33 protein-coding genes, 2 tRNA genes and 3 rRNA genes (1 of these 38 only partly in view) are annotated in these 57,671 nt (G+C 49.6%); 6 read left to right on the plus strand and 32 right to left on the minus strand.

Features of this window, described 5'->3' with window-relative positions; genetic code table 11:
* The 5 genes from rplN to AC3QL0_RS16535 all read right to left on the minus strand — a co-directional run.
* On the minus strand, window positions 1–284 hold the 5' portion of the coding sequence (gene rplN / locus AC3QL0_RS16515) for a 50S ribosomal protein L14 (RefSeq protein WP_135864124.1). It extends 85 nt beyond the left edge of the window; only the first 284 of its 369 coding nucleotides appear in the window; the start codon lies at window positions 282–284; its stop codon lies beyond the left edge, outside the window.
* A gap of 268 nt (window positions 285–552) precedes the next feature.
* Window positions 553–2,496: a bifunctional diguanylate cyclase/phosphodiesterase gene (locus AC3QL0_RS16520; protein WP_493009441.1), complete on the minus strand. Its 1,944-nt coding sequence runs from the start codon at window positions 2,494–2,496 to the stop codon at window positions 553–555.
* A 58-nt stretch (window positions 2,497–2,554) separates the two neighbouring features.
* The gene (locus AC3QL0_RS16525) at window positions 2,555–3,229 is read right to left on the minus strand and encodes a transglutaminase-like cysteine peptidase (protein ID WP_493009442.1); all 675 of its coding nucleotides are present in this window, start codon (window positions 3,227–3,229) and stop codon (window positions 2,555–2,557) included.
* 275 nt (window positions 3,230–3,504) lie between these two features.
* Window positions 3,505–12,846, minus strand: a complete 9,342-nt coding sequence (locus tag AC3QL0_RS16530) for a retention module-containing protein (RefSeq protein WP_493009443.1) — start codon at window positions 12,844–12,846, stop codon at window positions 3,505–3,507.
* 342 nt (window positions 12,847–13,188) lie between these two features.
* Window positions 13,189–24,777 carry a retention module-containing protein gene (locus tag AC3QL0_RS16535; protein WP_493009444.1) on the minus strand — a complete coding sequence of 3,863 codons (11,589 nt, stop codon included), beginning with the start codon at window positions 24,775–24,777 and terminating at the stop codon, window positions 13,189–13,191.
* A 220-nt stretch (window positions 24,778–24,997) separates the two neighbouring features.
* On the opposite strand from AC3QL0_RS16535, the gene AC3QL0_RS16540 reads away from it, so the two are divergent.
* A complete protein-coding gene (locus AC3QL0_RS16540) occupies window positions 24,998–25,507 on the plus strand; it encodes a 2-thiouracil desulfurase family protein (RefSeq protein WP_493009445.1) in 510 nt (169 codons plus the stop codon).
* A gap of 80 nt (window positions 25,508–25,587) precedes the next feature.
* On the opposite strand, the gene AC3QL0_RS16545 is transcribed toward AC3QL0_RS16540, so the two are convergent.
* The 5 genes from AC3QL0_RS16545 to AC3QL0_RS16565 form a co-directional block, all read right to left on the minus strand.
* Complete coding sequence (locus tag AC3QL0_RS16545; RefSeq protein ID WP_135866245.1) at window positions 25,588–26,208, minus strand: helix-turn-helix transcriptional regulator; 621 nt, start codon at window positions 26,206–26,208, stop codon at window positions 25,588–25,590.
* Window positions 26,209–26,296: 88 nt separating this feature from the next.
* A complete protein-coding gene (locus tag AC3QL0_RS16550) occupies window positions 26,297–27,583 on the minus strand; it encodes an HlyD family type I secretion periplasmic adaptor subunit (RefSeq protein WP_493011020.1) in 1,287 nt (428 codons plus the stop codon).
* A 58-nt stretch (window positions 27,584–27,641) separates the two neighbouring features.
* Window positions 27,642–29,780, minus strand: a complete 2,139-nt coding sequence (locus AC3QL0_RS16555) for a type I secretion system permease/ATPase (RefSeq protein ID WP_493011021.1) — start codon at window positions 29,778–29,780, stop codon at window positions 27,642–27,644.
* Window positions 29,781–29,808: 28 nt separating this feature from the next.
* Window positions 29,809–30,033, minus strand: coding sequence for a hypothetical protein (locus AC3QL0_RS16560; RefSeq protein WP_493009446.1), 225 nt, complete (start codon window positions 30,031–30,033; stop codon window positions 29,809–29,811).
* An 88-nt stretch (window positions 30,034–30,121) separates the two neighbouring features.
* Window positions 30,122–31,591 (minus strand): TolC family outer membrane protein, encoded by a 1,470-nt coding sequence (locus AC3QL0_RS16565; RefSeq protein ID WP_493009447.1) that lies wholly within the window; start codon window positions 31,589–31,591, stop codon window positions 30,122–30,124.
* A gap of 657 nt (window positions 31,592–32,248) precedes the next feature.
* Here AC3QL0_RS16565 and cysG point away from each other — a divergent pair.
* The 4 genes from cysG (at window position 32,249) to AC3QL0_RS16585 (ending at window position 36,354) form a co-directional block, all read left to right on the plus strand.
* Window positions 32,249–33,703 (plus strand): siroheme synthase CysG, encoded by a 1,455-nt coding sequence (gene cysG, locus AC3QL0_RS16570; protein ID WP_493009448.1) that lies wholly within the window; start codon window positions 32,249–32,251, stop codon window positions 33,701–33,703.
* A 98-nt stretch (window positions 33,704–33,801) separates the two neighbouring features.
* Entirely contained in the window at window positions 33,802–34,638 is an 837-nt protein-coding gene (locus AC3QL0_RS16575) for a sulfite exporter TauE/SafE family protein (RefSeq protein WP_493009449.1), read from the plus strand.
* Window positions 34,639–34,785: 147 nt separating this feature from the next.
* Window positions 34,786–35,616: a sulfite exporter TauE/SafE family protein gene (locus tag AC3QL0_RS16580; protein ID WP_493009450.1), complete on the plus strand. Its 831-nt coding sequence runs from the start codon at window positions 34,786–34,788 to the stop codon at window positions 35,614–35,616.
* A 12-nt stretch (window positions 35,617–35,628) separates the two neighbouring features.
* A complete protein-coding gene (locus AC3QL0_RS16585) occupies window positions 35,629–36,354 on the plus strand; it encodes a FadR/GntR family transcriptional regulator (RefSeq protein WP_493009451.1) in 726 nt (241 codons plus the stop codon).
* A 691-nt stretch (window positions 36,355–37,045) separates the two neighbouring features.
* Here the strand turns inward: AC3QL0_RS16585 and rrf are convergent.
* The 22 genes from rrf to aptA all read right to left on the minus strand — a co-directional run bounded on the left by rrf (window position 37,046) and on the right by aptA (window position 56,602).
* Window positions 37,046–37,159: ribosomal RNA gene (gene rrf / locus AC3QL0_RS16590) — 5S ribosomal RNA — on the minus strand.
* Window positions 37,160–37,322: 163 nt separating this feature from the next.
* A 23S ribosomal RNA gene (locus AC3QL0_RS16595) occupies window positions 37,323–40,206 on the minus strand.
* A 361-nt stretch (window positions 40,207–40,567) separates the two neighbouring features.
* Window positions 40,568–40,643: transfer RNA gene (locus tag AC3QL0_RS16600), tRNA-Ala, on the minus strand.
* A gap of 10 nt (window positions 40,644–40,653) precedes the next feature.
* A tRNA-Ile gene (locus AC3QL0_RS16605) sits at window positions 40,654–40,730 on the minus strand.
* A 93-nt stretch (window positions 40,731–40,823) separates the two neighbouring features.
* Window positions 40,824–42,360 (minus strand): 16S ribosomal RNA (locus tag AC3QL0_RS16610).
* Together the 16S, 23S and 5S rRNA genes with 2 tRNA genes alongside form the textbook arrangement of a ribosomal RNA operon.
* Before the next feature lie 1,598 nt (window positions 42,361–43,958).
* The gene (locus tag AC3QL0_RS16615; RefSeq protein WP_493009452.1) at window positions 43,959–44,141 is read right to left on the minus strand and encodes a hypothetical protein; all 183 of its coding nucleotides are present in this window, start codon (window positions 44,139–44,141) and stop codon (window positions 43,959–43,961) included.
* A 305-nt stretch (window positions 44,142–44,446) separates the two neighbouring features.
* Entirely contained in the window at window positions 44,447–44,728 is a 282-nt protein-coding gene (gene rpsQ, locus AC3QL0_RS16620) for a 30S ribosomal protein S17 (protein ID WP_166409877.1), read from the minus strand.
* Window position 44,729: 1 nt separating this feature from the next.
* Window positions 44,730–44,921, minus strand: coding sequence for a 50S ribosomal protein L29 (rpmC, locus tag AC3QL0_RS16625; RefSeq protein WP_135866154.1), 192 nt, complete (start codon window positions 44,919–44,921; stop codon window positions 44,730–44,732).
* A 9-nt stretch (window positions 44,922–44,930) separates the two neighbouring features.
* Window positions 44,931–45,347 carry a 50S ribosomal protein L16 gene (gene rplP, locus AC3QL0_RS16630; RefSeq protein WP_135866152.1) on the minus strand — a complete coding sequence of 139 codons (417 nt, stop codon included), beginning with the start codon at window positions 45,345–45,347 and terminating at the stop codon, window positions 44,931–44,933.
* A gap of 2 nt (window positions 45,348–45,349) precedes the next feature.
* Entirely contained in the window at window positions 45,350–46,120 is a 771-nt protein-coding gene (gene rpsC / locus AC3QL0_RS16635; RefSeq protein ID WP_430222013.1) for a 30S ribosomal protein S3, read from the minus strand.
* 9 nt (window positions 46,121–46,129) lie between these two features.
* On the minus strand, window positions 46,130–46,456 hold the full coding sequence (gene rplV, locus AC3QL0_RS16640; RefSeq protein WP_135866148.1) for a 50S ribosomal protein L22: 327 nt from the start codon (window positions 46,454–46,456) through the stop codon (window positions 46,130–46,132).
* Window positions 46,457–46,459: 3 nt separating this feature from the next.
* Window positions 46,460–46,735 carry a 30S ribosomal protein S19 gene (rpsS, locus tag AC3QL0_RS16645; RefSeq protein WP_135866146.1) on the minus strand — a complete coding sequence of 92 codons (276 nt, stop codon included), beginning with the start codon at window positions 46,733–46,735 and terminating at the stop codon, window positions 46,460–46,462.
* A gap of 11 nt (window positions 46,736–46,746) precedes the next feature.
* Complete coding sequence (gene rplB / locus AC3QL0_RS16650) at window positions 46,747–47,574, minus strand: 50S ribosomal protein L2 (RefSeq protein WP_135866144.1); 828 nt, start codon at window positions 47,572–47,574, stop codon at window positions 46,747–46,749.
* Complete coding sequence (rplW, locus tag AC3QL0_RS16655; protein ID WP_135866143.1) at window positions 47,574–47,870, minus strand: 50S ribosomal protein L23; 297 nt, start codon at window positions 47,868–47,870, stop codon at window positions 47,574–47,576. Before rplW ends, rplB begins: the two co-directional genes overlap by 1 nt.
* Window positions 47,867–48,487: a 50S ribosomal protein L4 gene (gene rplD / locus AC3QL0_RS16660; RefSeq protein WP_430222012.1), complete on the minus strand. Its 621-nt coding sequence runs from the start codon at window positions 48,485–48,487 to the stop codon at window positions 47,867–47,869. The genes rplW and rplD overlap by 4 nt, the downstream gene beginning before the upstream one ends.
* A gap of 2 nt (window positions 48,488–48,489) precedes the next feature.
* Window positions 48,490–49,164: a 50S ribosomal protein L3 gene (gene rplC, locus AC3QL0_RS16665; RefSeq protein WP_168246836.1), complete on the minus strand. Its 675-nt coding sequence runs from the start codon at window positions 49,162–49,164 to the stop codon at window positions 48,490–48,492.
* 172 nt (window positions 49,165–49,336) lie between these two features.
* Window positions 49,337–50,140, minus strand: a complete 804-nt coding sequence (locus AC3QL0_RS16670; protein WP_493009453.1) for a class I SAM-dependent methyltransferase — start codon at window positions 50,138–50,140, stop codon at window positions 49,337–49,339.
* 14 nt (window positions 50,141–50,154) lie between these two features.
* On the minus strand, window positions 50,155–50,919 hold the full coding sequence (locus AC3QL0_RS16675; RefSeq protein WP_493009454.1) for an ABC transporter ATP-binding protein: 765 nt from the start codon (window positions 50,917–50,919) through the stop codon (window positions 50,155–50,157).
* Window positions 50,916–51,941, minus strand: coding sequence for a FecCD family ABC transporter permease (locus AC3QL0_RS16680; RefSeq protein WP_493009455.1), 1,026 nt, complete (start codon window positions 51,939–51,941; stop codon window positions 50,916–50,918). Before AC3QL0_RS16680 ends, AC3QL0_RS16675 begins: the two co-directional genes overlap by 4 nt.
* On the minus strand, window positions 51,938–52,978 hold the full coding sequence (locus AC3QL0_RS16685; RefSeq protein WP_493009456.1) for an iron ABC transporter substrate-binding protein: 1,041 nt from the start codon (window positions 52,976–52,978) through the stop codon (window positions 51,938–51,940). Before AC3QL0_RS16685 ends, AC3QL0_RS16680 begins: the two co-directional genes overlap by 4 nt.
* On the minus strand, window positions 52,978–55,023 hold the full coding sequence (locus tag AC3QL0_RS16690; RefSeq protein ID WP_493009457.1) for a TonB-dependent receptor plug domain-containing protein: 2,046 nt from the start codon (window positions 55,021–55,023) through the stop codon (window positions 52,978–52,980). Before AC3QL0_RS16690 ends, AC3QL0_RS16685 begins: the two co-directional genes overlap by 1 nt.
* A gap of 235 nt (window positions 55,024–55,258) precedes the next feature.
* Complete coding sequence (aptA, locus tag AC3QL0_RS16695) at window positions 55,259–56,602, minus strand: omega-aminotransferase AptA (RefSeq protein WP_493009458.1); 1,344 nt, start codon at window positions 56,600–56,602, stop codon at window positions 55,259–55,261.
* 105 nt (window positions 56,603–56,707) lie between these two features.
* Here aptA and AC3QL0_RS16700 point away from each other — a divergent pair, with 105 nt between their 5' ends.
* Window positions 56,708–57,619, plus strand: a complete 912-nt coding sequence (locus AC3QL0_RS16700; RefSeq protein WP_493009459.1) for a LysR family transcriptional regulator — start codon at window positions 56,708–56,710, stop codon at window positions 57,617–57,619.
* Window positions 57,620–57,671 lie beyond the last annotated feature (52 nt).

Genomic DNA, 57,671 nt, shown 5'->3' on the forward strand with positions numbered 1-57,671 from the left:
CCGATTGGCTCCAGTTTTGCGTTCAGCAAAACGGCGGCATTGCCACCAAATTTGATCAGCGAACCGTCTTTACGGCGTACGCCTTTGGCAGTGCGAACTACCACAGCGTTATAAATCTCGCCTTTTTTGACACGTCCGCGCGGTGCCGCTTCTTTAACAGTGACTTTAATGATGTCACCAATAGCGGCATAACGGCGCTTGGAGCCACCCAACACCTTGATGCACATTACGGAACGTGCACCAGTGTTGTCGGCCACATCCAGCGTGGTCTGCATTTGAATCATGATTATTCCTGTTCCAACTTAACCGCGATAAACCCAACAAGCAAAAAACCTGCTAGGCACGCAACCAGTTTTGGTCCCGTCAGGTTCGGTAACCCTTCAACCAAGCTTGTGTGCTTAAAAGGTTTTTACCGTACCCTGGGTTGAAATCTTGCGATATACAAAACGTGTTATTACCCGTACCTTCGCGAAAATATACGGGTAAGCATTCAATAATACCAAAAAACTGCTTTTACAACAAGCACATCAATCACTTACTGTTGGTATAGGCTCACGATTGTAGGATTTTTTGTGCCTCTACCGGAATCTCGGTAATCGGTGCATTCAGTTGTATTTGAATGCCCAATCTTGCGCAGGTATTGCAAGCAGCAACTAGCAATTCCATCCCGCCTGGGCTGACGACCATCTCTTTGATGACATCGGCAGAGAAGCTCACATAAGACAACGGCAAAGACTGCAAATGACGTAAAACACCGATGTGCTCCAACAATCTACGCAAGCCTACACGCACGCCCATTTCCTTCATGGCTGAACAAAATACCCCTAATTCCTCGCCGTGCGCCTCTACCCCATACGCATCTAACTCTATATAGAGACGAGATAGATCTACATTGCTACGCGACAAGCACGATTGGATCTCTTGCAAGAAGCGTGGTTGCACGATGGTAGGCAGTGACATACGTATCACCAAATCACCGTGATTATCTGCCAGCCACTCTAGCGCCAACTCTACCGCACGCAAGTCGCACACGGCTGACAAGCCCAGCCTTGCCGCTACAGGCATGAACAGGTACGCCGAAATAGGTTTTTCGTCTTGGCCTGCACTGTGAGCCGTGTGTCGCAACATCAATGTAGCTTCATAGCGTGTGTAGCTATGCTGCTTCAGATGATCAGGCTGTTGACGCACCGACAACAAGAAACGACGCTCAGCCAAGCCTTCTTGCAACAACTGACGCCACTGTGTTTCGCCTGCCACATTCAAACCTGCCCCGCCATCGTCGCTACCGGACACAAACTCTACGGTGTTATGACCTGAGCTTTCGGCACGCATCAACGCCCTATCCAACCGGCTCAATACAGTAGCAATATCTTCCTGGAATCTATAGTCAGTTAACGCTAGCGCCCATCGACAAAACTGCCCAGACGGCAACTGCACACGCAAACGTGCTAATACAGTCAGCAGCATATCAGTGAGTGGCGCGATCTCTGGTCCTTCCAGATTAGGCAATAGGACAACAAAGTCAGAACCATTCAACCTCGCCAATTGCACTGGCTGACTGTGATCCTGCAAAAAGACTTGGCTTACCTGCTCACCCACATTACGCAGCCAATTATCGACATTAGCGCGTGTCATGATCGTATTAATAGCGGCCAAATCACGCTGACGGAACAACAGCACATAGCCGCCGTTCTTGTCTTCATCCAACACACGTCGCATTTCGTTGATGAAGTACTTACGGTTAGCAAGGCCAGTCACTTCGTCTTGGTGCAGCTCTAACTGCAACGACTCTATACGTGCGCTTTGCTCTTGCTGCGTCACCATGACTTTCTCACGCACTTCATCAATAGTGCGGGTTACTTCACGCAGTTCGCTAAAACGAGCACGCTTCCAATTACCTATCTGCACTTTATTGGTTAGCATGCCCTCTACGCGCATTTCTATTTCTTCGCGCAGTGCTTGGCGTAACCAGCGCATTAGCACCCAGACAAAAAATGCCCACACTACGCCGGCGATCAAGACCACCATCAAGATTTGTATGAAACTGGCCCACAGCGTATCGCGTGCCTGCCCAGCATCAGCCTCTATCACTAGACGACCCGTTTGTCGCCAACCATCACTCACCTGCGCCATAGAGACAGCCTGGCGCAACGGCAACATATCGGTAAACCAGGCTGGTGCACCACGCACTATCGTAGGCAGACTGTCATCACCCACTCGGGAGACTATTTGCTCACCCTTAGTACCATACAACTCTATGCGATAGAACTGCCCTGTATCGTAAAGTGCAGTAATTAATAGCTCTTGCGTAACGGGGTCTTGATTGAAAGGCTGTGAAAGCGTCAACGCCAATGACGTTGCAGCTGAATCGCTTTGTGCTTGCAACTGCGCTGATAAATACGCTCTTGCCGAGTCCACACTCAACCATACCGTTCCGACCAGAATCACCGTAATGGCCAGACTCACGCTTAACAGCAAATGCTTCAGTAATGACATACTCCACCTTCCGTGGTCTTCAATATTTCTGCGGGATTTATCTTGGAGAACGAGTGCCTCAAGGATTAAACCCCTCACGCCGCATTTTTTCCAACAACCCGCGCCAATTACTAATTTTGTCTACCGATGACGCTGGCGCACCTGCCACATACACCCCTTCCGAATTAAAACTAAATACGGGGGTGAGATCCGGACGCTGACTAGCTGGACGAATAATACCGGTCAAATTATCCAGTAGCAGCGGCTCAGCGTCGGGAGTCGAATAATAGCCTAATACCATATGCGCAATACTGCTAGTACCCACCTGAGCACGCACATAAATCAATCGTAATTTGCTCGCAGGAATACCCGCATGTAACAGGGAAAAATACTTCCCAATCACGTAGTCTTCACAGTCTCCAGCTTGTTTGGTAAGGCTTTCCAGAGGTGTTGCCCAATAATCTGGTCTGCCCCAGATTGTAATATCCTCACCACCCATTACATGGGTGTTCCAGAAATCGTTAACGACTCTTAACAATTGTTGATTAGGTAGCCCGTCTAGCTGCGTCAACAAATCTAGCCATTTTTCTGCGTTCCGCACCCCTGCTGCGCCATACTGATGCGGTATGGATTGACGTACTTTTGCTTCATCAAAGGTCAGCCTCCCCTGCACCCACGGGGCAAAGCACAGCATCAGGCCTGCCAGCAAGGCAAACAGCACAACGATGATGCGACGTGTTAAGCGGGACAACATGACTATAACAACAGATGGCTAAATAATTCTTAACGACTACGAAATTGGCTTTTTTATGGTTGCTACTAACTAAATCAGTAGGGATAGCTGTCTACTGACGCACTCTTATCGTACAGCCACATTTCCCCTAGAATATCAATATGATAGTCAGAAAACCTTTTTGTAGCCTATTGTCGTTGACGACAGGTTGTTTTAAAAAAAAGCCCCACAACTTAGCATGAAGTTGTGGGGCTTAGTTCACTTCTTTTTACTGCGAGCAGAGTTCAGTAAAAGAATTAGAAGTCACTGGCTTTCAATGTACCGTCTTTTAAGGAGCTAGCAATTTTCGCTGCTTTCTCTTCATCAAAATCTATATTTTCCAGAATGATCTTCTGATCAATACCAGATGCGCCTTTACCTTGCGTGCTGATACCAATTTCTACTTTTCCTTCTGCCGAGCGCGTTACTGACAAGTAGTCATCCAAGGTTTGATGAGTTAGACCTTGCGCTGGCAACAAATCACTGATGTCCAAGGTGTCGTTACCCACACCGAAGTCCATCACTTTATCTACTGCCGGTTTAGCGATAGTGCCTTCATCACCTTTATTCCACAGGAAGATATCATCGCCTTCGCCACCGAACAAAATATCGTCACCGGCACCACCGATCAACGTGTCATTGCCACCCTGACCGTACAAGATGTCGTTGCCGTTACCGCCGTCAAGCGTGTCATTACCACCGCGGTTATCACCGGCAACATTAAAGTCGCCATGATTAGCCTTGATGTAATCGTAGATATCCTTACCTGTTGTTGGCGCACCACCGTTCTTCATCTGCAAGAACACCTCCAACGCTTTCATTCCAGAACCATCAAGCAGGTTAGTAGGACGACCACCTACTTCGTGCCATGGCAATACCGTTCCGTCAGTATTGATCGTGTCACCGAAGATGATGTCATCACCGTCGCCACCACGAATATGATCATTACCTACAGGTGCTGGATCATTCGTGACAGAACCTCCTTTCAGGGCAGCATCCAAGTCTTCCTTGGTATGAACAATCTCAACGTGGTTAACCTCTTTCCAATCGCTTGGGTTACCAGAGGTCAACAGTGTGACGTCATCAATGTAGACCTTAAAGTTATCGTTCTTGGATTTATCATCTACCAAGAACTCAAAACGATACTGGCCTTCACCCACAGGTTTAGTTGTGATGGTACCGCTGCTACCTGGGCGGCCACCTTCTTGAACAACTTCCCACTGCCCTGTTTTCACGTTGAACTTCTGCAACTGCCACTTAAATACGTCTTGGCTATTACGGCCACTTTCCGAGTAATGGAAGCTGAGTTTGCCATAGTGATCCGTTGCCACCGTCATGTCTGGGCCACGAACTGTCGTTGATGTGTCATTATGTTTACTATAGGTGTCAGTGATTTCCAGACGATTCTCAGGCCACCAGCCAATACCTACATTCTTCACGCCAACAGAGCCACCACCATCAACCTTAGTCCAACCATCGTGATGGCCATTCTCAAAGTCAGTAATTTCCTTCGTACCACGGATAACGTCAATCACCTCAGTGCCGGTGTTGTCGTACTTACGCAGAACATCCACGCTCACATCGTTACCAATACCTACGGCATATACCTTGCTACCCGACGCGGTAACTAGGCTGTCGTAAGCGGATTTCCCGCGAGCATCAGCAGTAGCATCGTAACCGCTACCTGCACCTTGGCCTGTACCGTACTGGGTTGGATTACCGTCGGTCAGGAAGTACGTAACGTTTTCATAGGCGTGGCCGTTCTTGTCCACGGCAGGAGCCGCATCTGTCTTGAACCATGCTTCAGCCGCCTTGAAGGCTGCTTCGTAGTTGGTACCACCAACGCTGGAGTTCCAACCGGAGTTGTAGCCGTTCAAAGTGTCGATCGAGTTCAGCAGCTGCACCAAATCCGCATGCGTCAGATCTTTGAAGACAATAGGATTATCTGCATGGGTACCGAAGCCAATAATGCTCAGGTTCACCGTACCGCCTTTATGGTTAGCCAAAGTATCTGCTAACGTCGATAATGCGGCTTTCAGCAACTGCATACGGTTCATGTTATCCGTACCAGAAGCATCTTTCATGCTGTTGGAGCGGTCAACCAGAATCGCAACGTTATAGCTCTGACCATGAATAATATTTTCCTGCACGCCGCCACGGTCGCCGATGATGACATCATCACCCACACCACCACTAGGATTACCGCCGCCGTTACCATCAATAATTAGCTGATCGATATCCAATGCGTATGGGCCTGTATCGTTAGCAGACGCACTATTACCTGCAGAGTCTGTGGTTGTAACTTTGGCATCAACCGTATCGTTCTTCAGTAGGTCCTGTACAGACACAGGAATCTTGAAGGTCAGATCATTGCCCACCGTACCGGTGTACTCGTTGCCACCAATTGTCAGGGTGACGGTATCACCAGGCTGAACATCCTTACCAACTGTACCAGTGATATCAATAGTGCCTTTGCCATCACCCGCTTCCGTATGGTCAAGCACACCATCACCCGCAATAGGATCTAACGTGATCTCAGCCTCAGGCAATGTGGTCTGCACACCGTAGTCACGATCCGCTTCTGCGCTGGCACTATTACCCACACTGTCTTTAGTCTCAACTTTCGCGTGTACGTTGTCATCCAACGCTAACTCAGCGCCCGGCACATCGACGCTCCAAGTTTTGCCGTCAGCGTTAACAGTCGTTGTGTAGTCTTTGCCGTTCACTGTCACGGTGACGGTGTCGCCTGCTTTAACATCTTTACCTACTGTACCGGACAGCGTGATGTCTTTTTCAGACTCAGCCTTGTTGATAACGTCATCGCCAGCGATTGTGTCGATGGTGATGGAGGCTTCTGGCAATGCAATCTCTACACCGTAGCCACGGTCAGCTTCAGCACTAGCTGGGTTACCAGCGGCATCTTTAGTGTCTACTTTGGCATGCACGTTGCTGTCTTTCGCCAGTTCAGCGCCTGGAACATCCACGTTCCATGTTTTACCATCGGCATTAACGGTCGTTGTGTAGTCTTTACCGTTCACAGTCACGGTGACGGTGTCACCTGCTTTAACGTCTTTACCGACGGTACCGGTGATGGTCACATCAGACTCGGACTCAGCCTTGTTGATCACATCGTCGCCCGCAATGGTGTCGATCGTGATCGATGCTTCCGGCAGATCAGTGTCTACACCGTAGCCACGATCAGCGTCAGCTGAAGCAGGGTTACCCGCTGCATCTTCTGTTTCTACCTTAGCGTGTACGTTGTCATCCAACGCTAACTCAGCACCTGGAACTGTGACGTTCCACGTTTTACCATCAGCGTTAACGGTCGTTGTGTAGTCTTTACCGTTCACAGTCACGGTGACGGTGTCACCTGCTTTAACGTCTTTACCGACGGTACCGGTGATGGTCACATCAGACTCGGACTCAGCCTTGTTGATCACATCGTCGCCAGCGATCGTGTCGATCGTAATAGCCGCTTCAGGCAGATCAGTGTCTACGCCATAACCACGATCAGCCTCAGCCGACGCTGGATTACCTGCGGCATCTTTAGTTTCTACCTTAGCGTGTACGTTGTCATCCTGAACCAGTTCGGAGCCTGGAACATTAACGCTCCAGACCAGACCGTTGTCGCCAGCCACCACCTTGGTCGTGTAGTCCACACCATTGACCGTCACCGTCACGGTATCGCCTACCTTCACATCCTTGCCAACCGTACCAGTGATGGTCACGTCAGATTCAGACTCGGCCTTGTTGATCACATCGTCACCTGCAATGGTGTCGATCGTGATAGAAGCTTCTGGCAAATCAGTATCTACACCGTAACCACGGTCAGCTTCAGCACTAGCTGGGTTACCAGCAGCGTCTTCGGTTTCCACTTTGGCATGCACATTGCTGTCTTTTGCCAGCTCAGCACCTGGAACATCCACGTTCCAAGTTTTACCATCGGCATTAACGGTCGTCGTGTAGTCTTTACCGTTCACTGTCACGGTGACGGTGTCACCTGCTTTAACATCTTTACCGACGGTACCGGTGATGGTTACATCGGACTCAGACTCTGCCTTGTTGATCACATCGTCGCCAGCGATCGTGTCAATCGTGATAGAAGCTTCTGGCAAATCAGTATCTACACCGTAACCACGGTCAGCTTCAGCACTAGCTGGGTTACCAGCAGCGTCTTCGGTTTCCACTTTGGCATGCACATTGCTGTCTTTTGCCAGCTCAGCACCTGGAACATCCACGTTCCAAGTTTTACCATCGGCATTAACGGTCGTCGTGTAGTCTTTACCGTTCACTGTCACGGTGACGGTGTCACCTGCTTTAACATCTTTACCGACGGTACCGGTGATGGTTACATCGGACTCAGACTCAGCCTTGTTGATCACATCGTCACCAGCGATCATGTCGATCGTAATAGCCGCTTCAGGCAGATCAGTGTCTACACCGTAGCCACGGTCAGCCTCAGCATTGGCTGGGTTGCCAGCGGCATCTTTAGTGTCTACTTTGGCATGAACGTTGCTGTCTTTAGCCAGTTCAGCACCTGGAACATCCACGTTCCATGTTTTGCCATCAGCGTTAACAGTCGTTGTGTAATCCTTGCCGTTCACTGTCACAGTGACAGTGTCGCCGGCCTTAACGTCTTTACCGACAGTACCAGACAACGTGACATCTTTTTCGGACTCAGCCTTGTTGATCACATCGTCACCTGCAATGGTGTCGATCGTGATAGAAGCTTCTGGCAAGTCAGTGTCTACGCCGTAACCACGGTCAGCTTCAGCACTAGCTGGGTTACCAGCAGCGTCTTCCGTTTCCACTTTGGCATGAACGTTGCTGTCTTTAGCCAGTTCAGCACCTGGAACATCCACGTTCCATGTTTTGCCATCAGCGTTAACAGTCGTTGTGTAATCCTTGCCGTTCACTGTCACAGTGACAGTGTCGCCGGCCTTAACGTCTTTACCGACAGTACCAGACAACGTGACATCTTTTTCTGACTCTGCCTTGTTGATCACATCGTCGCCAGCGATCGTGTCAATCGTAATAGAAGCTTCTGGCAAATCAGTATCTACACCATAGCCACGGTCAGCCTCAGCATTGGCTGGGTTACCTGCGGCATCTTCCGTTTCCACTTTGGCATGAACGTTGTCATCCAACGCTAACTCAGCGCCCGGCACATCGACGCTCCAAGTTTTGCCGTCAGCGTTAACAGTCGTTGTGTAGTCTTTACCGTTCACTGTCACGGTGACGGTGTCGCCTGCTTTAACATCTTTACCTACTGTACCGGACAGCGTGATGTCTTTTTCAGACTCAGCCTTGTTGATAACGTCATCGCCAGCGATTGTGTCGATGGTGATGGAGGCTTCTGGCAATGCAATCTCTACACCGTAGCCACGGTCCGCTTCAGCATTGGCTGGGTTGCCAGCAGCGTCTTCCGTTTCTACTTTGGCATGCACATTGCTGTCTTTGGCCAGCTCAGCACCTGGAACATCTACGTTCCATGTTTTACCATCGGCATTAACGGTCGTTGTGTAATCCTTGCCGTTCACTGTCACAGTAACGGTGTCACCCGCTTTAACATCTTTACCGACGGTACCAGTAATGGTCACATCAGATTCCGACTCAGCTTTGTTGATGACATCGTCACCAGCGATCATGTCGATCGTGATCGATGCTTCTGGCAAGTCAGTGTCTACACCGTAGCCACGATCAGCCTCAGCATTGGCTGGGTTGCCAGCAGCGTCTTCCGTTTCTACTTTGGCATGCACATTGCTGTCTTTAGCCAGTTCAGCACCTGGAACATCCACGTTCCAAGTTTTGCCATCAGCGTTAACAGTCGTTGTGTAATCCTTACCGTTCACAGTCACAGTGACGGTGTCACCTGCTTTAACGTCTTTACCGACGGTACCAGTGATGGTCACATCGGATTCAGACTCGGCTTTGTTGATGACATCATCGCCTGCAATCGTATCGATCGTGATCGATGCTTCTGGCAAATCAGTATCTACACCGTAACCACGGTCAGCGTCAGCACTAGCAGGGTTACCTGCGGCATCTTCCGTTTCCACTTTGGCATGCACGTTGCTGTCTTTAGCCAGTTCAGCACCTGGAACATCCACGTTCCAAGTTTTGCCATCAGCGTTAACAGTCGTTGTGTAATCCTTACCGTTCACAGTCACGGTGACGGTGTCACCTGCTTTAACGTCTTTACCGACGGTACCAGTGATGGTCACATCGGATTCAGACTCGGCTTTGTTGATGACATCATCGCCTGCAATGGTGTCGATCGTAATAGCCGCTTCCGGCAGATCAGTGTCTACACCGTAGCCACGGTCAGCTTCAGCACTAGCTGGGTTACCAGCGGCATCTTTAGTGTCTACTTTGGCGTGCACGTTGCTGTCTTTCGCCAACTCAGCGCCTGGAACATCTACGTTCCATGTTTTACCATCGGCATTAACGGTCGTTGTGTAATCCTTGCCGTTCACTGTCACAGTGACAGTGTCACCAGCTTTAACGTCTTTACCGACGGTACCAGTAATGGTCACATCAGATTCAGACTCAGCTTTGTTGATCACATCATCGCCTGCAATCGTATCGATCGTGATAGAAGCTTCTGGCAAATCAGTATCTACACCGTAACCACGGTCAGCTTCAGCACTAGCTGGGTTACCAGCGGCATCTTTAGTGTCTACTTTGGCGTGCACGTTGCTGTCTTTCGCCAACTCAGCGCCCGGAACATCTACGTTCCACGTTTTGCCGTCAGCGTTAACAGTCGTTGTGTAGTCTTTACCGTTCACAGTCACAGTAACTGTGTCGCCTGCTTTAACATCTTTACCAACGGTACCAGACAGTGTGATGTCTTTTTCAGACTCGGCTTTGTTGATCACGTCATCGCCTGCAATGGTGTCGATCGTGATAGAAGCTTCTGGCAAGTCAGTGTCTACGCCATAACCACGATCAGCCTCAGCCGACGCTGGATTACCAGCAGCGTCTTCGGTTTCCACTTTGGCATGCACATTGCTGTCTTTAGCCAGTTCAGCGCCTGGAACATCTACGTTCCATGTTTTACCATCGGCATTAACGGTCGTTGTGTAATCCTTGCCGTTCACTGTCACAGTAACGGTGTCACCTGCTTTAACGTCTTTACCGACGGTACCGGTGATGGTCACATCAGACTCGGACTCAGCCTTGTTGATCACATCGTCGCCTGCAATGGTGTCGATCGTGATAGAAGCTTCTGGCAAGTCAGTGTCTACGCCATAACCACGATCAGCCTCAGCCGACGCTGGATTACCTGCGGCATCTTCCGTTTCCACTTTGGCATGAACGTTGCTGTCTTTGGCCAGCTCAGCACCTGGAACATCTACGTTCCATGTTTTACCATCGGCATTAACGGTCGTTGTGTAATCCTTGCCGTTCACTGTCACAGTAACGGTGTCACCTGCTTTAACGTCTTTACCGACGGTACCGGTGATGGTCACATCAGACTCGGACTCAGCCTTGTTGATCACATCGTCGCCAGCGATCGTGTCGATCGTAATAGCCGCTTCAGGCAGATCAGTATCTACGCCATAACCACGGTCAGCGTCAGCTGAAGCAGGGTTACCCGCTGCATCTTCTGTTTCTACCTTAGCGTGCACGTTGTCATCCAACGCTAACTCAGCGCCAGGAACTGTGACGTTCCACGTTTTACCATCAGCGTTAACTGTCGTTGTGTAATCCTTGCCGTTCACTGTCACAGTGACAGTGTCGCCGGCCTTAACGTCTTTACCGACAGTACCAGACAGCGTGATGTCTTTTTCGGACTCAGCCTTGTTGATCACATCATCGCCCGCAATGGTGTCGATCGTGATAGAAGCTTCTGGCAAGTCAGTGTCTACGCCGTAGCCACGGTCAGCTTCAGCACTAGCTGGGTTACCAGCGGCATCTTTAGTGTCTACTTTGGCATGCACATTGCTGTCTTTAGCCAGCTCAGCACCTGGAACATCTACATTCCATGTTTGGCCGTCGGCATTAACAGTCGTTGTGTAATCCTTGCCGTTCACTGTCACAGTGACAGTGTCACCAGCTTTAACGTCTTTGCCGACAGTACCGGACAACGTGACATCTTTTTCGGACTCAGCCTTGTTGATCACATCGTCACCTGCAATGGTGTCGATCGTGATAGAAGCTTCTGGCAAGTCAGTGTCTACGCCGTAGCCACGGTCAGCCTCAGCCGATGCTGGGTTGCCCGCTGCATCTTTAGTTTCTACTTTGGCATGAACGTTGCTGTCTTTTGCCAGCTCAGCACCTGGAACATCCACGTTCCAAGTTTTACCATCGGCATTAACGGTCGTCGTGTAATCTTTACCGTTCACAGTCACAGTAACTGTGTCGCCTGCTTTAACATCTTTACCAACGGTACCAGACAGTGTGATGTCTTTTTCTGACTCTGCCTTATTGATCACGTCATCGCCTGCAATCGTATCGATCGTGATGGCAGCTTCTGGCAAATCGGTGTCTACACCATATGGACGCTCCGCCTCTGCAGATGCGGAGTTACCAGCCGCGTCTTTAGTCTCAACCTTGGCTTCTACTTTGGCATTACCCAACAGATCTTTACCGGGAACGTTCACACCCCACGTTTTGCCGTCTGTATTAACCGTAGTCGTGTAGGTTTTGTTGCCAATCGTGATCGTGACCGTGTCACCCGCTTTAACGTCTTTGCCCACAGTGCCCGACAGCGTGACGTCTTTCTCAGACTCAGCTTTGTTGATGACATCGTCGCCAGCAATCATGTCGATCGTGATGGATGCCTCGGGTGGCAAGGTATCAACGGTAGTGGTGTCGTGACCGCCCAAACCTGGTACGCCAGCTTCGTTGGTGTAGCTGCCATCAGGCACGCTGACCATGATGTCGCCTTCGTAGTTGTCTGGCACGATTAGGTCTGCCACCCATTTTGTAGGGTCTGTTGGGTCTGGGCGCAGGTTTTCAATGCGGCCACCATTAGAGACTTTCACATCAGACGAATCAAAACCTACCGGCACTTCGCTAAATTTGAAGGTCACGGAGCCATCATTGTTGATGGTGACTTTTAATGTTGGAGTCGTTGCTACTGGCTCATCGGTATCCGCTTCACCATCACGCCCATAGCCACCCATGCGAGGCAGCACATCAGTTGGCGTCACTGGTTTTGGATAGGCCAATGCCAATGGTGTGGTGCTTTCTACAATGCTCATCAGGCGAGTGAAGCTGCTACCACCCGCGCCATCACCGCCACCGCTAGTTACCGCAGCGGTTGGATCTACCTGTTCAAATGGATCCTCACCCGCTTGCAACGCAGCCAATACGCGTGCGGCTTCAGGATCTAACTGTGCGGGGATGATTTGACCGCTAGGGTCTACATCGACATTCACTAGGTCATCAGTCACTTGGAACTGACGGTTCTCACCCACTATCAAAGGCTGCATGCCGTCTGCTTGCAACTGCACACTTGCACCACTATCTGTAACCACTTCGGCATTTACTGGAACACGCATTCCAGCACGCAACGCCAGCAATGAACCATCTGCTTGGCGAACCCAAGCATTACCAGAAACATTGTTTACTACAACCGTATCAATAGCCATTTGCTATGCTCCGTAAGGGTTACGCCAAGTGGTGAGTGGGGAAAGCGGCGTCAAATAAACCCACAGTATTTTTATTGATTCTACGAAGTACAAAAAGCGTTGAGTATTGGCGTCGACGACAGGTACTTATTAAAAATTGTGACAAACACCACATTTATTTTAAAAAAATAGCAGTTATCACTTTTTACGAATAACCAAGACTGCTCTGGCTTATAACAAGTTTCAGGTATATGCCCACACAAATGCGAATAGGAAAACCTCCTATTTGTTACATGAAAAAAGCCTAGGGCCACTTTCGTGGCCCTAGGCTTCCTAGTTAGCTACTTATTGCAAAAAGAGAGCTTAGATTCCTTTGTCTTTCAACGAATCAGCTACTGCTTTCAACAGCTCAGCGTCGGTGGATTCGATAATCAGTTCACCTTTGCCATCAGCGCCCTTGAAGGCAATCTTATCGGCTGCAGATTTACTGTCATCTTTAACCCATCCGTCACCCAGAGTGATCTTGTCGCCATGATCTGCTCTGATAGTCAGCACGTTACGGCTATCTGTCATATCCAGAACATCTTTCACACTCAGGTTCTCGATAGAGTGATCAAAACCTTCGCGTGTTAAGTCAAAAGTTTCAATGTTCTTGAACAAGTTTTCAGGCTGACCTGTTTCACCATACTGACCGAAGTCGATATCTTCACCAAAACGCAGCCAAACGGTATCGTCACCGGCGCCACCATCCAACAATGTTTTGCCGTCAAACAGCAAGTTGTCGTTGTCTGCTGTAGCTTTCTGGGAGCTTAGGTTGATATCAAACTCACCTGTTACTCGGTCAGAAACGCTATCACCGTCTTGTGTCCATGCTTCGATCGTCACTTTACCGTTTTGATCTACAGCACTACCGGATTGAACCAAACCAAGATTCAGCACTTGCTCTTGGGTCAAACCAGACAACACGTAACTACCGTCTTCACCACGTTCGATCTGATCTTCTGACAACAATACCCACTTGCCATCAGCATCCATGGTGTAGAACGCAGCGTGCTCACCTAGGCCATCCAACTTCAACGACACAGTTTCTTGTGAAGAGTCTTGGGCCAGCACATTGCCGTCCTTGTCTTTCACAGTTGCATCTGTACGGTCGTGCATGGTCAAGTTCAGATTCAATTTCACAATAGAACCCTCAACACCAAATGCTGCTGCCGCTTCCAAAGAAGCAATGCCGTCAGCAACAGGAGCCACCACTAGATCAAACTTGGCTGAGCTTTCGTTTTGATCTTTGTCTTTCAGTGATTTCTCACCAGACAAGACTGTCAGTTCCAGATCAGTCAAGGTGCCGCTCCAATGTTTTGGAGGCAGAATGGAGATCTCGGGCACTTTGCCATTCACAGTTGGGATAGTCCACATACCGTCAGCATTGGTCGCCAATACTGCCTTACCGCTTGCGTCGGTGTAGTACACCAAGAAGTCATTTGGCAAGTTATCCAGACGTACGCTATGTACCTCTTCGTCAGCATCCAACAAGCCTTTACCTGTGATATCCAGAGTAATTGCACCTTTAGGCGCATTGTTAGCAACTTCTTTACCGTTCACGATAAAGTTACCGCCTTCGACTTCCTGTTTACCTACGGTCACTTCGTAGCCGTTGTTAACGATCTCTATAGTCTCTTTACCGGAGCCTGTAGAGCCTACCCACTGCTCTGTACCGTCCGCTGCTGTGGCACCTTGTTCTTTGGTTTGCACAGAAACGTCAAGACTGATTTCTTTACCGCCTTTCAATGGCGCATCAGGCGTGAACACCAGGTCGAACTCCAAGCTTTCGCCTTGAGACAAGCCGGCTTTCTGGTCATCAGTTAATGGCAAGATCCAGTTGCCATCTTGGTCTTTGGACAGCACTTCACCATTGAACGTGAAGGTACCATCTACGTCTGCTTTCAGCAGTACGGTGTCACCAACCAAGATGAACGAATCCACCACGTTAGTCACGGTAATGGTCACGCCCAAGTCTTTACCTTCTTGAGGACCACTTTCTTTACCTTCATCAACGGTATAGAAATCTACAGACACAGCCGCTTTATCGGTTTGAGGAGCAACAGGAATATCATCCATTTGCACCTCACCAGAACCTTGTTTGCCGCTAGGCAGAACAACGTTAACGGTTGCATCGATAGAGAAGTCACCGCCTTTCTGGCTGTTGAAGTCCTGAGGAGGAGTCACCACGATCTGACCCAACAGGTCATTCAAGTCTTGCGGCGTACCAGTGGACTTGATGATCCATACTTCGTTGCCATCACCGTCTACGGATGCACGGAAGATTTCCACGCCGGCAGGAACCTCGAACTCGGTACCTGCTGGTGTAGTCAGCACGATGCTGTAGTCCGCTGTAGGCTGACCTGCAGGCAAGCCCAACTCAACGTTCAACAACTCGCCCAACTTGAATGGTGTGTCTTCAGTCGCTGCGAAGTCTGGGTTACGTGTGACATCCAGATCAATGATCTCTACGCCTGGGCCGCCTGTACCTTCTACGGTAACTTTGCCACCTACAGAAGCAGACTCAGTGTTATGAGCACCTTTGTCTTGGCTGATACCAGTCACGGTCAACGGCTGATCTTTAACACCAACCACATCACCTTTCACGTCGAAAATTACATTGACGTTCAGTTTGCCATCGGCACCGAAGCTTGGACGCTCATCGTTAGACAAGGTCACAACCCATTTACCTGGGCCAACCAATGTCGCACTACCGATTACCTGACCACCGACCTCAACACCATTCACGACAACGCCATCAGGCACACCGTCGATCACAAACTGAGTCAGTTGCTCACTACCGTCAGTGTCATCGTGTTTAGTCAGAGTGACACCAACTTTGGTCTCGCCGTTGTTGCTCAATACCAAGCTGTTATCAGGATCAGCCGCAGTCCACTCGCCTGACAGTTTGTCAGTCACAGGGGTCACGGTGATGGCATATTCGCCATCAGACTGCACAGGTTTGGATGTCAATTTGCCATCGTTACTGTGGTCAATCACGTCAAACTTGATGTTCAGTTTGAAGGAGCCGCCATCGTTGTGCGCAAAGTTAGCACCTGCTTCTGCAGTAACTTTACCCAACAGATCCTGAGGGATCTTGTAGTACGACTTACCATCAATAACTTCTACATCCAAGCCGCTGTCAGCAATAGGTTTACCGTTGATGAACAACTGCAAGCCGCCTTCTTGTGCGAACTGCGCCAACTGAGCGATATCCAAGTAAACCGCAGAGACTTCTTCGTTGTCATCACCATTGGCTGGGATTTGCAGTGTGAAGTCTAGGTTGCCACGTGTGTCTTCATCAAACGTAGCGCCTGGGTTCAACACAGGGTTCGCTTCAGGAGTAGGTGTGATCACTACTACATCACCAAATGGTTTAGTGATGGAAGTGGAGTCACCGTCTTTCTCTGTAGCAATCGCTGTCAACGAACCTGGCAAGTTACCGCTGTAGTGTTCAGGTGTATGAATCTTCACGTTTTGCAGCTGTTCTGCTGTGAATGTCCACACACGTTGCTCACCCTCACCACCGGAGAAGGTCGCGCCTTCTACCCAGAAGCCATCAGGCAAACCGGAGATCTTGAAGCTCAGCGTTTCGGAACCATCAGTGTCAGTCAACTCGGCTGTCACGAAGTCTTTCAGAGCAATCGCACCCGGAGTGGCCGAACCATGGCCATCCAACGCACCTTCTTCGTAGGTAGTTGGTTTCAGCACCAAGGTAGGCATGTCCGCAACGCCTTTGACGTCTACAGACAAAGTCTTCCCAGCACTCCACTCAGATGTGCTTTCGTAACCGCCCCACTTGTCTTCAGTTTGTGCCTGTACTTTCAGGTCAAACTTACCGCTTTGGTCTGCAGGAGGTGTGAATACCAATGGTTTGGAGCTGTCGAAGTTTTTAATCGTCGCTACACCACCAATGATTTCCACAGGCTGACCGTCGTAAGTCAGTGTAGAACCTGCTGGCAAATCAGAGATCTTGACGTTGAATGTCTCGCTAGGATCCTTGCTTGTAGGATTGATAAACAATGGAATACCACTGTCCTCGTTACCATGCGCAGGGTTCACACCAATACTCTGGATACCGTCAGCAACAGGTTTCACCACTATGCCATTCAGCCACTCTTGACCAGAAACAGCGACATCGTACCCACCGTCGTTATCCTCGTCGTAGTCTACCGTTTGAGCTTGGAAACCAATTTTGAACTCACCGGATACATCTTCAGGTGCTCTAAATTGCAGCGTATCTAGGTATTGCACAGGGATTGCTACGGGGTTCTCACCGTCGTAAACCACTTCAACCCATGTGTTGCCACCGTCAGTGGAGTAACGGAAAGTAGCGCCTGCAGCAGACTCACCCGGCTCACCATCTACCAACACAGGAGTGAAGAGACCGTAAGTATCTTCGGAACCACCATTTTCTTTACCATCTTCGTTTTTCCAACCATCGCCCAATGCAATACTGCCTTGGTTCAAGTTGAACCATGTGTCTTCATTTACAGCAATATCGCGGCCATAACCCTCACCCTCGCTGTGGCCCGCAGTCATGGTCAAATCAGACTTATTGTTGCCATCGGAATCTTTACCGATTTCTTCAGCAACTGGCGTTACTTTGATGTGTACTGGCAGGTCTTTAGTAACGGTACTTTCTTTCTCAATACCATTCACAACGTTGGTGTCTTTGGATGTCACACGCAACGTGATGTCGGCATCTTTACTGCTGTGAGCAGGCGGCACTACGGTGTAACCACCCCAACCTTCTGCATCCACAACGCTTTGAGGAACATCAAAACTGAAGGTGTCGCCATTTTGGGTCAATGCCACTTCATTACCATTGGCATCTTTAACGATCCAACCCTCAGGAATACCGTTCACCGTAATAGCAGTGATGTGCTCGCCATGACCAGCAGGAGCATCGCTGTTGTCGTCAGTGACTTTCAAACCAGCCATGAATGCAACGGCTGTGTCTTCTTTGGTGGTCACATCAGGCGCCCATACGTCACCCGCTTCTGGGTTCACGAACAGTGTCAAGTCGATGCTGCTTTCTTCGCGTTCGCCCTTAGCATCAGTCGCGTCTGGATCGCGATCCTGAGCCACAAAAGTGACCGTCGCTTTCACATCACCACTGAAGTCTTTAGGCAACTTCACGTGCATATCAGGCACTTTATCTGGCGATGTGCTCAAACCATTTGCAGGCACCTTGATCATGCCATTGGCATCGGCTTTGTACGTTGTACCACCGCTAACAATGACAGAACCCTCAGGCAAACCAGTCACTTCGAACCAGCGCTCTTCACTACCGTCAAAGTCACCCTTGCCATTACCATCACCTGGGCGACCATCTTCGTAGTCATTAGGGAACGATACTTTCAAGTAGTCTTTAAGGTTCAATGGGCGGTCTTCAGTGACTTCCATCGTCAATGCTTTGCCGGGAGGCGTGGAGTCATTACCAATTTCCAATTTAATTGGATCAGTAACAGCTTGTACCTCTACCTTCACATCAGCGTGTGTTGTAGCGCCCGGGACATTTGGCAATGGTCTGCCATTGTCATCAACCTCGTAGCTGGTGACTTCTGTACGTACAGTGAAGTTCTCACCAGTTTCTGCTGGAGGTTGAATCTGGATACTTTCGAACTGCTCGCTGGTGATCTTCAAGTAAGAAGGGTCATCCAAGCCAGAAATGTGCGAACCATCAGTCAACACCACTTTCAGAATGCCTGCATCGCCACGAATGTTCACTTCGTGACCACTAGGATCCTTAACAAGGGCACCATCTGCAGTCATGGTGATCGTAGTACCGTCGCTTAGTTTCAGCACGGAACCCAACGGCAAATCACGCAAGGTGATCGCACCCAACAACTCTGGGTTATCGCCCGCACCTGCACCGTTATGATCAACGTCATCGGTCACTTTAGGTGCTTTCAGCCCTAACGCTACCCACTCGTCTTCATTCACTTTTACGACGTCATTTTTCGCAGTGTACTCAGGCGCATCGGCAACTGGATTGATCGTGAAGGTCAGTTTACCTTCAGCAGTCAGGCCTGTTTCTTTGCCATTGTTAGGCTCTTGCACCACGTAAGTGATAGGAGGCACTTCACCCGAGTAATTAGGCTTCGGTGTGAACTCGTAGCTACCGTCTTTATTGATGACGAAAGTACCTACTTCTTTACCATCAACGGTAACAGGCACAGCTTTGCCCACATCACCGTCAGTGTAAGTTTTACCGCCTACTGTGAAGCTGATAACGGTAAGCTCACCACCTTCTGGGTTCTCAGAACCATCCAGAACGTTACCCACTTTGGAATTGTGGTTTACGCCTTCAGTTGGATCTTCGTCAAAGTTCACAGTCTGATCTTTAACGGTAGGAGCATCGTTGGTACCGTTGATCACCACAGTGATGGTTTCTTTGTTCCACGCACCTTCAGGGTCACGTACCAGCACTTCAAATTTCTCTTCGTGCTTGTCACCCAGACCCAATGCTTGTGTCGCTTTGGAATCGTTATCCAGCTTGTACGTCCACAGACCTGTTTCACTGTTCAAGGTCAATGTGCCGTATTCAGTTTTGATGGTTTGCGTTGTGCCTTCCAACACCTTGCCATCTTGCTGCAAGTGCCAGGTCAACTGCTCTGTATGGCCGTTATCAACGTCCGTACCCACCAACACACCACTCACACTAGACTCGCCTGCTACAGGTTTGCCATCTTGGTCGTGACCAGCCTCAATGACCTCACCGCCCAATACGGATTTGTCAGAGATTTCTGGACGATCGTTAGTACCCTGTACATTGATAGTCAATGTAGAAGAGCTACTAGCCTTGCCATCGCTGGCTGTGTAGTTGAAGACTTCTTTAACTTTGTCAGAAGAAGTCAGGCTCTGAGTGGCTTTACGTGTGTTATCCAGCGTGTAGGTGTACGTGCCGTCAGCGTGAATCACCAATGTACCGTAGATACCATCTACAGTAATGGAGCCATCGCTACCTTTAGTACCCTCTTTGCCATCTAAAGAAGCACCAACAATAGTCAGCGTGTCGTTGGCGTCAACGTCAGTCACGTGATCTTTAATCAGATCGCCAGTAGCTGTCTGTGTACCTTTGAACTCGGCGTTTGGATCTTTGCTGCCATCCGCTTTCACACCGCTTTCCACGACATCACCGGTTGCTGCTGTCGCAACAGGAGCATCGTTGGTACCGTTGATGGTCACGGTGATAACTTTGGTGTCTGTACCACCATTGCCGTCATCAACAGTCACTTCAATCGTTTCGGTCAGTGTCTCGCCTTCGCCCAACGCCTGTACTTTAGGATCGTCGTTGTTCAGCTCGTACGTCCATTTACCGTTCTGGTCGATCGTGAACTTACCGTGGTTACCCGCAGACTCAGTCGTACCTTTGTTGCCGAAGTACCAGTCGTGGGTGTCTTTCAAATCCACGTCTTCTTTGGTCAACTGGCCACCTGTGGTCAGTGCGCCGTCTTCGGTCACTTCACCTTCCACTACACCGCTCATGATTGGCGCATCGTTTGTACCAACAATGGTTACAACGATTTCCTGGGTCACAGAACCACCTTTGCCATCCGAGATGGTCACGGTGTATTTCTGCTCCAGCGTTTCGCCTGCCGCCAAATGGTCTACATCCGCATCATTCACGGTGAAGGTCCATGTCAGCTCTTTAGTGGCTGGATCAATTGGGCCCAATGTCAGCTTGCCCAAGAAGTCTTGGCCAGCTTCTGGGTTTTCAGACACAGATGCTGTGTGTGTGTCGTTAGCATCGGCATCGGAGAACTTGATCTTGCCACCGGTGGTCAGATCGTCAATGTTCTCACCTGGCTGTTTGTCACCAATCTCTACTACTTCACCTTTATCGTCAGTACCGGAAGCGTCAATCACTGGCACATCATTAGTACCGTTGATGGTCACGGTGATAACTTTGGTGTCTGTACCACCATTGCCGTCATCAACAGTCACTTCAATCGTTTCGGTCAGTGTCTCGCCTTCGCCCAACGCCTGTACTTTAGGATCGTCGTTGTTCAGCTCGTACGTCCATTTACCGTTCTGGTCGATCGTGAACTTACCGTGGTTACCCGCAGACTCAGTCGTACCTTTGTTGCCGAAGTACCAGTCGTGGGTGTCTTTCAAATCCACGTCTTCTTTGGTCAACTGGCCACCTGTGGTCAGTGCGCCGTCTTCGGTCACTTCACCTTCCACTACACCGCTCATGATTGGCGCATCGTTTGTACCAACAATGGTTACAACGATTTCCTGGGTCACAGAACCACCTTTGCCATCAGAGATGGTCACGGTGTATTTCTGCTCCAGCGTTTCGCCTGCCGCCAAATGGTCTACATCCGCATCATTCACGGTGAAGGTCCATGTCAGCTCTTTAGTGGCTGGATCAATTGGGCCCAATGTCAGGCTACCCAAGAAGTCTTGGCCAGCTTCTGGGTTTTCAGACACCGATGCTGTGTGTGTATCGTTCGCATCAGTATCGGAGAACTTGATCTTGCCACCGGTGGTCAGATCGTCAATGTTCTCACCTGGCTGTTTGTCGCCAATCTCTACTACTTCACCTTTATCGTCAGTACCGGAAGCGTCAATCACTGGCACATCATTAGTACCGTTGATGGTCACGGTGATAACTTTGGTGTCTGTACCACCATTGCCGTCATCAACAGTCACTTCAATCGTTTCGGTCAGTGTCTCGCCTTCGCCCAACGCCTGTACTTTAGGATCGTCGTTGTTCAGCTCGTACGTCCATTTACCGTTCTGGTCGATCGTGAACTTACCGTGGTTACCCGCAGACTCAGTCGTACCTTTGTTGCCGAAGTACCAGTCGTGGGTGTCTTTCAAATCCACGTCTTCTTTGGTCAACTGGCCTCCTGTGGTCAGTGCGCCGTCTTCGGTCACTTCGCCTTCCACTACACCGCTCATGATTGGCGCATCGTTTGTACCAACAATGGTTACAACGATTTCCTGGGTCACAGAACCACCTTTGCCATCAGAGATGGTCACGGTGTATTTCTGCTCCAGCGTTTCGCCTGCCGCCAAATGGTCTACATCCGCATCATTCACGGTGAAGGTCCATGTCAGCTCTTTAGTGGCTGGATCAATTGGGCCCAATGTCAGGCTACCCAAGAAGTCTTGGCCAGCTTCTGGGTTTTCAGACACCGATGCTGTGTGTGTATCGTTCGCATCAGTATCGGAGAACTTGATCTTGCCACCGGTGGTCAGATCGTCAATGTTCTCACCTGGCTGTTTGTCGCCAATCTCTACTACTTCACCTTTATCGTCAGTACCGGAAGCGTCAATCACTGGCACATCATTAGTACCGTTGATGGTCACGGTGATAACTTTGGTGTCTGTACCACCATTGCCGTCATCAACAGTCACTTCAATCGTTTCGGTCAGTGTCTCGCCTTCACCCAACGCCTGTACTTTAGGATCGTCGTTGTTCAGCTCGTACGTCCATTTACCGTTCTGGTCGATCGTGAACTTACCGTGGTTACCCGCAGACTCAGTCGTACCTTTGTTGCCGAAGTACCAGTCGTGGGTGTCTTTCAAATCCACGTCTTCTTTGGTCAACTGGCCTCCTGTGGTCAGTGCGCCGTCTTCGGTCACTTCGCCTTCCACTACACCGCTCATGATTGGCGCATCGTTTGTACCAACAATGGTTACAACGATTTCCTGGGTCACAGAACCACCTTTGCCATCAGAGATGGTCACGGTGTATTTCTGCTCCAGCGTTTCGCCTGCCGCCAAATGGTCTACATCCGCATCATTCACGGTGAAGGTCCATGTCAGCTCTTTAGTCACTGGGTCGATTGGGCCCAGTGTCAGGCTACCCAAGAAGTCTTGGCCAGCTTCTGGGTTGGCTGTCAGCGTTGCTGTGTGACTATCGGTCACGTCTACATCAGTGAACGTAATTTTGCCGCCTGTAGTCAGGTCTGCAACATTTTCACCAGGCTGGTTATCGCCGATCTCAGTCACAGTACCTGCAGCATCGGTATTAGCTGCATCGATCACTGGAGCATCGTTCGTACCAACAATGGTCACAACGATTTCTTGAGTCGCAAAACCACCGTTGCCATCGGCAATGGTCACGGTGTATTTCTGTACTAACTTCTCACCTGCTGCCAAGTAATCAACGTCAGCATCATTAACAGTGAAAGTCCAAGTCAGCTCTTTAGTCGCTGGATCAATAGCACCTAATGTCAGGTTGCCCAAGAACTGTTGGCCAGCTTCTGGGTTTGCTGTCAACGTTGCTGTGTGGCTATCGGCCACGTCCACATCGGTAAACGTAATTTTGCCGCCTGTAGTCAGGTCTGCAACGTTTTCGCCCGGCGCATTGTCCTCAATCTCGGTCACAGTGCCTGCAGCATCTGTATTCGCTGTATCAATCACTGGAGCATCGTTCGTACCAACAATGGTCACCACGATTTCTTGAGTCGCAAAACCACCTTTGCCATCAGAGATGGTCACAGTGTATTTCTGCACCAGTTTTTCACCCGCTGCCAAGTGATCTACGTCAGCATCGTTAACTTTGAATTCCCACGTTAACGTTTTAGTCGCTGGATCAATAGCACCCAAGGTCAGTTCGCCCAAGAATGTTTGGCCGGCTTCTGGGTTTGCTGTCAACGTTGCTGTGTGGCTGTCGGATGCATCTACATCGGTAAACGTGATTTTGCCGCCTGTAGTCAGGTCAACAACGTTTTCGCCCGGTGCATTATCTTCGATTTCAACTACAGTGCCTTCACCATCTGTACCTGCACCGCTAATCACTGGTGCATCGTTAGTACCAGTAATAGTGATGACTAGTTTGGCTTTATCAGTACCACCCTCACCATCGCTGATGGTGTACTCGAACTCAACCGTGGTGGTTTCGCCTTCGGCCAAGTAATCAAAATCAGTACCTGGAGTAAAGGTGTAGCTACCGTCTGGTTTTACAACCAGCGTGCCGCCGTTGCTACCAGGGATAGGCGTACCCGGAGCGACGCTCAGACCATCGGCGTTTTCGATACCGGTAACAACCAAATCATCGCCATCAGGGTCAACGTCGTTGCTTAACAGGCCTTTATCTTTAGGCACTTCCAGTACGGTATTTTCTTCTGTTGTACCGTGGTCATCTGCCGCTTCTGGAGGAGGGTTCAGCGCTGTCCATGTAAATGGCAAATCTACGCTGCCACCGTAAGGATCTTTGGCAGTTACCACAACGGTGTACACGCCCCCTTGGCCACCTTGGCTAGCGCTACGATCCAACGTACCGGAAATCACACCAGTGTTAGGGTCAATAGTCAGGCCTGGAGGCAAACCAGTAGCAGTAAAGGTCAACGGATGACCATCTGGGTCGGAGAAGTATTGACCAATATTCAGGCCAGTCACTGTTTCGCTGTCGTTGTTGACTTGTTTCAATTCCAAGTCAGCAGGCAATGTGTATTCGGGGTCGTTATTGCGACCGTAGCCAGCCAAACGTGGCAGCTCTTCTTCTGGGCGAATTGGTTTGGGGTAAGCCAATGCCAAAGGTGTTGTAGGCTCGATAATGCTGGCCAAGCGTGTAAAACTGCTACCACCATCATCACCGCCAGCGCCACTGTTCACAGCAGCAGTAGGATCCAACTGTTCAAATGGATCCTCACCTGCTTGCAATGCCGCCAATACGCGGGCTGCTGCAGGGTCCATTTGGGCAGGAACTGTTTGCGCACTTGGGTCAACATCATTGTTGGCCATGTCATCGCTTACCTGCAACTGACGGTTTTCACCTAAAGTGATAGGCTCCATGCCATCACCCTGCAGTTGTACAGAAGCACCGCTATCTGTCACAACTTCAGCGTTCGCTGGTACACGCATGCCTTCACGCAGCTGCAACAGCGAACCATCTGCTTGGCGAACCCAAGCATTTCCAGCAACTTTTCCTACAAGAACTGTATCCATAGACCTTCCCGCTATGCTCCAATGAATATGCGAGGTGGATTACCTCGCATACCTAGAATCAGTGATAGTAATAACCCCAATATACGGAGCACTGCAGCGGCTGGGTATTGTCGTCAACGACAGGTTCAAGTTCAGTTATCATTTATTGACATTGCATTGTCATAAATGCCTTGTGCTCATCCGTCCAATTCTGGACACCACTCATTTTTGCAGTCTTGCTATGGCTTTTATTCTTGTTAGCTCCTGTTTGTTGGGAAGCCCCGTGCGGTATGACGCTTCCCATAAACGCTCTCACCATGATGCTTTACAACGCTGGATTGCCGACGGAAAAGTCATTGCCGTGTGCCCTGAACTAGCAGGTGGCCTACCTGTACCGCGCCCTTCTGCAGAAATTTCTCGTGCCGCTGGGGGCAAAGCTGTATGGCTACAACAAGCACATGTGGTAGATAACCAAGGAGCCGACGTCACCCCCGCGTTTGTTACTGGGGCAGAAGAAGCACTACGTTTGGCTCAGCAGTACAACATTCAAATTGCTATCTTGAAAGAAGGCAGCCCCTCCTGTGGATCATCACAAATCTACGATGGTTCATTTAGTGGCAACCGAATTCCCGGTGCGGGAGTCACTACTACTCTATTACGCGAAGCTGGCTTGCATGTGTTTAGTGAAGAGCAAATTGACCAAGCACACACCCTGCTACAGCAGCTAGAACAGTTATCTCAAGACAAGTAGTAGGCCAATACCCGCCCCCACACATCCTTCAGATACAAAAAAACGGGCCACCTTTTGAGTGGCCCGTTTTAATTCAATACTTAGCGAATACCGTGTACTTTCAGACTCAACATTAAACGATCTGTTACATGGAGCTTCTCAAAAACTGCGGATAAGTGGGCACGAACTGTGCGCTCACTAATACCGAGGTCATCAGCAATCAACTGATTGGAGTGACCTAATGCAGCACGCTGTGCTACATCAATTTCTCGTGCCGTCAAACCAATATGCCAAACAGGGTTAGTGTTTTCTGGCAATTGATGACCAATAGTGCTCAGCAGTCGGCTTAACAAACTTTGGCCTACCCACACTTCACCGGCTTGTACGTGCTCCAACACGCGTTCCAACGTAGGGATAGGTGCATACGCATGAATGTAGCCACGCGCACCAGCGGCCAACACCTGTTGGCCTTCCACATCATTAGGCGATGTGCTCGCCACCACACACTGCATACCCGCACTTACATCGGCCCACTGACTGTCTTGCCACAGTTTCAAGGCATGATCGATCACCACTAACTGACGGCCAGACTGTTTCCAACGCTGCAAATCTTCAAGGTTATGACCTCTAGCCAGCATCCAGTGAGATGCCGGTAAAGCACGCCAATGCTGCCAAAGATAATCATCGTTGCTGAGCATTAAAACAGAAACTACTTGCTGCATGCGGCAATTCCCTCGTTCAAAGATCGTGACGGTTCTTGATAACCGCCGCTAATGCCTGTTTTATATAGAACAGGCTCTTGGCACTACCTTAGCGTTCAGTAAACGCGTTGGCTCGTGCTCGCAAAATAGGCTTCAACAGATACTGCATAACCGTACGCTTACCTGTCAGGATGTGCACCTCGGCTACCATCCCTGGCAAAATGGGGCGTTTATCTTCACCCACATAAGCCTGATCAGTACGTACTTTGGCAATATAGAAAGCGTTGCCCTTTTCATCGACTATCGTGTCAGCACTGGTTTGCTCTAGCTCACCCGACAAACCGCCATACACCGCAAAGTCATACGCCGTGAACTTCACTTCTGCTTTCTGTCCGGCATGCAAGAAACCAATATCTTTAGGATTAATACGTACCTCTAACAGCAACGTATCGTCGGATGGCACAATCTCAATAATGTCTTTACCTGGCTGCACCACACCACCTACGGTGTTGGCGTACAAACTTTTAATTGTGCCGCGTACTGGTGAGCGCACTTCAGCCAAACGCACACGGTCTACCAGCGCCAACTGACCTTGCTCCAGCGAAGACAACTTGCCACGTGTGTCGGCCAACTCGGTACGAGCTTGGTTGCGGAAAGTAATTTCCACTTCGCTCAACCGGCTTTGTGCTTCTTCAATAGAGGCTTCGATCCTGTGAATCTGTGCCGCTGCTGCTTTTTGCTCACCACAGTAACGCGCCACATCACGTTGCAAACGTAGCAAGTCCACTTCAGATACCGCACCGCTTTGCAACAAGGGGCGTGTCATCTGTAACTCACGCGATGTCAGGCCACAGCTAGATGCGGCTTGATCACGGTTCGCTTGTGTCTCGCGCAGTTCTTCACGGCGTTGACGCAATTGATCGTTAGCCACTTGCAAGTTGGTGCGCAGCTCTTCCGTGCGCGACATCCATACATTGCGCTCGGTTTCAGCGATGTTCGGGGCTTTCTCTAGCACCTCTTCAGGCATCTTCAATGGCTCACCCGTCGCAATTGCCTCTAAACGCGCGGCCTTCGCCATCAATGCCAAACTTTCCGCTTGGTTTTCACCCAATGAAGACGAGTAACGCGTAGGGTCTATGCGCAGCATAACCTCGCCCTCTTCCACCATCTGACCTGGGCGTACCAGAATTTCTTCCACTACCCCGCCATCCAGACTTTGAATCACCTGCACCTGACGAGACGGCACCACTTTGCCCTCACCACGTACCACTTCATCAATCCACGCAAACGATGCCCAAACAACTAGCACGACGATAACGAGCAAGGAGATCCAGACCAACAAACGTGATCCTTTCACATCCTGATGCTCCAGCGCCCACTTGGCGTTATCTGCCATGTTGCGTGATGGTGGCGTTAGTTGGTCTTGGCCTAGCTTCTTAAACCACTTGCGCATCTTATGCAGCCCTCCGGGCACCACCAATACGACCTTCTTTCAACGCAGTAACAACTTGCTCTTTTGGTCCGTCCGCCACAATGCGTCCGTTATCCATCACGATCAAGCGATCTACCAAGTCCAGCAATGCAGTACGGTGGGTAACCAGAATCACCGTTTTATCCACACAAATATCTTTTAGACGCGAGCGCAATGCCATCTCGCTTTGGTTATCCATATGGCTGCTAGGCTCATCCAGCAGCAATACCGATGGGCGATTCAATACGGCACGCGCCACAGCAATAGACTGACGCTGACCACCTGATAAGGACTCACCACGCTCACTGATGATCATGTCGTAACCATCAGGGTGTCTGGAAGCAAACTGATCTACACCAGAAATACGTGCTGCCGCCAACATTTCCTCATCGGACGCGTATGGCGCCCCCATCGTAAGGTTGTGTTTCAAGGTACCGTAAAACAGCACTGGATCTTGCGACACAAAACCCATTGAACGACGCAAATCAGCAGGATCAATCTGGCGAATATCAATACCATCCACCAGCACAGTACCTTCGGTAGGTTGGTACAAACCCAAGATCAGTTTGGACAACGTAGTCTTACCCGACCCTATACGACCAATAATGCCTACTTTCTCGCCTGGCTTAATAGATAAGCTGATCTGACTTAGCACTTTCTGATCGGTACTAGGATAGACAAAGCCCACATCTCTGAACTCTACAGCCCCATCCAATTGTGGACGCGGCACAAAGTTACGTTCTATAGGATGTTCCACAGGCATTTTCATGTAGCCATCAATGGAATCCAGCGATGTACGGGCATTCTGGTATTGCATCATCAAACCAGCCACTTGCCCCAGCGGAGCCAAGCAACGGCCAGCAATCATGGACGACGCAATAATTCCCCCCATAGACAGCGCGGCATCTTGTACCAAGTACGCACCAATTACCACCACACTGATGGTGACCATCTGCTGCATAGTCTGTACAAAACCTACCGTACTTGAGGAGGTCAATTTAATCTTGCCGCCAATAGAGGCCAAGAACTCTGTGGAGCGTTCCCAGTTACGCTGCGCATGACTTTGTGCGTTCAATACTTTCAGAGTTTCCAAACCAGACAACGACTCTACCAAGCCAGCATTACGTTGTGCCGCTGCTTGGAAGGTTTGTTTGGTCAGCGTTTCCATGTGTCGCTGTGCAAAGTACGACACCACCAAAACGATGATGATGGCCACAATTGGTGGAATCAGCATGTACGGCGAAATCCACGCCAACACCGCAAGGAACAACAAGACAAAAGGCAAATCCACCAACGTGGTCAAACTGGCTGATGCAATGAAGTCTCGCACTGACTCAAAAGAGCGCAAGTTAGCCGCAAACGACCCTACGGAACCGGGACGCGCTTCCATACGCAAATCCAGCACACGCTCCATAATAAGTGCCGACAACCGCACATCCACACGTTTACTTGCCGCATCCACCACGTACGCCCGTACAGTGGTAAGAATGAAGTTAAACAATAGCACCAAGCCAATGCCCAGCGTCAGCACCCACAGGGTTTCAGTCGCGTTGTTTGGCACCACCCGGTCATACACGTTCATGGTGTAGAGCGGGATCATCAGTGCAAAAATATTAATCAGTAACGCTGCGCCAATCGCATCGCGGTACAAACGCCAGTTCTCGGTAATGGTAGCCCAGAACCAATGTTTATTTTTTAATTCAGCAATGCCTTCTTTGGCACGTGCTTCTACTCGGTACAACGGTTGTACTACTGCTGCCAAGCCAGAATAATCTTCTAGCAATGCCTCTAGCGGCATTTTTACCGGCGCAGGTGATTCGGGATAATGCACAACAGCATCATCACCATCTAGAGACAACAACACGCATGCTCTATTTTGTTTAAGCAACAAAATAACAGGCAATAACGCGGTTGGAAAATTCTGCAATGGACGACGTACCACCCGCACAGAGCTATTCGCTCTGGCTGCTGCTCGTGGCAGCAAATGCGGAGTAAGACGATGGTCAACCAGTGGTAACCCAGCACTTAAATGCTGTGCTGAACAAGGGTTGCCATGCAATCTGGTGATTTCTACCAGACATGCCAGAAGCGGATCATCATGAGTGGTATGCGGCGCAGGCATACCCTCAACGTTCTGGCTCAGATGCGGATCAGAGGAGTCCATCGTCGTCGTCATTAATCAAATCAAGCGAAGTATTACGCAGACGCTGACGCGTCTGTTTGCGGGCATGCAGTTTTTTGAGTGCTTCGGGAGGCAAATCGGTCATACGGATCGTGCCATTACTAATCAGCACGTCGATCAAGTCCTCCAGCACACGGATAAAGTCAGCATCCGATGCCGACAGCTCTTGTTTATATGAACGATCATCTTTCATGTGTGCTTACCGCCCTATGCCAAGTTGGTCGCTGCATGACACGAATGTGTCATGCAGATTCAACTTATTACTACATATTACACCACGCTTAGTTTGCACTTACTTGACGTAGAACAGGAGGCTCCATGTTGTTGCGATACTCCACCATCACAGGCTGCAGGTTAGCTGTGTCAGGCACAGGCTCCATACATACTTGCAATGCTTCTTGTGGGAATATCAGGTCTTCAGCTTCCTCAGGAACTTGGTCATGAGGCTGTTGCAGACCCAATGCTGGCAACAACTGGTGAGAGAAGGTCAACCAGCGCAGTTCGGCCAGTTTCAGATCGTATTCCGCGTTACGTAGTGCTCGACGTGCATCGAACAATTCGTTCTCGGTATCCAGCAAGTCCAGCAAAGAACGCTGACCAATTTGGAACTGCTGCATGTATGCTACACGCACTTTAGAAGTCGCCAATTCGTGGGCACGCAGGAAAGGAATCTGTTCACGCAGACGCACAATGTTGTTCCATGCGATGGACAGCTCTTGCTGCACGTTGCGGCATGTGTAATCACGTACATCACGTGCTGCATACGATTGCGCTTTGGTCTGACGCACACGTGCGGAGTCAGCACCACCGCGATACAGGTTGTAGGATGCTACCAACTGCACGTTCGACGCTTGTGCTGTGTGGTGACGGCCTGTCAGTTCGTTAGGACGTTCGTTGCGATCACGACCTGTGGACGCACGGAATTCCAATGTAGGTGAGAAATTGCCACGCGCAACATCCACACCTTTGTCTGCTGCTTGCAGCAAAGCTTGTTTAGACAGAATCGATGGGTTGGCCAGCAAAGAGTTATCAAAGTTCTCTGGGTTGCTTGGCAATTTTTCATCAAAGGTCGGTGCATCTACCAATACGGCTGGCGCAGGCTGGCCAACGATACGGCGGTAACGTTGCAGCACATCATTCAAGTTACCGGATTCTGTCATCAGGTTACTTTGTGCCAACGCTTGACGACCCATGGCTTGTTCCAAGTCCACACCACGGCCAACGCCAGATTCGCTGCGCTCACGTACTTGCCCCAATGTGTTCAGGTGCATTTGGTAGTTTTCACGTGCCAGCAATTCCATTTCACGGTAACGCTGAACGTCAATGTGAGCCGCCGCCGCTTCCATCGCTACGCTATCAATGGTGGAAACCAGATCGTAGTATGTGGAGACTTTTTCCAAGCCTAGCTGACGTACGGTATTCAGTGTGGAATTACCATCAAAAATCAACTGACGCAGTTGCAGTGTGTAGCCTTTGCGAGTCCAGTCGTGCGATTTGCTCAGTGACGTACTACCGCGCCACTCTTTACCAATCCAACCTTCCGCATTCACTTCAGGCAGCAACCCGCCCTGGGCCACATTTTGGCCTTCTAAGCTAGATTGGAAGTCTTGAAATCGTGCACCCAACTCAGGGTTAGAGGTAACAGCTTTCTCTACGCTATCTTGCAGAGACAACGCTGTTTGCGCAACACTTGCGCCAGAAAATACCATGGCTACAGCCATGGCCATAATGGTTAGATTTTTTACTTGCATCTTCGCAGCTCCTGCATGTTTTTAGGTTTTTACATGAACAGTTAGTGCTGTTCATTGATGTGTACTACACATTGCGTCTACGCAATAAACCAAACAGAGGCGGGCTACCGGAACAAACCCCATCGGTAGTCGTACTCTGTTTAGAGGGGGTTAGCTATTCCGTGTAAAAGTGGTGCTTGGCTGACTCAGCACAGACCGCGCTGTCAACGGCAGCGTCCAAAACAAATTAGCGAATGTACGTAACGCCATTGCATTGAGAACATTGGCAAGGCGGAGCTACAGGCTTCTGACCTGTATTCTTGGAGCATGACCTTGCGTCTTACAGTTTGTAAGTAAATTGAACCACTAGAAACGCATTTACAAACTATTTTGCATTGTATCTAGTGCTGACAAAAGTTTAGGAATAATAAATGTTAATAATCTTCAATATTTCAATAACATTTTTAACAATTTATTTTAAATCAACTAGTTAGGGTATATACCTAAGCTGCAACATATTGCGACATAATACAACAGTGCTTAATAGACTCTTTTTGCTTCCCACCTTGGTTATATAGATATAGAGAGATAACTAAATAAGTTTTACGTCGTTCTGCGCGCCGCGTGTCATACCTAGAATCAATAGCATCACTGCCGCACTTTTTGACACTGAAACTTATGAGCACCTTCCTTTTCCCTCTCTTCACTAACCTCGCTGGGCGCGCTGTCGTTGTTGTAGGTGGCGGCGAAGTGGCATGGCGCAAAGTGCAATTGCTCGCAAAAAGCCAGGCAGCTATTACCGTTGTTGCGCCAGAACTAAATGCATCGCTACAGCAATGGGCAGAGCAAAACAAAATACAGTGGCATGCACGCCCGTATGCATCCCACGATTTAGATAACATCTGGTTAGTGATTGCCGCATCTGACGATACTGCGCTCAATACGCTAGTCTCACATGAGGCAGAGCAACGCCGCATTTTCGCCAACGTCGTTGACGATGCCGAACTCTCTTCATGCCAAGTACCGGCTATTGTGGATCGCGCCCCTATCACGGTCGCTATTTCCTCTGCCGGCGCTGCACCCATGGTGGCCCGACGCATACGAGCACGCATTGAAAGCAGCTTGGATCACTCTCTAGGTACGCTAACCAAGCTATTACAACGTTATAGGCAAGCCATCAAACAGGCATTCCCCCAGCTAAAAGCACGACGCAACTTTTATGATTGGGTGATGGATGGCCCTGTTGCCAATGCCATACAAGCACAGCAAGCCACATTGGCCGCTACATTGCTAGAGAGCGCTTTAGTGTCACCTCCCTCTACCAATACTGGTGAAGTCTTATTGGTAGGAGCGGGATCCGGAGATCCCGGTTTGCTCACCCAGCATGCGCTACGTGCACTGAACCAAGCCGATGTCATTCTCTATGACCGCTTAGTAGACCCTGCTATTTTGGAGCTAGCTCGACGCGATGCCCTGCAAATATCGGTAGGTAAGCAAGTCGGTGAAGATCACCATGCCACTCAACATCGTATCCATCAGCTCATGTTGGAACATGCTCAACAAGGCAACACGGTAGTACGTTTAAAAGGTGGAGATGCCTTTATCTTTGGGCGTGGTGGTGAAGAGCTAGAATTTCTGCGTGCCCATCAAATTCCCTATAAAGTCATTCCCGGCATTACTGCTGCATTAGCATGCGCAGCCTACAGTGGTATACCGCTCACCCATAGAGATTACGCACAGTCTGTACAGCTAATCACCGCTCACCGCAAAGATGATTCACCAATAGAAAACTGGCATGCGCTCAGTGATCCCACACAAACCGTGGTGGTCTACATGGGCTTACAGCAAATTTTGCACTTCATCACACGGTTACAAGCAGCAGGACGCGCCGCTGATACACCTTGCGCACTGATTGAAAACGGTTCACGCCCGGAACAGCGCACGTTGCTGAGCCGCATTGACTCGCTGGCACATTACGCCGGGCAACATCACTTTGCATCGCCTTCGCTATTAATCATTGGTTCTGTATGTGCCCTAGCCCCTACCCTGCATTGGTATGGCGAACAGATCAACATGTTAGAAGACACTGCAGACACTACACCACTCAATTCTGCACTAGAACTGCTTAGCTAAACTACAACGACCCAGAGTAAAAAGTCACATGTTCCACGACAGGCAAAAGACCTTTTGCTACTCTGCTAGTTTAGTTAATGGAAAGTGACCCTTTTGTCATGGAATACTCGACGCAGTTCTATGTGATCTTTGTTGTGGCTATTGCCGTAGCAGGTGTAGTAGCCGGTCTGATTGCTGGACTATTAGGGGTAGGCGGAGGACTAGTATTAGTACCTGTGCTGTTCTACCTATTTCACCAAATGGGCGTTGACCCATCTGTCGCCCTACACGTTGCTATCGGTACCTCGCTGGCTACCATTATTGCTACCGCAATTTCCTCATCTAGCGCCCACTACAAAAAAGGGGGCGTAGACACGGAACTGCTAAAACATTGGGCACCTTGGTTAGTGATAGGCGCATTGATCGCCATGAGCTTATTTAGCTCTATCAAATCCGCTGAGTTGGGCATCATTTTCTCGGTAATGACCTTCTCCATTGCTATGTACATGCTGTTTGGCTCATCACGTAAAAATCCCGATGACTCAGTAGGCAATATGCCCCAAGGGCCTATACGTTGGATTACCGGCCTTTTAGTTGCTGGCTTATCAACCATCATGGGGATTGGCGGTGGCAGTCTAACTGTGCCGCTACTAAGCTACTTCAAATACCCTATGCGTAAAGCTGTGGGTACATCAGCGGCCGTAGGTTTACTGATTTCTTTGCCTGGTGCCGTCGGTGCTGTATTAGCTGGCTTAGGACAGGCAAACCTCCCTCCTTTTAGCCTAGGCTATGTCAATATTGTCGCCTTTGCTATTTTGATTCCTATTACCGCATTTGTAGCTCCTTACGGCGCCAGATTAGCCCACAGTGTAAACCCACGATATCTGCGTTATGCCTTCGCAGCATTCTTACTCTTCAACGCTTGCAACATGCTCTACACTGCTGTCTCATCCTGATCACACAAAAAGGGACCAATAATCAAGTTGGTCCCTTTTTTAATTAGTGTTTACACCAATAAATCTGCAAATTTACAGATGAACACACCGATTGAGACCAATTAAATAAATAATTACCGTTTGGTCTCTTAATAAGGTGTATTGGTCATGGAGTTTTCAGTAGAAACCATGCTGTATTTTGCTCTGGCAATTGCCGGTGCAGGTGTAGCCGCCGGTTTGATTGCTGGTTTATTAGGTGTAGGCGGTGGCATCGTCTTAGTACCAGTGCTGTTTTATTTGTTCACGCTGATGGGATTGGATGACAACGTGCGTATGCATATGGCAGTAGGTACGTCACTCTCCACAGTAGTGGCCACAGCATTATCATCATCCCGAGCGCACTACGCCAAAGGCGCAATTGATGTACCCCTACTACGTAGTTGGGGACCTGCTCTGTTAATAGGAGCCATCATAGGCATGATGCTATTCAGCATGCTTAAGTCCTCCTACCTGACATTAATCTTTGCGGTCATGACCTTACTCGTAGCAGCGTACATGTTGTTTGGTCCCAACCGTCAAGATACCGACACAGGTCAATTACCCACTGGTTTCTTACGTGCAGTCTATGGGGTAATCGTAGGTGGGCTGTCATCCATTATGGGCATTGGTGGCGGCACACTCAGCGTACCTCTCCTGACACTTTACCGCTACCCTATGCGTCGTGCCGTAGGTACAGCAGCGGCCATTGGCTTGATTATTGCAATCCCGGGAACTATTGGTGCATTTATTGCAGGAATAGGATCTCCCGGACGGCCACCTTTCAGTGTAGGCTATGTCAACGTTTTGGCTTTTTTACTCTTAATACCCATTACTGGTTTAATGGCTCCAGTTGGAGCCCGTATTGCGCACAGCATTAATCCTCGCTACCTTCGTGTAGCGTTTGCGCTTTTCCTAATCTTTAATGCTAGCAATATGCTATACACTGCATTCCGTCATTAATCGCTTACATCCATGACATCTACTTCCCCTCTACTTACGGGTCGTTCCGCACATGTTCTGCAGTCTTTACGCCAAATGCTGGAAAGCTCAAGCTATCAGCCAGGCAGTAAGCTACCGCCTGAGCGCGAGTTGGCCACATCCTTAACAGCCAGCCGTCGAGTACTACGTCAGGCATTGGACATTTTGGAACAAGAGGGGCGTCTGGAGCGCGTGCCTGGGCGAGGTACAGTGGTCTTAGCACCGCGCACGCCGCTGCACTCACTAGAAAGCCTAACGCAACACACCAGCCCTATTGAGCTGATGGATGCACGCTTTGTATTAGAACCAGCTATCGCGGCTGCAGCTGCCGTACATGCTAGTTCACACGACCTGGAAACGCTTTCACACTGCTTTGAGCAAACTAAACAAGTACGTTCTCACGCAGAATGGGAGCAGTGGGATAGCGCACTGCATAAGGCCTTAGGCTTAGCCACGCACAATACGCTACTGGTGCATTTCTACGATGTACTGACACAAGCACGCGCGCAAACAGAATGGGGCCGTCTACGTCGCCATGTACTAACACCTGAAGTACGTGCTCGTTATACAGAGCAACATTCACGCATTTTAAATGCCGTACGTGAACGATCCCCCGAAGAGGCTGCACAAGCAATGCGCGAACACTTAAGCCTAGTACGTCGTACATTACAAGAACAGCTAGAAGCTATAGCTCCTATTATTCGTTCAGAGGAAGATTAAGTAGGCCTATAGCTAGAGATAGCACTACTAGAAACGCCTGATGGATATTTCATCAGGCGTTTTGTTTTGTGGATCTATGTATCGGATATGGGCATACGCAAGAGAGCTGTGTAATGACAATAGCTACAACTCTGCATATCAATGAAACCTACCAACAAGATAATCCAAGAATCTCCAGCTTAGTATCTTGTATCTGCTAGCTGCATCCAAAGAAAATGAATAGGTGGATCTATCGATAGGCAGCCTACGCTAAATGGAAGCTGCCTCAGCACACAGCATCGTAATAGTTAATTGGTGATTAGCAAAGCTCTAGCATTTATCTATAGATAGACTCCTCTTCTCATGCTCGCATTAGTAAGCGACTGCCTAAATAGTAGAGCGCACTGTTGCTATCTTAGAGAATCAAGCCGTGTAAGCCGCTCACGTGAGCGATACAGAGTAGATAAAACGTCTACCTTAAGGGGAATAGAGAAGGTTTTCGTGTACGTTACGGACATCCTTCTCCACGTACAGAGCGAGTCTCTCGTCTTTTCTTGTACTTTTTGCCCTCATCTTAGTGCGAAATTGGTCAGCAGCAGCTTTATAGAGATTCTGAATAGCGCTTAATTGGGTCTTTGCAGAGGGGTTTTTACGTTTTGTCCAGACGTAAAAAAGCCCCGCATCGGTTGGATGCGGGGCTTTTGGTGTAAGAGCCTGACGATGACCTACTTTCACACACGAATATGCACTATCATCGGCGCAAAGGCGTTTCACGGTCCTGTTCGGAATGGAAAAGGGGTGGTTCCACCTTGCTATGGTCGTCAAGCGTAACTGGCTTGCTCACATGCTTCACACGAAGCATGTCAACTAAATCTGGAATTAGCACAACTACATCAACAGTATGATGCAGTGTTTCATGTTTGGGATTGCGTTATTGTACTGCTAAATTTGTTTGAACGACACTTAAAACTTATAACCTTAAGAGTTATAGGATCAAGCCGCACGGGCAATTAGTACTGGTTAGCTACGTGCATTACTGCACTTCCACACCCAGCCTATCAACGTCCTGGTCTAGAACGACCCTTTAGGGGAATCAAGTTCCCGGGATACCTAATCTTCAGACGAGTTTCCCGCTTAGATGCCTTCAGCGGTTATCTCTTCCGTACTTAGCTACTCGGCAATGCCATTGGCATGACAACCGATACACCAGCGGTACGTCCACTCCGGTCCTCTCGTACTAGGAGCAGGCTCCGTCAAGTATCCAACGCCCACGGCAGATAGGGACCAAACTGTCTCACGACGTTTTAAACCCAACTCACGTACCTCTTTAAATGGCGAACAGCCATACCCTTGGGACCGGCTACAGCCCCAGGATGAGATGAGTCGACATCGAGGTGCCAAACACCGCCGTCGATATGAACTCTTGGGCGGTATCAGCCTGTTATCCCCAGAGTACCTTTTATCCGTTGAGCGATGGCCCTTCCATACAGAACCACCGGATCACTATGTCCTACTTTCGTACCTGTTCGACTTGTCAGTCTCACAGTCAAGCACGCTTATGCCATTGCACTATCAAGACGATTTCCGACCGTCTCTAGCGTACCTTCGAACTCCTCCGTTACACTTTAGGAGGAGACCGCCCCAGTCAAACTGCCCACCATGCACGGTCCCCGATCCCGATAAGGGACCTAGGTTAGAACCATAAACAGACCAGGGTGGTATTTCAAGGTTGACTCCACGCGAACTAGCGTCCACGCTTCAACGTCTCCCACCTATCCTACACAGGCCGGTTCACAATCCAATGCAAAGCTACAGTAAAGGTTCATGGGGTCTTTCCGTCTAGCCGCGGGTAGATTGCATCATCACAACCACTTCAACTTCGCTGAGTCTCAGGAGGAGACAGTGTGGCCATCGTTACGCCATTCGTGCAGGTCGGAACTTACCCGACAAGGAATTTCGCTACCTTAGGACCGTTATAGTTACGGCCGCCGTTTACCGGGGCTTCGATCAAGAGCTTGCACCCCATCACTTAACCTTCCGGCACCGGGCAGGCGTCACACCCTATACGTCCACTTTCGTGTTTGCAGAGTGCTGTGTTTTTAATAAACAGTCGCAGCCACCGATTCACTGCGGCCCTTTCATGCTTTGCGCGCAGGCGCATCACACTACCGGGGCATACCTTCTCCCGAAGTTACGGTATTAATTTGCCGAGTTCCTTCTCCTGAGTTCTCTCAAGCGCCTTGGAATATTCATCCCGTCCACCTGTGTCGGTTTGCGGTACGGTCTTGTAAAGCTGAAGCTTAGAGGCTTTTCTTGGGACCACTTCCAATCAGTTTAGAGCCGTAGCTCTATCCAGTGACATCCTTGAATTCCGCGCCCGGATTTGCCTAAGCGCCTTCTTCGATGCCCCAACGGAGATATCCAACACTCCGATGACCTTCTGCAATCCGTCCCCCCATCGCACTTTACAACGGTGCGGGAATATTAACCCGCTTCCCATCAGCTACGCATCTCTGCCTCACCTTAGGGGCCGACTCACCCTGCGCCGATGAACGTTGCGCAGGAAACCTTGGACTTACGGCGAGGGGGCTTTTCACCCCCTTTATCGCTACTCATGTCAGCATTCTCACTTCTGATACCTCCAGCATTCCTTACGGAACACCTTCGCAGGCCTACAGAACGCTCTCCTACCACGCACAGTAAACTGTGCATCCGCAGCTTCGGTAACTGGCTTAGCCCCGTTACATCTTCCGCGCAGGACGACTCGATCAGTGAGCTATTACGCTTTCTTTAAAGGGTGGCTGCTTCTAAGCCAACCTCCTGACTGTCTATGCCTTCCCACTTCGTTTCCCACTTAGCCCGTTTTAGGGACCTTAGCTGGCGGTCTGGGTTGTTTCCCTCTTGAGTCCGGACGTTAGCACCCGGTGCTCTGTCTCCCGTACTGTACTTGTTGGTATTCGGAGTTTGCCATGGTTTGGTAAGTCGCTATGACCCCCTAGCCAAAACAGTGCTCTACCCCCAACAGTAATATACGAGGCACTACCTAAATAGTTTTCGGAGAGAACCAGCTATCTCCAGGCTTGTTTAGCCTTTCACTCCAATCCACAGTTCATCCCCTAATTTTTCAACATTAGTGGGTTCGGTCCTCCAGCACGTGTTACCGTGCCTTCAACCTGACCATGGATAGATCGCCTGGTTTCGGGTCTACACCCAGCGACTGAATCGCCCTATTCGGACTCGCTTTCGCTACGCCTCCCCTATTCGGTTAAGCTTGCCACTGAATGTAAGTCGCTGACCCATTATACAAAAGGTACGCAGTCACACCACAAGGGTGCTCCTACTGTTTGTATGCATGCGGTTTCAGGATCTATTTCACTCCCCTTCCGGGGTTCTTTTCGCCTTTCCCTCACGGTACTGGTTCACTATCGGTCGATCACGAGTATTTAGCCTTGGAGGATGGTCCCCCCATATTCAGACAGGATTTCACGTGTCCCGCCCTACTTATCTAACGCCTAGTACCACCGATTTGATTTCGCTTACGGGACTATCACCCACTACGGTAAAACTTTCCATTTTTTTCAGCTATCAAATCGACTATCACGTTAAGGCTGGTCCGGTTTCGCTCGCCACTACTTCCGGAATCTCGGTTGATTTCTTTTCCTCAGGTTACTTAGATGGTTCAGTTCACCTGGTTCGCTTCGCTACACCTATGTATTCAGTGTAGGATACAGTATCGCTACTGTGGGTTTCCCCATTCGGACATCTACGGATCAAAGCTTGTTTGTCAGCTCCCCGTAGCTTTTCGCAGACTACCACGTCCTTCATCGCCTGTGATCGCCAAGGCATCCGCCGCATGCACTTATTCGCTTGATCCTATAACACTTAAGGCTACAGGATTATGAGTTTTAGCAATTGTGCCGTTCATCAAGTTTGCTTGGATTCGATTTTACTCGAATTCAAAAAAGAACTTTGTTTGAACAAAATTGTTGATTTGCAATCACAACCCGTCTATTCATACAGCCAACAATTAAGTTGGTGTATACATGAATACACTTCGTTGTGCTTTTTCCAGATTGTTAAAGAACATAACCAGCGATGAGCTTTATCAGCCCAACGAGTAACACTGTCATCAACAATGCTATTCGTTAAACTGTCAGTACCCAAGCAACTCGACATTTCAAGCTGCACTTCACTGCATTTCATGACCAAACTTCAATCACCACCGTAAAAATCTTGGTGGAGGATGACGGGATCGAACCGACGACCCCCTGCTTGCAAAGCAGGTGCTCTCCCAGCTGAGCTAATCCCCCGTGGTATTCGTGGTGGGTCAAGTTGGAATCGAACCAACGACCCCCGCCTTATCAAGACGGTGCTCTAACCGACTGAGCTACTGACCCAATTCGTTACTGCTTCGTTGGTGACTACCTTGGTCATGAACTTTCTAACAGCCAATAAGTGTGGACGCTTTCGCTTTGTGAACCTTCGCTCTTAAAGGAGGTGATCCAGCCGCACCTTCCGATACGGCTACCTTGTTACGACTTCACCCCAGTCATGAATCCCACCGTGGTAAGCGTCCTCCTTACGGTTAGACTACCTACTTCTGGTGAAACCCACTTCCATGGTGTGACGGGCGGTGTGTACAAGACCCGGGAACGTATTCACCGCGGCATTCTGATCCGCGATTACTAGCGATTCCGACTTCACGCAGTCGAGTTGCAGACTGCGATCCGGACTACGATCGGGTTTATGAGATTAGCTCCCCCTCGCGGGTTGGCGACCCTCTGTCCCGACCATTGTATGACGTGTGAAGCCCTACGCATAAGGGCCATGAGGACTTGACGTCATCCCCACCTTCCTCCGGTTTGTCACCGGCAGTCTCATTAGAGTGCTCTTTCGTAGCAACTAATGACAAGGGTTGCGCTCGTTGCGGGACTTAACCCAACATCTCACGACACGAGCTGACGACAGCCATGCAGCACCTGTGTTCCAGTTCCCTTGCGGGCACTCCTAAATCTCTTCAGGATTCTAGACATGTCAAGCGTAGGTAAGGTTTTTCGCGTTGCATCGAATTAATCCACATCATCCACCGCTTGTGCGGGTCCCCGTCAATTCCTTTGAGTTTTAATCTTGCGACCGTACTCCCCAGGCGGTCAACTTCACGCGTTAGCTGCGCTACTAAGGCCTAACGGCCCCAACAGCTAGTTGACATCGTTTAGGGCGTGGACTACCAGGGTATCTAATCCTGTTTGCTCCCCACGCTTTCGTACCTGAGCGTCAGTATTATCCCAGGGGGCTGCCTTCGCCATCGGTATTCCTCCACATCTCTACGCATTTCACTGCTACACGTGGAATTCTACCCCCCTCTGACATACTCTAGCCAGGTAGTTAAAAATGCAGTTCCAAGGTTGAGCCCTGGGATTTCACATCTTTCTTTCCTAGCCGCCTGCGTACCCTTTACGCCCAGTAATTCCGATTAACGCTTGCACCCTACGTATTACCGCGGCTGCTGGCACGTAGTTAGCCGGTGCTTATTCTACAGGTACCGTCATCTTCAGAGGTTATTAACCCCTGCTATTTCTTCCCTGTCAAAAGTGCTTTACAACCCGAAGGCCTTCATCACACACGCGGGATGGCTGGATCAGGGTTTCCCCCATTGTCCAAAATTCCCCACTGCTGCCTCCCGTAGGAGTCTGGGCCGTGTCTCAGTCCCAGTGTGGCTGGTCGTCCTCTCAAACCAGCTACGGATCGTCGCCTTGGTAGGCCTTTACCCCACCAACTAGCTAATCCGATATCGGCCGCTCCAATAGTGAGAGGTCTTGCGATCCCCCCCTTTCCCCCGTAGGGCGTATGCGGTATTAGCCACTCTTTCGAGTAGTTATCCCCCGCTACTGGGCACGTTCCGATACATTACTCACCCGTCCGCCACTCGCCACCAAGAGAGCAAGCTCTCTCGTGCTGCCGTTCGACTTGCATGTGTAAAGCATCCCGCTAGCGTTCAATCTGAGCCAGGATCAAACTCTTCAGTTTAATCTCTGTATATTTGCCTTAAGTAACCGAAGCTACCTAAGACGGAGTAATTCGTACTCAAAGAAATTTAGAGTTGTTTGCACAAGGCAAAAACCTAATTTTCTTTATGTGAGCACTTGTCAATTTAGTTGGCGAACCTTCGTGAGAAGGTTGGTCCACTCATTCCAAGCGCCCACACTTATCGGCTGTTAAATTTTTAAAGAACACTTGCTACCGAAGTAGCTAGTCGCTGCCGTTGCAGCTAAACCAGAGAAGTGAAATTATGAAGTATTTTGTTTTTGGTGTCAAGCGTTTTTTTCAAAACATTTAAAACCGAAACCACCTCAAAACCCACTCACAAAAATTAACTCTCAAACCTGAAAACTAAGTTTTGTGCTCTTCAGCAAAGAAAGAAACTTTAACATGGTTTTTTAAAACTTGTCAAGATTTATTTTCTTGCCGTTTCACCCTTTCGGATGAATCGCAGCCTCCCGTAGAAGACCGCCGCCTTGTGAAGCAATTCGCTTATCAATCAAGGGAGATGAACTATAGCGCGTATTTAAGAACCTTGTCAAACACTTTGTTAATAAATTTTCGCAGAGTTACAAAATAACCTAAAAATAGCTGCTAACCCCCTGCCAACCCTAGGTATCTATAGATAGCTACCCGTAGAGGGCAGTGATGATTTCCCCACCCGGCACGTTCTCTACAACTGAAACAATACAGCCCGGTCGGTTATCTACCTGAAAGTACCCAACAGAAGTGCCGTCCGAACTAGAGAGAGCTCTCTATATAGTAGAGTCTACGTCCTATATAGACACCCTTAGGTAATAGAGCAAAGGTCGTGCCAACTACTTACCCTGATATTAAGGATGCGAACAGCAAGGTAACCACTATCCAATGCGCTACATCTACGTTCACTATATATATGTACTATTTTTGAGACTGCACACCTAGTATGCAGTAAAGCAGAGTGCACCTAGCGTTGAGAGTTACGTAGTCAGTACTCACGAACACGCCTACCTGCTCATATATGCTCTAGTACATCAAGGTTCCTAGGACTCCGACCTCAACAATACTCCGCTCACTCGCTACAACTATATACATACTCCCCTTCTATATAGATAGCGTTGTTGCACGTGACTCCAGTACACCCGGCCCAATAATCAGGAGATGTAGTTCATCACGAAGAGCCTAGTCAAATCGACACTCTATATATAGAGAGCGAAAGAGTGATCTATAGATATATAGGAATACGGATGGCCATATGTGGGATAGCACAGCAACTCCGCTATTGTGGTGATCTCTACCTACCCCACATATAGAGCCAATTCGAATAGAGATACGTGATCGTCTTCATTTTTAGATCAGAGAGACAGACTAGACTAGTACCTTCCACTCTTTCATCAGCATTCATTTAGTGCTGTGCTCAGAGCAAGTGCCTCTTCTTGTATAGCCCCCTCCCTTTTCTACTCCTACTCCTTCTTCTTTTTGCGCCTTCAAGTTCTTGGTTGATTTATTTTTGTGACTACCTAACGATCTGCGACTCACACAACCATAAGTTTTTTTCTATGCCCACAAACTGAGTGACATACCTGTGCTCTATTTCTGTGCAACTGTCACCGCAACAACAACAACAACAACAACAACAACAACAACAACAACAACAACAACTCACTGCCCTTCGGTAGCAAGTCAGCAGAACGCGGTGTGTATGTGGATCTATTGGCGAGAGATGAGTAACCATCATCTTGAATACGCTCTACACGGAAGACCACCATGAAGAAAAACGATACAACCAAGGTAACTTGATATAGATCTGCAGATTGCAGCCTCTATATATAGAGGGTCGTCACTTACGCTTCACCTGGCCACCGACATGGCGCACTTAGCATGGGTCCAGAGTTTATTTGCTATCTATATTAGAGATAGACGGATAAGTGGCAGCTAGGTGAATTGATAGAAGCATCCACTCCATGCATACACTGCCTAGATAGAACAATCATCTAAGACCTAGCTCTTTCTGTTCACGATGGAAACAGACATAAAAAAAGCCCGGCTCTTTCGAACCGGGCTTTTCCACGTAACCGAAATTACGCTATACGCATTAGATCGCGCGAGATGCTGTGACCAGGCGAACTACAGACCACGATTTACCGCGGCTGATAGGACGACCTTCAGCAATTTCCACTACATCACCTTCGTTGTACTGGTTTTGCTCATCATGCGCTTTGTACTTGTTGGTACGAATCATGATCTTGCCGTACAAAGGATGTTTTACGCGACGCTCTACTAGAACGACAACGGTTTTATCCATTTTGTTGCTGACCACGCGACCTTGCAAAGTACGCTGACGCTTTTGCGTTTGGGTTGTTTGCGTTTCGCTCATCTTACTTTCCTGCGTTCTCAGCCATTACGGTACGAACACGAGCGATGTCGCGACGTACTTTGGATAGCTGGCTGGTGTTGGAAAGCTGCTGAGTTGCACGCTGCATACGCAGACTAAATTGTGCTTTCAGCAGACTCTCGAGCTCTGCATTGAGCTCGGCCGTATCTTTAGCACGGAGTTCACTGGCTTTCATGAGATCTCCTTAAGCACCAATGTGGCGCGATACAAAGGTCGTAGAAATAGGCAGCTTAGCGGCAGCCAGGCGGAACGCCTCACGTGCCAACTCTTCACTTACACCTTCCATTTCGTACAAAACTTTGCCAGGTTGAATTTCAGCGACCCAGAATTCCGGACTACCTTTACCGCTACCCATACGTACTTCAGCAGGTTTCTGCGAAATAGGTTTGTCAGGGAAAATACGAATCCAAATACGGCCACCACGTTTGATGTGACGGTTGATCGCACGACGAGCTGCTTCAATTTGACGAGCAGTCAAACGGCCACGGCCGGTTGCTTTCAAGCCAAATTCGCCGAAAGACACCAGGTTGCCACGAGTGGCTAAACCAGTGTTACGACCTTTCTGCTCTTTGCGATACTTTCTGCGTGAGGGTTGCAACATAGTTATTCTCCTTCAGGCGCAGGAGCAGCAGAATCGCGACGTGGGCCACGGCCACGACCTGGACGACGACCTTCTGGACGTTCGCCACGAGGACGGCGGTGACGGCGCTCTTCTGGAGCAGCAGCTTCTACTGGCATTTCGCCGTTAGGAAGCATGTCGCCTTTGTATACCCATACCTTGATACCGATAATACCGTAGGTTGTGTGAGCTTCTGATGTTGCGTAGTCAATGTTGGCACGCAATGTATGCAGAGGCACGCGACCTTCGCGGTACCATTCTGTACGGGCAATTTCAATACCGTTCAGACGACCAGCGCTAGCAATCTTGATACCTTGTGCACCCAGACGCATTGCGTTCTGCATAGCGCGTTTCATGGCGCGGCGGAACATAATACGTTTTTCCAATTGCTGGGCGATGGAATCAGCGATCAACTGAGCATCGGTTTCTGGCTTGCGAACTTCTTCGATGTTCACGTGAACAGGAACGCCCATCAAACGCTGAAGGTCAGCCTTCAAGCTTTCGATGTCTTCGCCACGTTTACCAATTACTACGCCTGGACGGGCGGAGAAAATAGTAATACGGGCGTTTTTGTTTGGGCGCTCGATCAGCACACGGCTTACCGAAGCGTTCTTCAGTTTTTTCTTCAGGTACTCGCGTACTCGGATATCGTCAGCCAACATGCCGGAGAATTCGTTGTTATCAGCGTACCAACGAGAATTCCAGTTGCGGTTAACGGCGAGGCGGAACCCAATTGGGTGAACTTTTTGTCCCATTGTGACTCCTTAACCGACCTTAACCACGATGTGGCAGGTCTGCTTCTCGATACGGTTACCGCGGCCTTTGGCACGAGCAGAAAATCGTTTCAAAGACTGTGCTTTGTCCACAAAAATTGTGGTCACGCGCAGTTCATCGATATCGGCACCGTCGTTATGTTCAGCATTAGCAATAGCGGACTCAAGCGCTTTTTTGATAATGCCAGCGGCTTTCTTTGGCGTGAAAGTCAGAGTATTCAGAGCGTAAGAAACGCTTTTGCCACGGATCATGTCCGCAACTAAGCGAGCTTTTTGCGCTGAAATACGTACGCCACGAATTGTTGCTGTGGTTTCCATCGCTTATCTCCGAGACTTCTTGTCCGCAGCATGACCCTTGAACGTACGGGTCAGAGCGAATTCGCCCAGCTTATGACCAACCATGTTCTCGTTTACGTAAACGGGAACGTGTTGACGGCCATTATGCACGGCAATAGTCAGCCCAATGAACTCAGGCAGGATGGTTGAACGGCGGGACCAAGTTTTGATCGGCCGTTTATCGTTGCCCGCGACAACTGCATCGACCTTCTTGATCAGATGCTCGTCTACAAATGGGCCTTTTTTAATCGAACGTGACATGTGTACGCCCCTTACTTGCGCTTACGACGCGAGACAATCATGTTGTCTGTGCGTTTGTTACGGCGGGTACGGTAGCCCTTAGCAGGGGTACCCCATGGACTGACCGGCTCGCGACCTTCACCTGTACGACCTTCACCACCACCGTGAGGGTGATCGATCGGGTTCATGGCTACACCACGTACGGTTGGGCGAATACCACGCCAGCGTGTCGCACCAGCTTTACCGATTTGACGCAGGCTGTTGTCTTCGTTACTTACGGAACCGATAGTTGCACGGCAATCAATGTGCACGCGACGAACTTCACCGGAACGCAGACGAATCTGAGAGTAAGCACCATCACGTGCCAACAACACAGCGGATGCACCAGCGGAACGAGCCAACTGAGCACCTTTACCTGGCAACATTTCGATGCAGTGAATTGTTGCACCGATAGGGATGTTGCGGATAGGCAGTGTGTTACCAGCGCGGATAGGAGCATCCTGACCGGATACAACAGTTGCACCAACTTCCAGACCACGTGGAGCAATGATGTAACGACGCTCACCATCGGCGTAGCACAACAAAGCAATGTGGGCTGTACGGTTAGGGTCGTATTCCAGACGTTCTACTTTCGCAGGAATACCATCCTTGTTGCGACGGAAGTCAACAATACGGTAATGCTGTTTGTGACCACCACCACGGTGACGTACAGTGATGTGACCGTTGTTGTTACGGCCAGCTGTACGTGATTTTTTCTCCAGCAGGGGAGCGTAAGGTGCGCCTTTGTGCAACTCAGAGTGCACAACTTTCACCATGCTGCGACGGCCTGCCGAGGTAGGTTTTACTTTAACGAGTGCCATTAGTTCACCTCAGTAAAGTCGAGTTCCTGACCCGCTTTGAGCGACACGTATGCTTTGCGCTCGTTGCGGCGGCGACCTTGGAAACGGCCAAATCGTTTTGCTTTACCGTTCTGGTTCAGAACCTGAACAGACTCAACCTCAACTTTGAACAAGTGCTCAACAGCAGCCTTGATCTCAGGTTTAGTAGCGTCAGCGGCAACGCGGAAAGCGATTTGCTGATTCAGCTCAGCAACCATCGTGGCTTTTTCAGTCACGATTGGAGCTAGGATGACTTGGTATAAACGCTCTGTGTTCATCCCAGGATCTCCTCGAGTTGAGCGATAGCTGCCTTAGTGATCAACACTTTTTTGAAGTGGATCAACGAAACAGGGTCAGCATAACGCGGTTCGACCACAGCAACGTTTGGCAGGTTACGCGTAGCCAGATAGAGGTTTTCATCAAATGCGTCAGTAATGAGCAGCACAGAATCCAGACCCATGTCTTTCAGCTTGGAAGCAGCCAATTTTGTTTTGGGAGCATCCACAGCGAAGTTTTCTACTACGGCCAGACGGTCGTCACGAGCCAACTGAGAAAGAATAGCGCGCAGACCTGCACGGTACATTTTCTTGTTAACTTTGTGGCTGTAGTTTTCTTCGCCAGTGTTAGGGAACGCGCGACCACCCCCACGCCACAGCGGGGAAGAGGACATACCAGCACGAGCACGGCCCGTACCTTTTTGTTTCCAAGGCTTGCGTGTGCTGTGAGAAACAGTACCACGTGTTTTCTGCTGGCTGTTGGCGCTACGAGCATTAGCTTGGAATGCAACAACGATCTGGTGAACCAGAGATTCGTTGAATTCGCGACCAAATACTACATCCGATGCAGCAACGGTGGAAGCAGCTTGACCCTGATCATTCAGGAGCTTGAGATCCATGATTAGGCTCCTTTAATGGCGGGACGTACAACTACGTCACCATTTTTGTGACCTGGAACAGCGCCACGTACCAACAACAAACCGCGCTCGGCGTCTACACGCACGATATCGAGGTTCTGTACTGTACGAGTAACGCTACCCATGTGACCAGCCATTTTCTTACCTGGGAACACACGGCCTGGATCCTGAGCCATACCGGTAGAACCGGGGGCACGGTGAGACAGAGAGTTACCATGAGAAGCACGCTGACTAGAAAAGTTGTGACGCTTGATAACACCGGCAAAACCTTTACCGATTGTGGTACCAGTTACGTCAACCTTTTGGCCAGCTTCAAAGATGCTGTCCACAGCCAGAACAGCACCAGCGGTGTGCTCAGCTGCTTTTGCAGGGTCAAGACGGAATTCTTTAAGGATGCTACCAGCTTCAATACCAGCTTTAGCATAGTGACCAGCGGCAGCTTTAGTGACGCGCGTTGCGCGGCGAGTGCCGTATGCCACTTGAACAGCAGCGTAGCCATCCACTTCAGGGGTTTTGACTTGTGCGATGCGATTGTTGGACACGTCTAGCACAGTTACTGGCACGGATTCACCGTCTTCAGTAAAAATGCGAGTCATGCCGACTTTACGCCCAACAAGTCCCAACCGCCAAGCGGCAGGCACAGGTGTCGAGTTCGACATCTTTTTCTCCATTCCCGACTGCGATTGGTCGGGGCTAATGTACTTTATGAATGTACCAAAAAACTTGGCTTTTATAGCCAAGCCCTAAATATTATCACCAAAGCAATACTCAAACAAGCAGGATTTTGTCAAGTGTGGTATTCAACGAGACTATTTAGCGTATTGCAATCAATCATCTACCAACTTTGTCCACATCCCACGAGATCATCGCCCAGCGCGTGTCTCCCCCACCCTGCTGAGCACGCTCATCGTCTTCGGCATACCACTGACGTAGATCAGAAAGTTGCTGATCGTTCAGGTCACCAAATGTCCAACGTACTTTCTCGATGAACTCTTCTACTGTTTTGGTCCCCGCTAATCTTCCGGGAAAACACAGGTACTCTACCCTAGGGTGAAAGCCCATAGAAAACAGGATATTTACGATATAAATGTAGTCAGGCAAAGCACGTTTGTTTTTACCTAAGACCTCGGCAATGGCAGCATCGCCAAAGTGGCCATCTACCAAGTGGGTCATGTAGCAGCGTTTGGTCGCTTTGCTAGTCATCTTCTGCAGAGCTTCCTGCATATCAGCTACCAAGCTGGAACGTGAGGCCACCACAATGTCACACTCAGGCACATCAGCCCAATCGTCGTACCACGACTTACACAGGGTTTGCACATTCGTTAGGCCAGCAGCTTCAGCGTGCTCTTGCATGCGCTCTAACATTTCTGCGCTGTAATCTAGACCTATCACATGCTGTAAATGGGGTGCTACGGTGATACCGATGGTACCGGTGCCACAACCTACATCTAGCAGCGTCTTAGCCCCCTCAAGATTCATGTGCGCCACAAATTGCTGCGCATACTCACTTTGTAGTGGCTTGCCCTTTAATTCTTTGGCGCGTGCATCCCAAGCACTGGCCGACTTGGCTGATCTATCGCTTTGAAGCATATGCTCGCGGTACATCTGCGCAAAATCCACGTCATGAATCAGCATGTGGTTTCCTTTAGTTAAAATACAGTAGGCAAATGCTGCCTAACCGTAGACTCATCCAGATCATACAACGTCGCTAAATGGGTAGCAGTCATTGTCTGGCCAGGCGTCCCCACTGCTAGCAAGCTACCGTGCTTGAATAACGCCACGCGGTCTGCAATTTGCAATGCGTGCTCAGGTTGATGTGTGCACAGCAAAATCCCCATGCCCTGCTGTTGCAGGGCCTGTATGTGCGACAACACCCGTAGCTGATTACCGAAGTCCAAACTAGCTGTAGGCTCATCCATGACCAATAAAGCGGGCTGCTGTGCCAACGCACGTGCAATCAACACCAACTGACGTTCGCCCCCACTAATTTGCGTATAAGGCCTATCTAGTAAGTGCAGCAGGCCCACTTGCTCTAAACACCGACAAGCGAGCTGTTTATCATGCGCAGACGGACTAGCGAACAGCCCTAAGCTGGCTGTGCGCCCCATTAACACCACCTCTAAAACGCTGAAGGCAAACACGGCAGCATGCGCTTGCGGCACATAGGCGATGTGTTTCGCTAACGCCTGACGTGTCCAAGTGCATAGAGGCTTCCCCATTACGCTTACCTGCCCAGCTAACGGCGGCAACAACCCTAACAATGTTTTGAACAGCGTAGATTTACCACTGCCATTTGGCCCTAGCAAACACAGCACTTCTTGCGGCCAGACTTGCAGGCTGATGTCGTCTCCCACCTTTTGGTGTTTACCGTAGCCGATGCTGACCTGAATCAACTCAACAATAGGTGTGGTCATTTTTCTGCCGTGCTAGTACGCGCTAAGAGAAACAGAAAGAAAGGCGCACCCACTAACGAGGTCAACACTCCTAGTGGCAACTCGATAGAAGCCGCCGTGCGTGCCAAAGTATCGGTTAGCAGTAAAAAGATACCGCCCAACAACAACGAGGTGGGTAACAAGCGACTGAAATTTGGCCCCACCAACAGGCGTGCCACATGCGGAATCACTAACCCCACCCACCCTATGATGCCGGTAAACGAAATAGCACTGGCCGTCAGCAACGTGGCCGCCACAATCAGCACCACACGTAAGCGTTGCACAGGTACGCCCAACATCTGCGCCTCTTCATCTGGCAGGCTCAACAAGTTGATGCGCCAACGTAGTAATAGCAATGGCACTAAACCCGCCAGCATCCAGGGCAACGCCCACAACATTTCGGTTTGGTTGATGCTATTTAGCCCGCCCAGTAACCAGAAAGTAATCACAGACAACTGTGAATAGGGATCAGCCAACACTTTCACTAACGAGATACCCGCACCCAATAAAGAGCCTACAGCTACACCCGCCAAGACCAGCACTAAGACAGGATCGTGTCGCCGTACCATCCGTGCGATTACATAGACAAACAACACTGCCAACAAGCCGCCCACAAAGGCCAGCATTTGTACCCACAACAGTGACAACCCTAAATAAATGCCAACTACCGCCCCCAAGCCAGCACCAGCGGACACGCCCAAGATATCGGGTGACACTAAGGGATTTCTGAACATGCCTTGGTATGCTGCACCGGCCGCAGCAAGCCCCGCCCCCACCAGTATGGCGGCAACAATGCGCGGGAAGCGCAGTTGCCAAATCACGGTATAGGCTGTGGACTCGGCACTATCTGCACTAAAAGGAGCCGAAATAGCAGCCGCTAACTCTGCCCATGTCAGCGGGTACTTACCTGCGAATAAGGCAATGACAACGGCAATCGCTAATACACACAGTAGCCAGAACCAATGCCAATATCCCGTGCGATTGCTGAGGTTGTGCCGTGTCATTTAGTGTGCCTTATGGCGGGTTGCGCCAATAAGCCTTGTAGCTCTTCCATCGTTAATAAGCGCTGATAAAAGCGTAAGAAGAACTCGCGTACCCTATCAGGTAGCCACAGCTGATCTTGCTCCAACGTGGCTTTTACCCAGAGTAATCCCAACAACCTATTAATGCCCGGTGGCACATCTACCCACCCAAACGGCAATGACGGCACTAATAACAAGCGATCTTCTCGCACGGCACGTAAACTGTTCCACAAGGGAGAAAGCTTGGCCATCTCAAAAAATGTCGAGTCTTGGGCAAAAACAAAATCAGGATCCCATGCTAGCAGCTGCTCCATAGAGACCTGTGCTAGTCCACCCGTACCTGCGGCAGCCGCCACATTACGCGCACCTACATGGCTGATCACTTCGGCATGTATAGAACCGACCAGACCTGTTTCCAACCCATCTATGCCTCGTGCCAAATACACACTAGGTGCTTGGTTAGCCACGGCATTCGCGGTTTTATTCAGAATCTCGGTAGCATGTGCAGCCAACATTGCAGCACGTTCAGATACCTGTAGCAGTTCTCCGGCATACAGCAACTGTCTGGGGGAGTCAGCCAAGGTACCGTTTACTAATACATAGGGAATACCTGTTTGCCGTGCCACGTTTTCTGCCGCTGACTGATGTGTCTGGTTCACTACCCCAGCATCCAGAATCACGTCCGGTGACAAAGCCAACAAACTTTCCAGCGGTATGGTGCTACCTCTACCTGCTAAGCGCCCTACAAAAGGAATCTGCTGATAGTCTGGCGACAAATAGAAACGAGACTGGTCGCTCAGGTTATAAGGCCAGCCCAACATTTTCTCAGGAGCTAAACAGTACAACAGCACAGCAGCTGGTGGCCCAGCAGCAAACACCCGCTGTACCGCATCAGGTGCAGGTAACTGACCATAGTGATACAGCAACTGCGGTGAGGATGCCAACACTTTTGGCACCCAACCTGCCGTGAGCAGGCTGGCACCAAAAGCGTGTAATAGGCGTCGTTTAGCGTGATCCATTAGAAGCGATAAATAGCATTAGCGAACCACACACGACCAGGCATTGGATAACCTTCCGACAGCTCGTAGTATTTATCACCTAGGTTACGTACACCCGCTTCAATAGACAGATCGCTACGTGGTGACCAAATGGTTTTCAGACCCCAGATTCCGTAACCAGACAATTGCTCGTATTTATCCACTACACCCTCATCGTAGCGACCATTCTCTGCTTCTAATGTAGCTAAGAACTCCCACTGAGCATGGGGCTTCCACCCTACGTGTGCAAATAGACGGTTGCGTGGCAAACCCGTCAATTTTACATCTGGCTCGCTGCGGTTTTTGCTATTCAAATAAGTGTAGGCCAAACCAGCGCGCCACTCAGGGCTAAACTGTTGCTCTAACGAAAGCTCTATACCTTGGTGGCGTGCTCTATCAATATTCTGATATTGCCTACACTCGTACTTGCCACATACTGTGCCTGGCACATCCACACGGTTATGCGCATCACGCAAGTTACTGCGGAACAAGGTGAACTCTAGCTCCCCGCCTTCCCATGCTTCTGTACGTAAACCCAACTCATAATGCCACGCTTTTTCGGGCCGTAAATCTGGGTTAGGTAGGGCCTCACCAAAGCTTGCAGAATAGCGATCTTTAATGGTCGCAAAGTGCGTTTTGTGTGCCACGCTACCAAATAACTCGGTAGTAGGTGTCACGTTATGCACTAACTCTAATACGCCATTGGTAGCTTTATCTACTGCGCCAGAATCCCAAATATTGGCATCTTTGGTTTTGCGCCTATCATGGCTCAAGCCAGCACGCATTCTCCACGTATCGGATAGACGTATATAGTCCTCTATAGCTAATGAGTAGGTGATGTCTCTATAGTTCTTCGTGGCATAGCCTTCTTGTATGTCTTTGTGCCTATCGTCTTTATAGTTGAAGGCCAAATGCACCTCGTGATTAGCCCAACGATCTATGACCAGTTCGGCAGCAGCACCATAGGTTTTATCATCGTACTTACTACGGGTGTCTTGCAGGGTTGTGTAAGACGCATCGCTAAAACTGTCCATGCCGTTTTTATAGGTATCGGCGTAAGCACGTAGACGCAAGGTGTAGTCTGAACCCAGATCAGTACTGCTCATGAAGTACAAGCTGTCTTTGTCCCAATACGGCCACTGCCAGAAACGCCCGGTAAAACGATTACCTTTACGTTCACCCGTGTACACAGGCTGACCTTTTTTACCTTCTTGACGTACGTAGCCAAATACGTACTCATCCGTAGCGTTAGGTGTCAGACCCAACTTAAAAGAGAGCTTCTTGTCAGTGTAGTGACCATTCTCGCGGTAGCTACCTAAGTCCGTAGGCGATTTTTTCTGATCATGGAACCCCTTGGGCAGAGGAAAACCATTCGCATCCAAATACGACGCACCAAATTGGAAATACCATTGCTCTTGTCTAGAGCCGACGTTTACCGAGAACAAACGCTCTTGTCCCGAGGCGTAGCCCATGCGTACATCGCCCTCAAACTCACGTTCGGGTTTGCGAGACACTAAGTTGATCGCGCCCCCCATCACATTGGGACCATACAGCAGTGACGCATTCCCTTTAGCCACCGTCAATGTGGATAAATCGAAGGTAGTAAAGCGATTTAAATCCACGTTACCGTCATACGGCACATACTGTGGAATACCATCCATGAAAATGGCGATACGACGCGAATCAAAGCCTCGTATGGAAACGGTTTGTTCGTTACGCTGCCCACTAGAGGCCAAAGTCACGCCCGGTATCATGGTGGCCGCGCTACCAATATTATTGCGATTAAAGCGTTCCATCGTGGTTTCGTTCAAGGTGGTTTCGCCCAACAATAATGAACCACCAATGTCACCACGCACTACCACTTCACCCAACTTAAAAACGGTGCTGTTATCCGTGTCTTCGGCATACACCATGCCACAGCATGACAATGCGGCACACAGTGCCGTCAAACGCCACACCCCACGATTTTTCGCACAGCCTAACCACGTCTTGGTGGTCGCTGGGCTATGCGTCATAAAGCTGTTCATCTGCCTCTCCCAATTTGTTTCTATTCGTTATAAGCAGAGGTATATTACGACAGTGGGAATTGAATCAGCAAATCACATCTATAGAAAAAGGATGATGTGCGCAGAAGCGCGACACTACGCACAAAAAAGCGGCTTTTTTACGTCTATCCCTTGCACGCTGCACATCTCGTACATCGTGCTCATGGATAGGTAAAAAAGCCGCTAGCAATCAGGCCGTAGCAGACCTTTATCTACATCACGCCACCCGCACCAACTGGCTAGGTGTTCTGTCTAAGACATTCAACACATCGCCCACTGCATCAAACAGCGTGTCTAGCTCAGCCGCTGTTGTGGTAAAGGTAGGGCCGAACTGCAACGTATCGCCCCCAAAGCGTACGTAAAAGCCTTTCTTCCACAATGCCATACCTGCCTCAAAAGGCCGCACCACAGCATCACCATCACGAGGCGCTAACTGAATTGCTCCAACTAGGCCGCAATTACGTATATCCACCACATGGTTTGCATACCGTAAACCGTGCAAACTGCGCTCAAAGTGTGGAGCTAGCTCTGCTGCTTTTTGGGGTAGGTTTTCACGCTCTAGAATATCCAAAGCCGCCAAACCGGCTGCACACGCTACAGGGTGAGCAGAATAGGTATACCCATGCCCAAACTCCACCATGTAATCGGGTGTGTTTTGCTGCATAAAGGTTTGGTAGATCTCGGTAGAAGCAATAACAGCACCCATAGGGATGGCACCGTTAGTCAACTGCTTGGCGACGTTCATGATGTCAGGTGTAACACCAAAATACTCAGCCGCGCTTAACGTACCCAACCTACCAAAGCCTGTAATCACCTCATCAAAAATCAACAGAATTTGGTGCTGATCACAAATCTCGCGTAAACGGCGCAAGTAACCCTGTGGTGGCACCAATGCCCCCGCCGACCCAGACACAGGCTCCACAATCACCGCAGCGATGTTGGACGCATCGTGCAATTCAATGAGTTTCAGCAACTCGTTCGCTAGCTCTACACCGCCTGTTTCGGCTTGGCCTTTGGTGAAGGCCATACCGGGCTGCAAGGTGTGAGGCAGGTGATCAGCATCCATCATTTGCCCGAACATCTTACGATTACCACCTATACCCCCCAAACTAGTGCCGGCCACGTTCACACCATGGTACCCACGAGCACGCCCTATCATTTTTGTTTTGGATGGCTGACCTTTCAAACGCCAATAGGCGCGCGCCATCTTAATAGATGTGTCCGTACACTCTGAACCTGAATCTGTGAAGAACACATGGTTGAGTGGATCAGGCAACAGCGAGGTAATACGTTCTGCTAACTTAAACGACAGTGGGTGGCCAAACTGGAATGCAGGGGAGTAATCCAACGTACCCAATTGCTGACTCACGGCATCACGTATCTCGCTACGGTTATGCCCTGCACCACAACACCACAAACCTGACAAACTATCAAATACCTTGCGGCCATCAGCATCAATCAGCCAGTTATTGTCAGCGCCCACAATCATTCTGGGATCACGATGAAAATTGCGGTTCGCACTAAACGGCATCCAATGTGCTTGTAGATTCAATGCTTCCATGACTTGTCTCCATCCTTTATTAGAGGGGTATACAGGGATTGTAGAGAGCTTATTTGATCAGTACGATATGAATCTATTGATAGAAACTTAAGTATTTACTGAACTATGGACAGAGCTACTCTTAATCAAGTCAGTGACTTTGATCTGCGTTTATTACGTGTATTCAGAACCGTCGCCAAAGCGGGCGGGTTTGCAGCCGCTGAAAGTATTTTAGGTATTAGTCGGTCTGCTATTAGCATGCACATGAGTGACCTAGAAAAACGCGTAGGGATGCGTTTATGCCAACGAGGTCGAGCTGGGTTCAGCCTAACCGACCAAGGACGCGAAGTGCTACGCGCCAGTGAAACGGTACTGGCCGCTATTGAAGGTTTTCGTAGTGAGGTGAACCAACTGCACCACAGCCTACGCGGTGACTTCAATATTGGCTTGATGAACAGCTTAGTGACCCAGCCAAAAATGCGCATCACGACGGCATTACAGAACTTGTGCAGCGCTAATAGCGGTATACGCGTCAACATCAGTATGAGCACGCCTGGGGAAATTGAACGCGGGCTATTGGACGGGCGCTTACATGTAGGGGCGCTACCCTTGATCACCACACTACCCAGTTTGGACTACCTACCGCTATACGAAGAACAATCGTATCTCTACTGCAGCAATAGGCATCCATTATTCACACAGGCCACTACTGTAGAGCTGCCCACGCTCTACACAGCACGAGCCATACAGCCCAGCTACCGCATGCCCTCAGAAGCGATACAGTTGCATCAGCCGTTACAACGCACGGCCACGGCATCCGATCGCGAAGCCATCGCCTTCCTTATCCTGACTGGTGAGTACATCGGTTTTCTGCCTGACCATTTAGCCGCTAACTGGGTAAGCCAAGGGGTGATGACGGCGCTACGCCCAGACTTGATGCACTTTTCTATTACCTTAGCCGCTGCCACCCGAAAAGGCAGACGTCAGAATTTGATTGTGGATAAGTTTCTGGATGCGTTGCAGACGCAGACTGCATAAATACATTATTAGTACCCATCTGCTGTTTATGTGCAAAAAAGGCGCCAAGTTG

It is taken from the genome of Paenalcaligenes sp. GW821-LYS-B07-1 (assembly GCF_058803365.1).

Bases quoted from the DNA above. Each gene is read 5' to 3' on its own strand.
- rpsQ (WP_166409877.1), bottom strand. From the start codon at position 44,728: ATGAGCGAAACGCAAACAACCCAAACGCAAAAGCGTCAGCGTACTTTG.
- AC3QL0_RS16580 (WP_493009450.1), top strand. From the start codon at position 34,786: ATGGAGTTTTCAGTAGAAACCATGCTGTATTTTGCTCTGGCAATTGCC.
- AC3QL0_RS16675 (WP_493009454.1), bottom strand. From the start codon at position 50,919: ATGACCACACCTATTGTTGAGTTGATTCAGGTCAGCATCGGCTACGGT.
- rplD (WP_430222012.1), bottom strand. From the start codon at position 48,487: ATGGATCTCAAGCTCCTGAATGATCAGGGTCAAGCTGCTTCCACCGTT.
- AC3QL0_RS16565 (WP_493009447.1), bottom strand. From the start codon at position 31,591: ATGCAAGTAAAAAATCTAACCATTATGGCCATGGCTGTAGCCATGGTA.
- AC3QL0_RS16535 (WP_493009444.1), bottom strand. From the start codon at position 24,777: ATGGATACAGTTCTTGTAGGAAAAGTTGCTGGAAATGCTTGGGTTCGC.
- AC3QL0_RS16685 (WP_493009456.1), bottom strand. From the start codon at position 52,978: ATGGATCACGCTAAACGACGCCTATTACACGCTTTTGGTGCCAGCCTG.
- AC3QL0_RS16555 (WP_493011021.1), bottom strand. From the start codon at position 29,780: ATGCCTGCGCCGCATACCACTCATGATGATCCGCTTCTGGCATGTCTG.
- aptA (WP_493009458.1), bottom strand. From the start codon at position 56,602: ATGGAAGCATTGAATCTACAAGCACATTGGATGCCGTTTAGTGCGAAC.
- cysG (WP_493009448.1), top strand. From the start codon at position 32,249: ATGAGCACCTTCCTTTTCCCTCTCTTCACTAACCTCGCTGGGCGCGCT.
- AC3QL0_RS16670 (WP_493009453.1), bottom strand. From the start codon at position 50,140: ATGCTGATTCATGACGTGGATTTTGCGCAGATGTACCGCGAGCATATG.
- AC3QL0_RS16680 (WP_493009455.1), bottom strand. From the start codon at position 51,941: ATGACACGGCACAACCTCAGCAATCGCACGGGATATTGGCATTGGTTC.
- AC3QL0_RS16530 (WP_493009443.1), bottom strand. From the start codon at position 12,846: ATGGCTATTGATACGGTTGTAGTAAACAATGTTTCTGGTAATGCTTGG.
- AC3QL0_RS16520 (WP_493009441.1), bottom strand. From the start codon at position 2,496: ATGTCATTACTGAAGCATTTGCTGTTAAGCGTGAGTCTGGCCATTACG.
- AC3QL0_RS16560 (WP_493009446.1), bottom strand. From the start codon at position 30,033: ATGAAAGATGATCGTTCATATAAACAAGAGCTGTCGGCATCGGATGCT.
- rplB (WP_135866144.1), bottom strand. From the start codon at position 47,574: ATGGCACTCGTTAAAGTAAAACCTACCTCGGCAGGCCGTCGCAGCATG.
- rplW (WP_135866143.1), bottom strand. From the start codon at position 47,870: ATGAACACAGAGCGTTTATACCAAGTCATCCTAGCTCCAATCGTGACT.
- AC3QL0_RS16585 (WP_493009451.1), top strand. From the start codon at position 35,629: ATGACATCTACTTCCCCTCTACTTACGGGTCGTTCCGCACATGTTCTG.
- AC3QL0_RS16550 (WP_493011020.1), bottom strand. From the start codon at position 27,583: ATGGCAGATAACGCCAAGTGGGCGCTGGAGCATCAGGATGTGAAAGGA.
- AC3QL0_RS16575 (WP_493009449.1), top strand. From the start codon at position 33,802: ATGGAATACTCGACGCAGTTCTATGTGATCTTTGTTGTGGCTATTGCC.
- AC3QL0_RS16700 (WP_493009459.1), top strand. From the start codon at position 56,708: ATGGACAGAGCTACTCTTAATCAAGTCAGTGACTTTGATCTGCGTTTA.
- AC3QL0_RS16690 (WP_493009457.1), bottom strand. From the start codon at position 55,023: ATGAACAGCTTTATGACGCATAGCCCAGCGACCACCAAGACGTGGTTA.
- rpsS (WP_135866146.1), bottom strand. From the start codon at position 46,735: ATGTCACGTTCGATTAAAAAAGGCCCATTTGTAGACGAGCATCTGATC.
- rpsC (WP_430222013.1), bottom strand. From the start codon at position 46,120: ATGGGACAAAAAGTTCACCCAATTGGGTTCCGCCTCGCCGTTAACCGC.
- AC3QL0_RS16525 (WP_493009442.1), bottom strand. From the start codon at position 3,229: ATGTTGTCCCGCTTAACACGTCGCATCATCGTTGTGCTGTTTGCCTTG.
- AC3QL0_RS16540 (WP_493009445.1), top strand. From the start codon at position 24,998: ATGGCTTTTATTCTTGTTAGCTCCTGTTTGTTGGGAAGCCCCGTGCGG.
- rplP (WP_135866152.1), bottom strand. From the start codon at position 45,347: ATGTTGCAACCCTCACGCAGAAAGTATCGCAAAGAGCAGAAAGGTCGT.
- rplV (WP_135866148.1), bottom strand. From the start codon at position 46,456: ATGGAAACCACAGCAACAATTCGTGGCGTACGTATTTCAGCGCAAAAA.
- AC3QL0_RS16545 (WP_135866245.1), bottom strand. From the start codon at position 26,208: ATGCAGCAAGTAGTTTCTGTTTTAATGCTCAGCAACGATGATTATCTT.
- rpmC (WP_135866154.1), bottom strand. From the start codon at position 44,921: ATGAAAGCCAGTGAACTCCGTGCTAAAGATACGGCCGAGCTCAATGCA.
- rplC (WP_168246836.1), bottom strand. From the start codon at position 49,164: ATGTCGAACTCGACACCTGTGCCTGCCGCTTGGCGGTTGGGACTTGTT.